The organism is Pseudomonas sp. W15Feb34, assembly GCF_023127765.1.
In the GTDB taxonomy this organism is placed as follows: domain Bacteria; phylum Pseudomonadota; class Gammaproteobacteria; order Pseudomonadales; family Pseudomonadaceae; genus Aquipseudomonas; species Aquipseudomonas synxantha_A.
Window position 1 is genome coordinate 1 of sequence record NZ_SPKN01000018.1, and the last position, 49,187, is coordinate 49,187.

36 protein-coding genes are annotated in these 49,187 nt (G+C 61.0%); 17 read left to right on the forward strand and 19 right to left on the reverse strand.

Annotated elements, in window-relative coordinates:
* Positions 1–5,903 (forward strand): non-ribosomal peptide synthetase (locus E4O97_RS07645; protein WP_248161071.1); only part of this gene is annotated, 5,903 nt, incomplete at its 5' end.
* 173 nt (positions 5,904–6,076) lie between these two features.
* On the opposite strand, the gene E4O97_RS07650 is transcribed toward E4O97_RS07645, so the two are convergent.
* Positions 6,077–8,524 (reverse strand): TonB-dependent siderophore receptor, encoded by a 2,448-nt coding sequence (locus E4O97_RS07650; protein WP_078821102.1) that lies wholly within the window; start codon positions 8,522–8,524, stop codon positions 6,077–6,079.
* Positions 8,525–8,641: 117 nt separating this feature from the next.
* Positions 8,642–10,294 (reverse strand): cyclic peptide export ABC transporter, encoded by a 1,653-nt coding sequence (locus E4O97_RS07655; RefSeq protein ID WP_216091223.1) that lies wholly within the window; start codon positions 10,292–10,294, stop codon positions 8,642–8,644.
* A gap of 202 nt (positions 10,295–10,496) precedes the next feature.
* Between E4O97_RS07655 and E4O97_RS07660 the strand changes: the two genes are divergently transcribed.
* A complete protein-coding gene (locus E4O97_RS07660; protein WP_078821104.1) occupies positions 10,497–11,324 on the forward strand; it encodes a N(5)-hydroxyornithine transformylase PvdF in 828 nt (275 codons plus the stop codon).
* Positions 11,325–11,445: 121 nt separating this feature from the next.
* Here the strand turns inward: E4O97_RS07660 and E4O97_RS07665 are convergent, their stop codons facing one another.
* Genes E4O97_RS07665 through pvdM form a run of 3 tightly spaced genes read right to left on the reverse strand, consistent with a single transcriptional unit; the run spans position 11,446 to position 14,983 of the window.
* The gene (locus E4O97_RS07665) at positions 11,446–12,318 is read right to left on the reverse strand and encodes a formylglycine-generating enzyme family protein (RefSeq protein WP_248161073.1); all 873 of its coding nucleotides are present in this window, start codon (positions 12,316–12,318) and stop codon (positions 11,446–11,448) included.
* A 28-nt stretch (positions 12,319–12,346) separates the two neighbouring features.
* Positions 12,347–13,615 (reverse strand): aminotransferase class V-fold PLP-dependent enzyme, encoded by a 1,269-nt coding sequence (locus tag E4O97_RS07670; RefSeq protein WP_248161075.1) that lies wholly within the window; start codon positions 13,613–13,615, stop codon positions 12,347–12,349.
* Between the two features lie 18 nt (positions 13,616–13,633).
* Positions 13,634–14,983 (reverse strand): pyoverdine-tailoring dipeptidase-like protein PvdM, encoded by a 1,350-nt coding sequence (gene pvdM, locus E4O97_RS07675; protein WP_103734412.1) that lies wholly within the window; start codon positions 14,981–14,983, stop codon positions 13,634–13,636.
* A gap of 142 nt (positions 14,984–15,125) precedes the next feature.
* On the opposite strand from pvdM, the gene E4O97_RS07680 reads away from it, so the two are divergent.
* Entirely contained in the window at positions 15,126–16,754 is a 1,629-nt protein-coding gene (locus tag E4O97_RS07680) for a PvdJ/PvdD/PvdP-like protein (protein ID WP_248161077.1), read from the forward strand.
* 74 nt (positions 16,755–16,828) lie between these two features.
* The gene (locus E4O97_RS07685; RefSeq protein WP_078821109.1) at positions 16,829–18,181 is read left to right on the forward strand and encodes a Fic family protein; all 1,353 of its coding nucleotides are present in this window, start codon (positions 16,829–16,831) and stop codon (positions 18,179–18,181) included.
* Positions 18,182–18,187: 6 nt separating this feature from the next.
* On the opposite strand, the gene E4O97_RS07690 is transcribed toward E4O97_RS07685, so the two are convergent.
* The gene (locus E4O97_RS07690; RefSeq protein ID WP_223018670.1) at positions 18,188–18,730 is read right to left on the reverse strand and encodes an acyl-CoA thioesterase; all 543 of its coding nucleotides are present in this window, start codon (positions 18,728–18,730) and stop codon (positions 18,188–18,190) included.
* Between the two features lie 109 nt (positions 18,731–18,839).
* On the opposite strand from E4O97_RS07690, the gene E4O97_RS07695 reads away from it, so the two are divergent.
* A complete protein-coding gene (locus E4O97_RS07695; RefSeq protein WP_005787652.1) occupies positions 18,840–19,799 on the forward strand; it encodes a helix-turn-helix domain-containing protein in 960 nt (319 codons plus the stop codon).
* Between the two features lie 126 nt (positions 19,800–19,925).
* Here the strand turns inward: E4O97_RS07695 and E4O97_RS07700 are convergent, their stop codons facing one another.
* Complete coding sequence (locus E4O97_RS07700; protein WP_248161079.1) at positions 19,926–20,234, reverse strand: hypothetical protein; 309 nt, start codon at positions 20,232–20,234, stop codon at positions 19,926–19,928.
* 145 nt (positions 20,235–20,379) lie between these two features.
* A complete protein-coding gene (locus E4O97_RS07705; protein WP_248161081.1) occupies positions 20,380–21,102 on the reverse strand; it encodes a pirin family protein in 723 nt (240 codons plus the stop codon).
* Between the two features lie 181 nt (positions 21,103–21,283).
* Between E4O97_RS07705 and E4O97_RS07710 the strand changes: the two genes are divergently transcribed.
* Together E4O97_RS07710 and E4O97_RS07715 are read left to right on the forward strand one after the other, a co-directional pair.
* Positions 21,284–22,234: a GlxA family transcriptional regulator gene (locus tag E4O97_RS07710; RefSeq protein WP_248161082.1), complete on the forward strand. Its 951-nt coding sequence runs from the start codon at positions 21,284–21,286 to the stop codon at positions 22,232–22,234.
* A 95-nt stretch (positions 22,235–22,329) separates the two neighbouring features.
* Complete coding sequence (locus E4O97_RS07715) at positions 22,330–23,835, forward strand: winged helix-turn-helix domain-containing protein (RefSeq protein ID WP_248136472.1); 1,506 nt, start codon at positions 22,330–22,332, stop codon at positions 23,833–23,835.
* Here E4O97_RS07715 and E4O97_RS07720 read toward each other — a convergent pair.
* Together E4O97_RS07720 and E4O97_RS07725 are read right to left on the reverse strand one after the other, a co-directional pair.
* Positions 23,782–26,553: a winged helix-turn-helix domain-containing protein gene (locus E4O97_RS07720; RefSeq protein ID WP_248161083.1), complete on the reverse strand. Its 2,772-nt coding sequence runs from the start codon at positions 26,551–26,553 to the stop codon at positions 23,782–23,784. The two genes, E4O97_RS07715 and E4O97_RS07720, sit on opposite strands and share 54 nt — an antisense overlap.
* A gap of 58 nt (positions 26,554–26,611) precedes the next feature.
* Positions 26,612–27,010, reverse strand: a complete 399-nt coding sequence (locus tag E4O97_RS07725; RefSeq protein ID WP_005787660.1) for an AraC family transcriptional regulator — start codon at positions 27,008–27,010, stop codon at positions 26,612–26,614.
* Positions 27,011–27,213: 203 nt separating this feature from the next.
* Here E4O97_RS07725 and E4O97_RS07730 point away from each other — a divergent pair, with 203 nt between their 5' ends.
* The 5 genes from E4O97_RS07730 to E4O97_RS07750 all read left to right on the forward strand — a co-directional run bounded on the left by E4O97_RS07730 (position 27,214) and on the right by E4O97_RS07750 (position 32,373).
* Positions 27,214–28,119: a LysR family transcriptional regulator gene (locus E4O97_RS07730; protein WP_032876265.1), complete on the forward strand. Its 906-nt coding sequence runs from the start codon at positions 27,214–27,216 to the stop codon at positions 28,117–28,119.
* A 124-nt stretch (positions 28,120–28,243) separates the two neighbouring features.
* The gene (locus tag E4O97_RS07735) at positions 28,244–28,834 is read left to right on the forward strand and encodes an antibiotic biosynthesis monooxygenase (protein ID WP_032876263.1); all 591 of its coding nucleotides are present in this window, start codon (positions 28,244–28,246) and stop codon (positions 28,832–28,834) included.
* Positions 28,831–30,669, forward strand: coding sequence for an amidohydrolase (locus tag E4O97_RS07740; protein WP_032876260.1), 1,839 nt, complete (start codon positions 28,831–28,833; stop codon positions 30,667–30,669). Before E4O97_RS07735 ends, E4O97_RS07740 begins: the two co-directional genes overlap by 4 nt.
* 24 nt (positions 30,670–30,693) lie before the next feature.
* Positions 30,694–31,311, forward strand: a complete 618-nt coding sequence (gene ycaC, locus E4O97_RS07745; protein ID WP_005787666.1) for an isochorismate family cysteine hydrolase YcaC — start codon at positions 30,694–30,696, stop codon at positions 31,309–31,311.
* A gap of 180 nt (positions 31,312–31,491) precedes the next feature.
* Positions 31,492–32,373 carry a LysR family transcriptional regulator gene (locus E4O97_RS07750; RefSeq protein ID WP_248161084.1) on the forward strand — a complete coding sequence of 294 codons (882 nt, stop codon included), beginning with the start codon at positions 31,492–31,494 and terminating at the stop codon, positions 32,371–32,373.
* A 44-nt stretch (positions 32,374–32,417) separates the two neighbouring features.
* On the opposite strand, the gene E4O97_RS07755 is transcribed toward E4O97_RS07750, so the two are convergent.
* The 5 genes from E4O97_RS07755 to E4O97_RS07775 all read right to left on the reverse strand — a co-directional run bounded on the left by E4O97_RS07755 (position 32,418) and on the right by E4O97_RS07775 (position 37,843).
* Complete coding sequence (locus E4O97_RS07755) at positions 32,418–33,362, reverse strand: D-isomer specific 2-hydroxyacid dehydrogenase family protein (RefSeq protein WP_032876254.1); 945 nt, start codon at positions 33,360–33,362, stop codon at positions 32,418–32,420.
* A complete protein-coding gene (locus E4O97_RS07760; RefSeq protein WP_248161085.1) occupies positions 33,359–34,528 on the reverse strand; it encodes an acyl-CoA dehydrogenase family protein in 1,170 nt (389 codons plus the stop codon). The genes E4O97_RS07755 and E4O97_RS07760 overlap by 4 nt, the downstream gene beginning before the upstream one ends.
* Positions 34,529–34,594: 66 nt before the next feature.
* Positions 34,595–35,569: an ABC transporter substrate-binding protein gene (locus E4O97_RS07765; protein ID WP_248161086.1), complete on the reverse strand. Its 975-nt coding sequence runs from the start codon at positions 35,567–35,569 to the stop codon at positions 34,595–34,597.
* 82 nt (positions 35,570–35,651) lie between these two features.
* Positions 35,652–37,235: a rhodanese-related sulfurtransferase gene (locus E4O97_RS07770; protein ID WP_078821118.1), complete on the reverse strand. Its 1,584-nt coding sequence runs from the start codon at positions 37,233–37,235 to the stop codon at positions 35,652–35,654.
* The gene (locus E4O97_RS07775) at positions 37,232–37,843 is read right to left on the reverse strand and encodes a cysteine dioxygenase (RefSeq protein ID WP_248161087.1); all 612 of its coding nucleotides are present in this window, start codon (positions 37,841–37,843) and stop codon (positions 37,232–37,234) included. The genes E4O97_RS07770 and E4O97_RS07775 overlap by 4 nt, the downstream gene beginning before the upstream one ends.
* Before the next feature lie 213 nt (positions 37,844–38,056).
* On the opposite strand from E4O97_RS07775, the gene E4O97_RS07780 reads away from it, so the two are divergent.
* Complete coding sequence (locus E4O97_RS07780) at positions 38,057–38,962, forward strand: LysR family transcriptional regulator (RefSeq protein WP_078821120.1); 906 nt, start codon at positions 38,057–38,059, stop codon at positions 38,960–38,962.
* 106 nt (positions 38,963–39,068) lie between these two features.
* Positions 39,069–39,863 (forward strand): class II aldolase/adducin family protein, encoded by a 795-nt coding sequence (locus E4O97_RS07785; RefSeq protein WP_248161088.1) that lies wholly within the window; start codon positions 39,069–39,071, stop codon positions 39,861–39,863.
* Between the two features lie 58 nt (positions 39,864–39,921).
* Here E4O97_RS07785 and E4O97_RS07790 read toward each other — a convergent pair whose 3' ends face one another.
* Positions 39,922–41,004, reverse strand: a complete 1,083-nt coding sequence (locus E4O97_RS07790; protein WP_032880982.1) for an LLM class flavin-dependent oxidoreductase — start codon at positions 41,002–41,004, stop codon at positions 39,922–39,924.
* Between the two features lie 314 nt (positions 41,005–41,318).
* Here E4O97_RS07790 and E4O97_RS07795 point away from each other — a divergent pair, with 314 nt between their 5' ends.
* On the forward strand, positions 41,319–41,663 hold the full coding sequence (locus E4O97_RS07795; RefSeq protein WP_078821121.1) for a hypothetical protein: 345 nt from the start codon (positions 41,319–41,321) through the stop codon (positions 41,661–41,663).
* 55 nt (positions 41,664–41,718) lie between these two features.
* Positions 41,719–42,627 carry a glutaminase B gene (glsB, locus tag E4O97_RS07800; protein ID WP_122733519.1) on the forward strand — a complete coding sequence of 303 codons (909 nt, stop codon included), beginning with the start codon at positions 41,719–41,721 and terminating at the stop codon, positions 42,625–42,627.
* A gap of 314 nt (positions 42,628–42,941) precedes the next feature.
* On the opposite strand, the gene mddA is transcribed toward glsB, so the two are convergent.
* From mddA to E4O97_RS07815, 3 genes are all read right to left on the reverse strand, one after another.
* Positions 42,942–43,709, reverse strand: coding sequence for a methanethiol S-methyltransferase (gene mddA, locus E4O97_RS07805; protein ID WP_078821123.1), 768 nt, complete (start codon positions 43,707–43,709; stop codon positions 42,942–42,944).
* A 188-nt stretch (positions 43,710–43,897) separates the two neighbouring features.
* Positions 43,898–45,142 (reverse strand): saccharopine dehydrogenase family protein, encoded by a 1,245-nt coding sequence (locus E4O97_RS07810; protein ID WP_248161089.1) that lies wholly within the window; start codon positions 45,140–45,142, stop codon positions 43,898–43,900.
* Positions 45,143–45,170: 28 nt separating this feature from the next.
* The gene (locus tag E4O97_RS07815) at positions 45,171–46,268 is read right to left on the reverse strand and encodes a carboxynorspermidine decarboxylase (protein ID WP_103734394.1); all 1,098 of its coding nucleotides are present in this window, start codon (positions 46,266–46,268) and stop codon (positions 45,171–45,173) included.
* A gap of 288 nt (positions 46,269–46,556) precedes the next feature.
* On the opposite strand from E4O97_RS07815, the gene metE reads away from it, so the two are divergent.
* On the forward strand, positions 46,557–48,845 hold the full coding sequence (metE, locus tag E4O97_RS07820) for a 5-methyltetrahydropteroyltriglutamate--homocysteine S-methyltransferase (protein ID WP_248161091.1): 2,289 nt from the start codon (positions 46,557–46,559) through the stop codon (positions 48,843–48,845).
* The last annotated feature ends 342 nt before the right edge of the window (positions 48,846–49,187 follow it).

The following is a 49,187-nucleotide window of genomic DNA, read 5'->3' on the forward strand; positions in this document are numbered from 1 at the left end:
GTTTGCGCGAGCAGGTCAGCGTCGGTGAAACCGTGGTGGTCGCCCAGGAGGGCCCGACCGGCAAGCAGTTGGTGGCCTATGTCGTACCGCTGGACTCAACACTTCTGGACGACGCAGTCGCTCAATCAAACGGCCGCGAAACCTTGCGTCGCGCGTTGAAGTCCCGCTTGCCGGACTACATGGTGCCGACGCACTTGATGTTCCTCGAACGTATGCCGCTGACCCCTAACGGCAAGCTCGATCGCAAGGGCTTGCCGCTGCCGGATGTGAGCCAGATGCAGCAGGTGTATGTGGCACCTCAGAGCGAGTTGGAGCAGAAGATCGCCACCATCTGGGCCGACGTGCTGCGTCTGCCGCAAGTCGGCTTGCATGACAACTTCTTCGAACTGGGTGGCGACTCGATCATTTCGATCCAGGTGGTCAGCCGGGCTCGCCAGGCCGGGGTGCGCTTCACGCCCAAGGATCTGTTCCAGCATCAGACTGTGCAAAGCCTGGCGACCGTCGCCCGGGAAGGCGAGGGCACGGTGCAACTGGACCAGTCGGCCCTGACCGGCGAGTTGCTGCTGCTGCCAGTGCAACAAGGCTTCTTTGCCGATGACATTCCCCAGCGTCACCACTGGAACCAGTCTGTGGTGCTGCAACCGCACCAGCCGTTGCAGGCGCCGCTGCTGGTGGCGGCACTGCAGGCGTTGATCGTGCATCACGATGCCTTGCGCAGCACTTTCGTCGAGGGGCTGCAAGGCTGGAGCGCAGCTTACCGCGGCCCCGATCAGCACCAGGCTGAACAGGTGCTGTGGCAAACCACCTTGAACAGCGTCGAGGAGCTGGACGCCCTGGGTGAAGAAGCCCAACGCAGCCTCGACCTGGCTGTCGGACCGTTAGTGCGTGCTGTGTTGGCGCAGTTGGCCGATGGCTCCCAGCGTTTGTTGCTGGTGATCCATCACTTGGTGGTGGACGGTGTGTCGTGGCGCATCCTGCTTGAAGACCTGCAGAGCGCTTACCAGCAACTGGCGCAGGGCGCTCCTGTGGCGTTGCCGGCCAAGACCAGCGCCACCCGCGCCTGGGCCGCACGCTTGCAGATCTATGCCCGTAGCGCTGCGCTGCAACACCAACTGGCCTGGTGGCAGACGCAATTGCAAGGCAGCCCGGTCGGCTTGCCCGGCGCTGATCCACTGGCAAGCTTGAGCAATCAGCTGGCGCTGAGCGTGAGCACGCAGTTGGACGGCACGTATACGCGACGCTTGCTGCAAGACGCGCCGAGTGCCTACCGCACCCAGATCAACGACCTGCTGCTCACCGCCCTGGCGCGGGTGATCACACGCTGGAGCGGCGAGGCCTCGATGTTGATACGGCTGGAAGGCCACGGTCGTGAAGACCTGTTCGATGAGATCGACCTGACCCGCACGGTCGGTTGGTTTACCAGCCTTTACCCATTGCAATTGGTTCCGGCTGACTCCCTGGGTGCTTCCCTGAAACACATCAAGGAGCAATTGCGCGCCGTGCCCGACAAGGGCCTGGGGTTTGGCGCATTGCGATACCTGGGCGATACCGAGGCGCAACTGACGCTGGCGGCCTTGCCACGCCCACGTATTACCTTCAACTACCTGGGGCAGTTTGACGCCAGTTTTGACAATGGCGAACAGCCAGGGCTGTTCACACCGACCGGTGATGCCAGCGGTGCCGAGCAAAGCCAGCAGGCGCCTTTGGGCAACTGGCTGGAGATCAATGGCCAAGTCTTTGGCGGCGAGCTGAAATTGAACTGGAGCTTCAGCCAGGCGATGTTCGATAAGGCGACGGTGCAATGCCTGGCCGATGAATATGCAACTGAACTCAAGGCGCTGATCGACCACTGCTGTGAGTCGACGCACCAGGGCGTGACGCCGTCGGACTTCCCCCTGGCGCGGTTGTCCCAGGCACAGTTGGATGGCCTGGCGCTGAACGTGGCCGAGGTCGAAGACCTGTACCCGTTGTCACCGATGCAGCAAGGCATGTTGTTCCAATCGCTGTACGGCGAAGGCTCGGGTGACTACATCAACCAGATGCGCATTGATGTGCAGGGCCTGGACGCAGCGCGCTTCCACCAGGCATGGCAGGTGGCGGTGGAGCGTCATGAGATCCTGCGCAGCGGTGTTGTCTGGCAGGCGGAGCTTGAGCAGCCTTTGCAGGTGGTCTACAAGCAGGCGCACCTGCCGTTTGTGCAGTTGGATTGGCAAACGCGTGCAGACTGCAACCAGGCCCTTGATGACTTGGCCGAGTCGGCACGGGCCGAGGGCTTTGTGCTGGAGCAGGCGCCGTTGCTGAGCTTGACGGTGGTGCGCACGGGGGTATCGAGCTACCACCTGATCTACACCAATCACCATATCCTGATGGATGGCTGGAGTGGTTCGCAGCTGTTCGGTGAGGTGCTGCAACAGTATGCGGGCGAGGCGCTGCCCGCGCCGACCGGGCGTTATCGTGACTATATCGCCTGGCTGCAGGCGCAGGATAAAGCTGCCAGTCAAGCGTTCTGGAAAGACCAACTGGCCAGCCTGCAAGAGCCTACGCGTCTGTCCCGTTCCGCACAGTCTGAGGCGGACGCGGTCCTGGCGGTCAATGGCGAACATCGCTTGAGCCTGGATGCCGCGCAAACCGAACAGCTTAGAACCTTTGCCCAGCGCCACAAGGTGACCCTCAATACCCTGGTGCAAGGCGCCTGGTTGTTGCTGTTGCATCACCACACCGGGCAAGCCACCGTAGCCTTCGGCGCCACGGTGGCAGGGCGTCCGGCGCAACTTCGCGGGATTGAACAGCAGGTCGGATTGTTCATCAACACGCTGCCCGTAGTGGCGACGCCGGATGCCCAGGTGTCGGTCAGCCACTGGTTGCAGCAGCTCCAGCAGCAGAACGTTGGCTTGCGTGAGCAAGAACACACGCCGCTGTTCGAGATCCAGCGTTGGGCCGGGCTGGGCGGTGAAGCCCTGTTCGACAGTATCCTGGTGTTTGAAAATTATCCGGTGTCCGAGGCGCTGGAGCAGGGTGCACCGTCGGGGTTGCGGTTTGGTGCAGTGCACAGCCTGGAGCAGACCCACTATCCATTGACCGTGTTGTTGGCCCTCGGCGAGACACTGGGCCTGGAATTCAATTACGCCCGCCAGGCCTTCAGCACCGCGCATATCCAGCGCTTGGCCGAGCACTTCCAGCAGTTGCTGCTGGCCCTGGCCACCGATGGCAGTCAACGTCTTGGCGCGTTGCCGTCACTGGCGCAGGCCGAGCGTCAGTTGGTGGTGCAGGATTGGAATGCCACGGCGGTGGACTACCCGCTCGATCAAGCAGTACACCGCTTGATCGAGGCTCAGGTATTGCGCACGCCGGATGCGCAGGCGTTGGTGTTTGACGGGCAAACCCTGAGTTACAGCGCGTTGAACGCCCGGGCCAACCGGCTGGCGCACCGCTTGATGGCGGCCGGAGTCGGCCCGGATGTGCTGGTGGGCCTGGCGCTGGAGCGCTCGGTGGAAATGGTGGTCGGCCTGTTGGCGGTGCTCAAGGCCGGTGGCGCCTATGTGCCGCTGGACCCGGAATACCCCGGTGACCGTCTGGCCTACATGCTGCAAGACAGTGGCGTGCAACTGCTGTTGACCCAGGCCCACCTGCTGGCGCAGCTGCCGGTTCCAGCGGGTGTGAACACTCTGGTGCTGGAGCAGGGCGATGCGTGGTTGGAGGCGTTCGGCAGCCACAACCCGGATATTACCGTGCATGGCGAAAACCTCGCCTACGTGATCTACACCTCTGGATCCACCGGCCAACCCAAGGGCGCCGGCAACCGCCATAACGCACTGACCAACCGCCTGTGCTGGATGCAGCAGGCCTATGGTCTGGACGCCCGCGACAGCGTATTGCAGAAAACCCCATTCAGCTTTGACGTGTCGGTATGGGAATTCTTCTGGCCGTTGATGACCGGCGCCCGCCTGGTGGTGGCGGCGCCGGGGGATCATCGTGACCCTGCCAGGCTGGTGAGCCTGATCAACTCGCAGCAGATCACCACGCTGCATTTCGTGCCGTCCATGCTGCAAGCGTTCTTGCAAGACGCGGCAGTTGCTTCGTGCCAGAGCATGCAACGCATCGTCTGCAGCGGTGAGGCATTGCCCGCGGACGCCCAGCAACAGGTGTTCGCCAAGTTACCCCACGCCGGGTTGTACAACCTGTACGGTCCCACCGAAGCGGCTATCGACGTGACCCACTGGACTTGTGTCGAGGAAGGCCGCGATGCCGTGCCGATTGGCCGACCGATTGCCAACCTGGGTTGCTACGTGTTGGATGACAATCTGGAGCCTGCACCGGTGGGCGTGTTGGGTGAATTGTACTTGGGAGGTATTGGCTTGGCGCGGGGTTACCATCGCCGTGCGGCACTCACCGCTGAGCGTTTTGTGACTGACCCGTTCGGTAGCGGCACACGTCTGTATCGCACCGGTGACCTGGCGCGTTATCGCGACGATGGCGTGATCGAATATGCCGGGCGCATGGACCATCAGGTCAAACTGCGTGGCCTGCGTATCGAGTTGGGAGAAATCGAAGCGCGCCTGCTGGAGCTCGACAGTGTCCGCGAAGCCGCAGTGCTGGCGGTGGACGGCACGCACCTGGTGGGTTACCTGGTGCTGCAGCAGCCGCTTGAGGATTGGAAGGCGGCGGTGGTTGCGTACCTGGCCGCGCAGTTGCCGGACTACATGGTCCCGGCGCAGTGGGTGGTGCTGACGCAGATGCCGCTGAGCCCGAACGGCAAGTTGGACCGTAAGGCACTGCCCAAGCCTGAGGCTCAGAGCGCTGAGCAACACCAGGCACCTGTCACCGAGATCGAGCAGCAGATCGCGGCGATCTGGCGCGAGGTTCTGGAAGTGGAGCGTGTGGGGCTTCGCGACAATTTCTTCGAACTCGGCGGCCATTCGCTGCGGGTGCTGATGCTCAAGGAGCGGATTCGCAAGGTCAGCGGCGTGAACCTGTCCGTCAGCCAATTGATGCTTAACCCCACCGTGGCGGGGCAGGTCAAGTGTTTGCAGGGCGATAGCCGAGCGTCGTTGATCGTCAAGCTTAACCAGCAGACGCAAGGCACGCCGTTGTTCATGTTCCACCCAAGCTTCGGCTCGGTGCATTGCTACACCGCGATTGCTCTGGCCCTGCGTGAGCAGCGCCCGGTGTACGGGGTAATGTGTCGCGCATTGGCTGAAGACGGCGCCGCGGTGCCGCATTGGCAGGTGATGGTCGAGGATTACACCGCGCAATTGTTGGCGGCCCAACCCCATGGCGCGTTCCGCCTGGCCGGCTGGTCGTTGGGCGGTAATCTGGCCATGGAAGTGGCCTACGGCCTGGAGCAAGCCGGCCGCGAGGTTGAGTTTGTAGGCTGGATCGACGCTGCGCCGCCGCAGTGGGTCAAACCCTACTGGGATGCTGTGGAGGTCGAGGACGACCTCGAAGTCTCAGCCAATGAGCGCCGTGCCGCCTTGTTGGGGGTGATGTTCCCCGAATTTGCCGAGTCCATCCAGGGTGCCTGGCAGCAATGCCGGCGGGATACCGAGGATGAAGCGCAGCAATGGCTGGGATTCGTGAGCTGGGCTGAACAGACCTTGGGCGAAGCATTTACTGCCGTCAAAGAGGAACTGCTGCGTGGCAATGAGGCGCAGATATCCTGGGACGTTGACCGGGCACTGAGTGAGCGCTTGCTGCAGGCGGACTTCAAGCCAATCAAGGCTCCCATCAGTTGCTGGTGGGCAGCCAAGAGCCGGGCAGGGCGATTCAAGGACGTGATTGAGCAGCAAATGGCGACGGTGATCAGCCAGGGGCGTATCGAGCGCTCGGTGATGATTGAGACTGATCATGACGGCATCATCGACAGCGCGGTGTTCATCAGCAGTTTGGTGGATGCGATGAGGTAAGCCGCCGCTTTACGAGAAGCCCGGATCCTGTATCCGGGTTTTTTGTGGGTGAGCGGCATAGTCTTTTTGGCTGATGCCGATCAATGAAGCAGCCACAGACTATTTTCGTACGACAAAAAACGCCCGGTGAGCGTTCAACTCTCACCGGGCGTGCGGTCGATCAAGGGGTGCGATCAGAAGTCCCAGCGGGTGCTGACCATCACGTTGCGTGGTTCGCCGTAGGCGGCTGAGTCATAGAAGCCCACGTTGCTGTAGTAGGACTTGTCGAAAATGTTATTGAAGTTAACGGTGGCCGAGAGGTTCTTGGTGACTTGGTAGCGAGTCATCAAGTCCACCAGCCAGTAGGATTCCTGAGTGATGTCCTGGTTGGTTTTGGTCACGCCGTTCCAGATTGAATTCCAGCCCTTGGTCTGCCAGCGCAGGCCACCACCGATGGTGAACTGGTCCAGGCTGCCCTTGAGTTTGTAGGTGGTGTTCAGGTTGACCTGGTGCTCGGGTTCGAAAGTGGAGATTTTCTTGTCTTTGTTATCGCGCACGATCTTATGGGTGTAGCCGCCCTGGACTTGCCAGCCTGGGCTCAACTCACCGGAGATCTCCGCTTCGTAGCCTTTGGTGACTGCCTTGGACCCCTTGAATGCATACTGAAATCCGTCTGGGGCTGGGGTCTGGTTGTTGTAGGCATCGTCCGGGATAGCCCGATTGGTCTCGTGAACTTCAAAATACGCAATGCTGGTGTTCAGGCGACCCTCAAAGAATTCGCCCTTCAGCCCCAGCTCGTAGTTTTGCCCTTCATCCGGTTCCAGCAGCGTTTTGTTCCGATCTTTATAGGTGCTTTCCTGAGGTTGGAAAATATCGGTGTAGCTGGCGTACACCGAGAAGTTGTCGTTGAGGTCGTAGATTACACCGGCATAAGGAATGAATCGGCCGGTTTCCTTGTAGGACGGGTTGTTGCCGGTGACGTGATAATTGGCCACGCGCCCACCCAGGATCACGTTCAGGTCGTCTATCACGTTAAAGCGTGCGGTCAGGTAGTAGCCGGTCTGGCGAATGGTGTCATCGATGTGCTGTTGGGCCGGGCCGTAGATCGGTTTGGCGATATGGCCGTTCCAGTTATAGAAATCGACCTTGTTGCCTCCTGGCCATTCCGGCGACCAGTAGCCCTTGCCTTGCCAGCGCGAGGTGCCGATGGACCCCCCCACCACCAGTTCATGTTCGCGACCAAACAGGCTGAACGGCCCGGTGGCGTAGAGATCGGCCGACGTGCTCTTGGTTTCGCCGGTGTATTTCTGCCCGTTGATCTCGGCGGTGCCATCGGCTTTCGGCTGGATGAACTGAATCGAAGCCAGGTCCGCATGGTAGCCGTTGATCTTGTGGTCGAGCTGGAACTTGGTCACCCAGCCGTCACCCAGGTCATGCTCGAGCATGGCGAACGCGGTACGGGTGTTCTGCTCCCAGGAACTCCAGGTGGTGCCGTTGTTGTACGAGCGCGGCATCTTGTTGATGCTGCCGTTGGAGTTGACCAGTGGGAAGGACCCGGACCAGCTCGACCCCTGCGGAATGTTGTCCTGGTAATCGAAGCCCACCGTCAGCATGGTGTCCGGGGAGAGGTCGAATTCGGTGATGCCGTAGTAGGTTTCGGTCTTGCGCGAGTAGTGGTCCATGAAGGACTTTTTGTCTTGATACGCCGCCACGGCACGCCCACGGACATTGCCGCTGTCGGTCAACGGGCCGCTCACATCCACTTCGCTGCGGTAGTTGTCCCAGGAACCCGCGCCCAGTTGGACGTGGCCCTTGAATTCCGAGGTTGGCTTCTTGCGGACCAGGTTGATGGTCGCGCCCAGGGAGCCGGCACCGTTGAGCAGGCCTGTTGAGCCCTTGAGGACCTCGACACGGTCGTAGATCGCCATGTCGCTCAGGGTGTTGCCTGCGGAGTAACCGACGTTACGCACGGTGGACGGAATACCGTCGTACTGGAAGCTGTTGACCGAGAAGCCACGGGAATAGTAGTTGGTACGGTCGGAGTCATAGGCTGAAACCGTGATACCCGGCGTGTGGCGCATCACATCATCAACGTTGTTGAGGCCAAAGTCTTCGATGTGCTGGCGCGTGATCACCGTGATCGACTGTGGGGTTTGCCGTGGCGTCAGGGTCAGGCGGGTAGCCGTGGCAACGGTGCCCGGCGTGTAGGAACCGGAGTCTTCGGTGATATTGCCCAGGTAGTTGGCTGTCACCTGGGTCGGGCTCAGTTCCATTGAACCGCCGCTGCTGGCGGCGGCAACGGTCAAGGTATTGCCATTGAGGCTATAGGTGGTCTGGCTGCCAGCCAGCAACGCGTCAATGGCCTGCTGCGGCTGCATCTTGCCCTTGACGGCGCGGCTGTTCTTGCCCTGTACATCGCCTGGGCTGTACAGCACTTGCACATTGGTCTGGCGGCCAAATTCCTGCAGTGCGCTCCCCAGCGACTGTGCAGGAATATTCAGCTCGATCTCCTGGGCTTGCACATAACCTGCAATTGGCATCGACACAGCCAGCGCCAGGGTACTCGGCAAGAGGTTGATGTTCAGGGCCCGGCGCATGGATAGCGCTTTGCTCAGGGGGCTGAGACCGAGTCGTGCTGGCATGGATGCTTTCTCTTCTGTGTTTTAAGTGGGCAATTATAAGTGTTTATTGAGGCTGGTTCTCATTACCACTAGTGAGACGTTCCTACTTCGCAAAACCGGAAAAAATATTCCGATGCATCATGCAGGCTCCATTTCATGCAACACCTGGCCGGCGCGCAGGCGCACCAATTGGTCGGCAATGTCGAAATAACGGTCGTCATGGCTGATCACGATGATGGTCTTGCCCAGGCGTTTGAGGTCCGGCAGTAGCTCGGTGTAGAAGATGCGGCGAAAGGCCGGGTCCTGGTCGGCAGCCCATTCGTCGAACACCAGTACCGGGCGCTCCTCCAGCCAGGCATTGACCAGGGCCAGACGTTTGCGCTGGCCGGTGGACAGGTCGGTGGTGCTGAACACGCCATCCTTGACGCTGACCTTGTGCGCGATTTCCAGGCGTTCCAGGTATTTGGTCGCGCTGTCCAGGGACTGGGCGGCGCTGCCTTGTACCAAATCGTCGAACAGGTAGTAGTCAGAAAACACCGTAGTGAACAACTGCCGATAATCGTCGCGTTCAGGGTCGGTCACCGCTGTGCCGTTGAGCACAATCTCGCCGGCCTGAGGCGGATACAGGCCCAGCAGCAGTTTGATCAAGGTGGTCTTGCCGCTACCGTTTTCGCCGACGATAAATACGATATCGCCTTGCTTGATGCTGAGGTTGATCGGCCCCAGATGGAACGGCTGGCTGCCTTCTACCGCTGGTGGGCTGTAGCTGACGCCACGCAGTTCAAGGCTGTTGACCAGCGGCTTTGGCGCTTCACTGTCGTCCATCAACAAGTGGGGCTCGGGCGAAGAAAAACGCTCCGACAGTTCGCTGATGCGCCCAAAGGCAATCTTGGCCTTGCCCACAACCGGCAAGTAACCCAGCAGGTGCTCCAGTGGACCCTTCATGTACAACAGCACCAGCACGAAACCAGTAATCACCGTAGGGTCAGGGTTGGGGTTGTACGCCTGCATCGCCAAAGCCAGGCCGATGACCACGAAGAACAGCATCGAGCCGAAGGTCTTGGCCAGAATATAAATATTGACCGAGCGCACCTGGATGTCGCTGATGCGGTCAGCGGTTTCCTGGATGCGATGGGTGTTCATGCGAAACCGCCGCGGGCGGTGCATGCGCAATTCCTTCGCGCCGGAGGCAATCGCATTGTAATAGCGCTGCAATTCATCCTCGTGGCTGCGGGCCAGGTCGAAGCCCTGGATGCCTTTGCCGCCGGCAATGAACTGCACGGCGCTACCGACAATGATCGCGACCACCATCATCAGAAACATCGGCACCGACAGGTAAGCCAGGTAACCGAGGCAGCCCAGGGTAACGGTAGCGGCGATGGCCAGGGGTGTGAAGGCAAAGGAAAAATCGCTGATGGTGTCCACGTCGTGGGTCAGCACTGGGATCAGGCGGTGGGAGCGATACTGCTCGATCTGCCCGATCGGAGCTGACAGCACCTTTTCACCCAGATCCTTGCGCAGGGCGGCAATGATCCGTTGCCCGACATAGTTGGTGCCGATGTCGGAAATGATCGAACTGATAAGCGCCACCACGCACAAGGCGGCAAAGGTCAGGACCACGCCCTGTGTCATGCCGCCCTCGGAATGCAGAGCATTGTTGATGGTTGCCAGCAGCAGGGTGATGGCCAGGCCGCCGACCATGCCGAGGGCGACGGAGACCGTCACAATGGTGCGAAAGGGCCGGAGCAATGCGAGCAAACCTTTGAAGGCGCCGCGCTTGGGGTCGGTCATAAATACTTCCCGGGAAATGAAAAAGAGGGGGCTGGGCACACAGACCCTTACCCATGACAAACGAAGCATCGGCGTGACTATTTAGCTCGGTGCGCCAGGCGGTGGCAGTGAGCGATAAATTGCCTGGGGCCTGGTTCGTTCTTGTTGTGTAGGCGCACGCGTATCGACGCTGTGCGTGGCCCTTTCAGCGAGAGCGAAACAAATGACGAAAAAGAACCTGGTGTATGTCTGGTCCCTGAGAAATGCCGCTGCCGACAAGGCCGGGCAGCCGGTGGCCTACAAGGACCACGAGCGCTACATGAAGTCGGTGCTGGAGTTTCTGGTGGGCTCGCTCAACGACACGCCGCTGGGCGAGGTCTACAACCTGGTGGGCGTGGTGTATGACGACGATGAGCAAAACCCGCGCGACCAGCAGTTGGTAGCGGACTATGGCTTCGCCTACAAGCCGGGCCGCCAGTGGTTGTACCCGGCGGATTTGCGCGTGCAGGGCAAGTTGGTCAATGACCTGCTGCTGAGCGTGCCATCCACCTATCGCCGGCTGCCACGGGGCAGCGCCGAACATATCGCCGGCAAGCAGGATTTCGAGCGGCGCCTGCATGACACCCTGGTGGAGTTGAAGGCCGACATCGTGGTGCTTGACGGTTTGCTGGTGATTCTTGATGAGTTGGTGCGTCCGGGGGCGCCGTTTGCCCGTCGCATCATGAATATCCACCCGGGCATCACCCGCATCGAATCGCCTTACGAGCGCCGTGGGGCCTATGCCACCTGGAATGCGTTGTACGGTGCGCGTGGGCAAGTGGTTGTAGATTGGGCGACCAGGCGGACGCAGCCGTGCGAGCCGCTGTACCTGACCGGTGCATCGTTCCATTACGTGGATAACGGTATCGACTCCGGCGAAGTGTTCCACGACGTGCTCAAGACAGAGATTTCGCCCGAGGACACCATCCTCGAACTGCGCTGGAACAACTTCAATAACAGCCTGTTCCCGGCGCTGCACGAAGGCTTGGAGCTGTTGGCCAAACAAGGCTGAGCACAATCTTGCTGGTGCATGGGATCTAAATGTGAGAGGGGGCTTGCTCCCGATGAGGGCATGTCAGTCAATGCATGGGTGGCTGACACACCGCTATCGGGAGCAAGCCCCCTCCCACAATTTAGAGCTCGCGCACTACCCGAAAGCCAATCCAATCCCCGCGTGTCTGCGGATAGATGTTGTTGCGATTGCCCGAACGTGAAAACACCGGCGCCTCGCCCCAGTCATTGCCGCGAATCTGGTAAGCCTCACAGTTCGGCTCCACCCACGCACTGCCATCAGTCGGTGCGCCGATGTAGTTCGGGTGCTCGCAATCGGCTACCCGCTCATACACATTGCCGTGCATGTCATACATCCCGAACGCATTCGGCGGGTAGCTGCCGACCGGCGACGAATAGCTATAGCCGTCCGCCGGGCCGTAGGTGTTGGCGTGCCTGGCGATGCTGTAGCCCTTGCCCTCGTCGAACGGGAAGGGGAACGGTCCGGTGGTACCGGCGCGCGCGGCGTATTCACGCTGGGCCTCGCTGACCATGTGGTACGTGTGCCCAGTCTTCTTCGACAACCAACTCACGTATTGCTTGATGTCGTCCATGTCCATGCACACTGCCGGCTGGCGTGGGCCCTGGGGGTAGCGTGGCTTGCTGGCGATACATTCGCGGCCGGGGCGGTCGTCGCCGTTGGCGATCTTCACGCCGGTCTGGCGCACGTAACTGTCCCATTCGCCGGCGGTGATGTGGAAACGGCTCATGGCGAACGGCTTGGCAAAGGTCACTTCATGCATCGGGCCTTCATCGGGCTCGCGCCCCACTTCATCTTCCGGGGTGCCCATGGTGAAGGTGCCGGCGGGCAGCACCACCATCTCGGGGCAGTCCTTGCAGTCCTTGAAAGCCTTGCCCGGCTGCGGGGCGGCAGCATGGGCCAGGTTGGGCAGCAGGGCGCCACACAGGGCGGTGAGCGCCAGGGCGGTCAGGGGTTTGAGTCGGGATGGAGTCATGTGGGCATCTCGTTCAAAGGGAAAAAGGTCATAACCGCTGGCTCAGCAAGGTCATGAAGCGCTGGATCTCGGCCGAATTGTTGAGCAGGCCGGGCGAGGTGCGAATCACCGGGCCGACGTCACGGTCTACCGCGTCCACCACCACGCGGTTTTTCATCAGGTGGGCCGCGACTGCATCGCTGTCCTGGCCCTTGACCCGAAAGAAGGTGAAGCCCGCCGACAGCTCGGGGCTGCGTGGTGTGACCAGTTCGATCTGCGAGTGAGCCAGCAACTGGTCTTTCAGTTCGGTATTGAGCGCATGGATGCGTGCCTGTACCGGCGCCTTGCCCAACTGCAGGTGCAACTTGAAGGCTTCGTCGGCGGCCCAGCGATGTTCGAAGGCGTGGTAGCCGCCGGGTGTCATGGTCGTGGCGAAGTCCTTGTCTTCCGAGAAGGTCGGTATCATCGGTGTGACGTATTTGTTTTCGGTCTCGCGGGCGCACACCAGGCCGGTGCCGCGCGGGCCGAACATCCACTTGTGGGTGCCTGATATAAAGAAGTCGCAGTGCATGTCCGGGAAGTCGAGGTTCTCGACGCCGAAGCCGTGCACGCCGTCGACCACATAGAGAATGCGGTCCGGCTCGTCGCGGTTGCGGTTGTGTTCGTCCACCAGCTTGCCGATCTCGCCGATGGGCAATTTCACGCCGCTGCCCGACTGCACCCACGTCATGCCCAATACGCGAGTGTTGGGGCGGATATTGCGCTGGATATTGCTCAGCACCTCATCGACCGATACCTGATTGGCGTTTTCGAACAGGCGTATTTTACGAACCTGGGTCTGCTCCTTGCGCACTCTGAAATCCAGGCTGAACTCGGTGGCATAGTGCTCGTGCACGGTGGTGAGGATTTCCTGGTCGGCGCGCACCTTGATCCCGCCGTAAATCATCGCCAGCCCTTCGGACGTGCTACCGGTGAGGGCGATCTGTGCAGGTTTGGCCTTCAAATAGCGGCCGGCCCACTCGCGTACCTGGCCTTCGCGCTTCCAGGTCTCCTCCAGGTCCCAGTCCATGGCCAGCCCGGGGTTGCGATCGATCTGCTGGCGGTAGCGTTCAATGGCTTCGCGCACCGGCTTGGGGTGCGAAGCCACCAGGAAGTTGGAAAAGTGCAGGTAGTCCGGGTCCTGGTTGAACAGCTGTTTGAGTCCCGTCCATGGGTTGTTTGCAGTGGCTGCCAGTGCCTCGGGCAGCAGTGCGGCGCCCAGTGGCAGGCTCGCGGCAAAGACGCCGGCCTGCTTGAGAAATGTACGGCGGTCGGTCATGGACTTACTTCGTGCTGGTTAGCGATTGGCCAATGGTTTGGCGGCTTTTTGTACCTGGTCCCAAACCCGCAGGAAGTTGCCGCCCCACAGTTTGGCAATATCGGCTTCGGAGTAGCCGCGCTGGATCAATTCGGCGGTGACGTTGCGTACTTCGCCAACGTTCTCCCAGCCCTGCAAACCGCCGCCGTCGTTGAAGTCCGAGGCGATGCCGACGTGATCGATGCCGATCTTGCGCACGGTGTAGTCGATGGCGTCTCCCAGGTCCTTGAGGGTGGCCTTGGGTTCTTCTTCAAGGATGGCGTAGAGCGCGCCGGCATACTCGCCGAAGCGTTGCTCGGGCCAGGCGGCAATGATTGCATCGCCGGGCATCAAGGCCATGGCCAGGTTGGGCAGTGGTGGCAGGTCGAAGCGTGCGCGCAGGGTGTTGAGCTTGTCCTGGGTCGGCTGGCTCAAGGGGCGCAGGTACGCGGGGAAGCCCACCACCTGCACCACGCCGCCGCTGTTCTTGATCAGTTGCAGTTCTTTGTCGCTGAGGTTGCGCGGGATATCCACCGACGCCCGAGGCGCCGAGTGGGATGCCACTATCGGCGTGCGGCTCAACTGCGCGACTTGTTCCAGGGCCTTGGTCGACATCTGCGACACATCGATGATCACGCCCAGGTCATTCAGGCGATGCACCGCCTGCCGGCCGATCGGCGACAGGCCTTCAAGGGCGTCGGGCGAGTCATTGAAAAACGGCAGCGGGCGCGAAGAGTCGGACCAGGCGTTGTTGCCGATGTAGCTGAACCCGAACATGCGCATGCCGCGTGCAGCCCACAGGTCCAGCTGGTTGAGGTCGTTGCCCAGCGGGTAGGCGTTGAGCATGCTGATAAAGATCGCGAACTTGCCTTCGCCGTGCAGGCGCCGCATATCGTCCGGGGTGTAGGCGATGCCCACCTGGTTGGGAAAGTCGCGCACCATGCCGGAGATGATCTTGTAGCGCACCTCCTGCTCGTGGCGGGCCTCTTCGACAAAACCGTCGGTGGGCTTGTGCGGGGCGTTGTCGCCGTTCCAGATCTCCGGCCAGCCGAAGATCGTCAGTGCGGCACCCGACAATCGGCCCCGCGCCGCCTTGGCCAGGTCGAACTGGCCGCTGCCATCCTTGTCGGCTTCATTGCCTGCCGTACCGAAATCCAGGGGCAGGGTGATGTGGCTGTCGAACGACAACAGGCGATCCTGCATTTCATTGGCCTGCTTGATCACCTCCAGCGGGTATCCGGCGTTGCCCTTGAACCATTGGTCCCAGACCAGAAAGCCGGCCCCGGCGCCGATAGCCAGGGCCAACGGCAGGCCGATATACAACGCCTTTTTCGAACGTGATTTTGTCATTGCCATCTCAGTCAGTTGCGGCCTTTGCTATCAGGGAAGAACGAGCGCTGGCGGGGGAAATTTAGGCAGCACTGGCGCGACGGTAAATTTCAGCGGGCTGCAAACGTTCTAGCTCTGATCAAGCCGTTTCCTAAGGTAGCCAATGACAATCTCTCGACGTGGGTTCATCGCAGGCCTGGCGCTGACCGGCGCGGCCGTGCCGGCGGCCTTTTATGCCCATCGCGAGCTGACGCGGGAAGAAGAATTCCCCATCACCCCCGGCGAAGCCACGGTGGACCTGGCCGACACCCAGGGCCAGCACCTGGCGAACACCCTGCGTGGCGTCTGGAGCCTGCGCCTGGCAGGGCGCGATGCCGGCCTTGCGGGTTTGCCGTTGCACGGCCTGGAGCTGCTGCTCGACATCGCCCCTCGTGGCCGTGGGCTGCGGGGTTACCTGGATACCGCCGAAAACCTGCGTGCCGACGGCGAGCCACGCTATCGAGTCTTGGGCGACCTGCTGACGGGCGAGAGCGCCGTGCTCTATTGGCGGTTGATCGACCGCGACTCAGTCGGCGGTGTGCCGGCCTATGAGTTCAAGATGACCCTGGATGAAGTCTGGGCTGCCTTCGGCAATGCCGGCAGCGCCACGCTCAGCGGGCAAATCCTCGACCTCGATCGCCCCCTGGCGTTGATCGAGCGCGACAATCGTTTCATCGCGCAAAAACAGCTGTTCCCCGAGGCTCGACAACGCATCGGTCTGAATCCCACGTTGCTGGCCTGGCTGGTTTCTCCCGAACATCGCCTGTTTCACCAACTGTGGCACGCCACGCGTGACCAGTGGCACAAGCTCTCCGAAGAAAAACGCGAGGCCCTGCGTGGCATCGGCTGGCAACCGGGGCCCCGTGGCCAGGAGCGCGATGCCCGCGGCAAACGCAAGGATCGCAATGGCTCGGGCATCGACTTCTTCTTCATGCACCGGCATATGCTCGGTACTGCGCGCTCCATGCAAGACCTGCCGTCGTGGCCGCAATTCCCCGCGCCGCAACCGGCGCTGGAGCGTGATCGCCTGGGCTTTGTGCGCTACTTCGACAACCACGACGGCTTCGCGCTGCCGCCCTGTTGGTCGGCGCCGGACGACGCCGACTACACCCAGTGGGTCAGTGATATCAAGGCGGCCGAGACCTACCACAGCAACTTCCAGGTCTGGGAATCCCAATACCGCGACCCGCGCTACCTGGCCAAGTTGACACTGGGCCAGTTGGGCTCGGAGATGGAGCTGGGCCTGCACGACTGGCTGCACATGCGCTGGGCCTCGGTGCCCCGCGACCCGTCCAACGGCGCACCTGTGCCGTTCGCCCGTGACCCAGCAGACTTCTCGGCACGCTGGTATGCGCCTGAGAATGACTTCCTTGGCGATCCGTTTTCATCCCACGTCAATCCGGTGTTCTGGCACTTCCACGGCTGGATCGATGACCGCATCGAAGACTGGTTCCGCGCCCACGAGCGCTTCAATCCGGGCGAAGTGCGTCGCCTTGAAGTCAACGGTGTGGCCTGGTTTGCGCCGGGCCGTTGGGTTGAAGTGGGCGACCCCTGGCTGGGCCCGGACACCCACGGTTGCAGCACCACGCCGGGCTTGCAGCAGGGTCGCTCGATGGAAATGGACCCGGAAATCATGAAACTGGCCCTGCGTATTACCTTCGGCGCCGATGAGGACCTGCTCAAGGGGTTGTTCAAACGCGTACCGCGGCGGCCTTGGTATGCGCGGCATTTGAAGGTCAAGCGCGAGACATGACTGCGCGGTAGACCTTGACACCTTCAGGTCCGTACGCAACGATCAACTCAATTTTAATAAATTGAGTTTCGGCCATGGCTAAGATCCAGAAACCGGTTGATTTCGAGGTGTTATTAAAACGCCACGGCCTGGAAATTTTCGAGCTGGCTCGCACTTTCAAGGCGATCGACGACAAAGGTAGGTATTTGCACTGGGATGAGTTTCGCCGTTATCCCGCACCGGGCCTCAACAAAGAGGCCGCGTGGGCCGCTATCAAAATGTCCCGTGCGTGTGCGAGCAAAACCTTGGAGCTGCGCAGTGAATGCGGCAGGCCTTTTTTCCTGTACACCACTGATTTTTGCGACGCGGTGATTCATGCCGTGGAGTCAGTCACGTCCAGGCTAGGAGGGGCGACTGCTTCCTCTCCTCAATACCGCGACAACACTCAGTATCTGGTCGATTCATTGATGATGGAGGAGGCAATCTCCAGTGCCCAGTTGGAAGGCGCTGCTACCACTCGCAAGATCGCCAAGGACATGTTGGCCAAGGAGCGCACGCCGCAGAATGACGATGAGCGGATGATCCTGAACAACTATCATCTGATGAAGCGGGCCAAATACAGCAAGGATGCAAACCTCTCTATCGCGCTGATCTGTGAGTTTCACGGCATCGCTACGGCGGGGATTGAAGAGGACGACGTTCATCCTGGGCAGCTTAGAATCGCTGACGATATTTTTGTGGGCGGGGCTGCGGGAGAAGTCGTTCACCAACCTCCTCAGGCAGCGCTGCTGCCGGACAGGCTCGAAGCGCTTTGCCGGTTTGCAAATGACCGACATGACGGCCAAGCCGGCAGGCATTTTATCCATCCCGTGGTGAAGGCGATCATCCTGCACTTCATGCTCGGTTATGAGCACCCATTCAGGGACGGCAACGGGCGCACTGCGCGGTGTTTATTTTACTGGTTCATGCTCAAAAGCGGTTACTGGCCCTTTGAGTACATCTCCATCAGCACACTGCTCAAGGAGGCACCCATGCAATATGGGCGCTCATATGTTCATACGGAAACCGACGCTTTTGATTTGACCTATTTCGTCATTTATCAATTAAGGGTTATCGAGCGCGCCATTAACGAATTCATGGCGTACTTTGAAAGCAAACGTAAAGAAGCCGTGGAACTGATGGGCTGGCTGGGTACGCTTGGATTGCAGGCTGAGCTGAATTACCGACAAGGGCATTTCTTGAAAAAAGTGCTCCACCACCCTGGGCGCATCTTTACGCCCAAGGAACTCACGCACGACTATGACATTTCGGAAAACACCGCACGCAAGGACCTGGAGAGGCTGGCCGGCATGAAGGTGCTGTTCAAAGTGCAGGAAGGCAAGAGTTTCTTGTACGTTGCCAGAGAGGATGGTCAAGCCAACTTGAAGAAGCTGAAGCCGAAAAGCTAGGGTTTTTCAATCTTGCTCCTCTGCCCGCAGTTGCGCACTCATCTGATCGCAACTGCGCGCCCAGTCGCTGAGCCATTGGGGCATAGGCGGCGAAGTCTCTTCCAGACCCAGTTCGCGCACGAAATCCGACGGCGGCACGTTGCCCTTGGCGCCGCGGAACACTCCACGGATCACCACCACGCCAATCACTCGGCCATGGCTGACGAAGCGGTGCTCCATCAGGCTCCACTTGTGGTCCCAGCCGAGCATTCGGGTGTGCACTTCAAATACCTCAAACAGCTTCAACTCGCGGCGAAACTTGCCCCAGGTATCGCCTACGATCGGCACTGCCTTGTGGCGCAGCGCCACACGAAAGGCACCCGTGCGCAACACAAAATCCATGCGCGCCACATCTGCCAGGGTGAAATAACGACCATTTGTGACATGCCGGTTCAGATCCAGGTCCAACGGCCAAACCCTCATGCGCACCACCGTAGTGGCCAGGCCATGTACCGGTTTGCGCCAGGGGCGACGCAATAGCATGTGCAGTAATCGAAACCAGAGATTCATGAAAAGACGCCAGACAGTTGAACAATGACCGCACTGTAAAGGCGAGGAATCGGATAAGGTAGGTGCGCAAATGACTTATTTCATGCGAAAAGCGCAAACTGGTTTTTAAATGCACATTACCTTGCTTCTGGCTGACCGATGTTCCGCTGCCAATGCCACCCTCGCCATGGAAGTACTCAGTGCGGCCAACCTTTTTGCGGATAGCCCGTGCTTTGAGGTGGTGCTGGCCTCCCTGGATGGGCAGGCGGTGGTGACATGGGGCGGCCAGCGCCTGGAGGTGGATTGCAGCGTGGCGCAGGTGGCCCGGACCGACCTGGTATTGATCCCAGGCTTTCTGTTTACCCTCAAGGAAGTCTTGCCGACGTTTGCCGCTTACGGCCCTTGGTTGCGTGAGCAGCATGGTCGTGGCGCAGTGCTGGCCTCGATGTGCACGGCCGCGTTTCTCTTGGCCGAAACGGGCCTGTTGCAGGGCTTGCGCGCCACCACCCATTGGGCGTTTACCGAGTTCTTCCGTCGTCGCTATGCCCAGGTCTGTCTGGATGAGGGGCAGATCCTCTGCGAAGAAAACCGCTTGATTACCTGCGGTGGCGCCACGGCGGCGATGGATTTGATGCTGCACCTGATCCGCCGCTTCGGTTCTGCGGAACTGGCTTATACCTGCGGCAAATATTTGCTGATCGATACCGGGCGCACCGAACAGTCGGTGTATGCCATGTGGTCGTTGCCCAAAAGCCACGGGGATAGCGAGATTCTGCGCGTACAGCACTGGTTGGAGCAGCACTTTACCGAGTCATTGGTGATCGACGAGGTGGCCCGGCGCTTCGGCTTTGGCGTGCGTAATTTCAAGCGCCGCTTCAAGGACGCCACCGGTCATACGCCAATCGGCTACCTGCAAACCCTGCGTCTGGAACGGGCCAAGCAGATGCTTGAGTCAACGCGCATGACGCTCGACAGCATTACCTATGCCGTTGGCTATGAAGACAGCAATTCGTTTCGGCGCCTGTTTCAGCAGCGGGTGGGTATGTTGCCGGCGGCGTATCGCAAGAAATTCCTGATCGTCCAGGGCTGACTCAAATGTGGAAGGGGCGCTGCGACGATTCGACTTCCCCCGGAGGCGACCTGACAGCCGAGCAAATCGCAGACGAAAAAACCGGCTGATCAGGCCGGTTTGGGGTATCCCGCAAACAGCGCGGGGTTATACGTGGGAGCTCAGCAGACGCTCGGCACCACCTTCGGCCAGACCACGTTCCTGCAAGCGGTCAGCACCACCTTCGGCCAGGCCACGTTCCTGCAAGCGGTCAGCACCACCTTCGGCCAGGCCACGTTCCTGCAAGCGGTCAGCACCGCCTTCGGCCAGACCACGTTCCTGCAAGCGATCCGCGCCGCCTTCGGCAACACGGGTTTCTATCAGCCGGTCGGCACCGCCTTCAGCGACTACCGGGTGGGCAAAAGCGTTTGCAGCGAGTACCGAGAAAGCGAGGCTAAGCAGGATTTGGCGTTTCATGATGGTGTGCTCCGAGTGCTTTAGTTGGGTGCCGTTTGGCATGGGTTTGATGTTACGCGCTGCATGTTTTAAGAGAACTTCATTGCGCTGATGGTGACTATCGATGCCAGCGATGGTCCCGCTTACGGGGCCATCACCGTGACCGTCATGGCATCTGCGGCAGTTCGTTGGGGCGCAGGTCAAACACCAGCACTTCGGCGTCCTCGCCATGGCTCAGGCGGATCTGGCGCTCGTCCCGCACTCGCACACCGTCGCCTTCCTGCAAGCGCTGACCATTGAGTTCAACGCTGCCGCGTGCCACATGGACGTAGGCGTAGCGATCCGGTGCCAGCTCCAGGCGGGTACTTTCGTGAGCGTCGAACAGCCCGGCATACACCCGCGCGTCCTGGCGCACTTTCAGCGAGCCGTTGGCGCCGTCCGGCGAGATGATCAACTGCAAGCGCCCACGTTTTTGCGCTTCACTGAAGTGCTCCTGCTGATAGCGTGGCTTGGCGCCGGCTTCGTTGGGCACGATCCAGATTTGCAGGAAATGCACACCAAGGCGCTGGCTGTGGTTGAACTCGCTGTGGGCCACGCCGCTGCCGGCGCTCATCAGTTGCACATCGCCGGGGCGAATCACCGAACCAGTGCCCAGGGTGTCCTTGTGTTCCAGTGCGCCTTCAAGCACATAGGAGAAGATCTCCATGTCGCGGTGGGGGTGCTGGCCGAAGCCTTTACCCGCGGCGACACGGTCATCATTGATCACCAGCAAGTCGGAAAATCCCTGCTCCTTGGGGTTCCAGTAGTTGGCGAAAGAGAAGGTGTGGAACGACTTCAACCAACCGTGATTGGCGGCGCCGCGTTCGGAAGCTTTGCGAAGGGTCAGCATGGTCCAGTCCTCAAGTGAGCGCAGGCTGCGAGATGCAGGGCGCTTGCGTTGAGAAGAAGGTTAATGGTTAACGAGTGATTGATTAAGAAGATCAAAATAGAATGACTGTCAACCTCAAGTTGACAGTAAAAGTCGTGCCATAATGCCCGTCGCACTTCTTCTCGATGGACATTTCCCGCTTATGAAAACCGTGGCCATGGCGCTGTTTCCGGACTTCCTGCTGCTCGACATGGCCGGGCCGCTTGAAGTGTTTTCGATTGCCAACCGCTACCTGCCGGCGGCCGATCACTACCAGATCCTGACCATTGGCACGGAGCCTGGTCCGTTGCGGGCATCCAATGGTGTGGTGGTCCAGACCGATCTACTGTTGGAACAGGCCCAGGCGGCTTATGACCTGCTGCTGGTGCCGGGTGGCCCAGGTGCCTATAACGAGTGCCATCCCGCGTTGCTGCCTTGGCTGAAGGCCGCCGCGCCGCGTGCCCGGCGCTTCGGCTCGATCTGCACCGGGGCCTTTGTGCTCGGACATGCAGGTTTGCTCGACGCGCACCGCGTGACCACCCACTGGCACTACACCGAGCGCTTGATCAAGGCTTTTCCCAAGGCCATCGTCGAGACCGACCGCATCTACTTGCAGGACGGGCGCCTGATTACCTCCGGCGGCGTCACTGCGGGTATCGACCTGGCCCTGTCGGTGGTTGCCCAGGACCATGGCAAGCAAGTGGCGGTGGATGTGGCCAAAGTCTTGCTGGTGGTGATGAAGCGCCAGGGTGGCCAGGCCCAGTTCAGCCCCATGACGGCTGCGGTAGCGCCCCAGGAAACCGCGATCACCCGCGTGCAGAACCACGTGCTGGCGAATCTTGATCAGCCGTTTACCATCGAGTCCATGGCCGAACTGGCCGGCATGAGTGCACGCCATTTTGCGCGACTGTTCGCCAAGGACGTGCAGATGACGCCCATGGCGTTCTTGCAGGGCGCACGCATCGACCGTGCCCGGCAACTGCTGGAAACCACCGACCTGCCGCTCAAGACCGTGGCGTTCCACGCAGGCTTTGGCAGCGTGCGGCATATGCGCTTTCTGTTCAGTGAAAAACTGGGCCTGAACCCGACCCAATACCGACAACAGTTCAGTTAACGACACAATGTCCGTCTGAGGCACTCGATTGTCCGTATCGCTCCCCGTGCCAGCATTGTCCTGTCATCGCTAGCTGGCAAGATAGGGCCGAGCCCATGGAAAAGGATGCGCAGGCACTCAAGCACGGGTGTTTCAGCGCAGTTACGGACATGCAAGATTCTGCGACGCTGAGCTTCGGCCCCTACACCTTTCATCGGCAACAGCGCCTGGTCAGCAAGTCTGGCTGGCCGGTGCCGTTGGGCGGGCGTGCGTTGGATATTCTTACGGTACTGCTGGAAGCGCCGGGGCAGTTCATCAGCAAGGCCACCTTGATCGAACGGGTCTGGCCCAACAGCGTCGTCGAAGACAATAACCTGCGCGTGCATATTGCCGCGTTGCGCCGGGCGCTGGACGGACGACGCCTGATCCTCAATCACCCCCAGCGTGGTTATTGCTTCATTGGCCCCGTGCAAGCCACTGTGCCGACGCTGCCGGCCGCGCATAACCTGGCTGCCCGGCTCAGCCCGGTGTTCGGTCGCGAAGAGCTGGTGAGCCTGCTGGCGCGGCGCTTGTCCGGGCAACGCTTGCTGACCCTCACCGGTGTGGCCGGCGTCGGCAAAAGTACGCTGGCCCTGGTCCTGGCCGAACGCGTGTTGTCGCGCTATCGCGACGGGGTGTGGTGGCTCGACCTGACCCAGATGCAAACCCTTGGCGAACTGCTTGCCAGCGTTGCCACGGTCATGCAGTTCAAGCCCACTGACAGCCTCGATGAGGTGTCTCGCCAGTTGGCCTCGCGCCAACTGCTACTGGTGCTCGACGGTGCCGACCTGTTGCTCGGCGCCTGTCGAAAGCTGGTGCGCACACTGCGCGAAAGAGCGCCCGAGGTGAGTATCCTGATCAGCAGCCGCGAACCCTTGCTGGCGCCCGGCGAGTGGGTGTTGCGTGTACCTGCGCTGGCACTGCCTTCACTGTCGGTGTGCCGCAGTATCGAGCAGGCCATGGCGTGGCCCGCAGTGCAGCTGTTTGTCGCCCGCGCCCGCGCCAGCCAGCAGGATTTTGTATTGCGGCCGCAGGACCTGGCGCCGTTGCGCGATATTTGTCGACGCCTGGACGGTATCCCATTGGCCCTCGAACTGGCGGCCGCCCAGGTCGATGCGCTGGGCATCGGCGCAGTGCAGCAGCAGTTGCGCAGCGGCCTGCAGGGGCTGACGCGCGGTCGCCGCACAGCGGTAGAGCACCATCGCTCAATCACCGCTGCCCTGGATTGGAGCTACGAGCGTCTGAGCCTGCCGCAGTGCTGGCTGTTCTTGCAGTTGGGCTTGTTCAAGATGGCGGTGAGCTTGCCCACGTTGAGTGAGATGGTACGCGGTACCGAGCTTGAGCACGCCGACCTGTCCTATCTGTTGGCGCGTCTGGTCAATACCTCGCTGCTGGTCATCGAGCCTGGGCTTGGCCCGCGGCGCTACCGGTTGCTCAACTGCGTGCGCAGCTATGCTTTGGCGCAATTGCGTGATCCGGACCAGGTGCAGCGGTTGCAGCAAGGTTATGGAGACAGCCTGGATGTGTGTTCAGGCCGGCCGTTTGTCTTGCAACTGGTCGAGCAGGCCGCGCACGCGCATTAAGTCCTGGGTGGCGAAGCCTTCGGTAAATTGCGCGTGGATCGGGCTCAGCAGGTTCCTGGCAGCCAGGCTGCGCCCTTGCTGTTGCCACAGTTGCGCCAGGGAGTGCGCACATCGCAGCTCCCAGGCGAGCGCGCCTTGCTGGCGCGCCAGGCCAAGGGCCTGGAGCAAGAGGGCTTCAGCGACGCGCATATCACCTTGACGCGCCAACTGTTCGGCGCGCACCCGCAGGATTTCCGCGGCGCACCAGCCGGCAGCGCCACTGTGTGCCCTTTCGATGGCGGCCGCGTCGGCTTCACGGGAGCCGAGTGTGATCAAGGTATCCTCGATCAGTCCCAGACCCTGCAAATGGTTGTCACCCAGGATGCCGGCGTAATGCCCGGCCCAGGTCTGGAACAGTTGCACTGAATGCTTGTGGGATTGCTCCAGCAGCAGCGTTTGCAACGCGTGTGCGTCGTCTTCGGCGCCGTTGTAGCGGGCGATTACCACGCTGGCCAACGCCAGGGTGTAGCAAATCGATGTGCCGTGATTGATCTGCAGCGCCAGCTCCAGCGCCTGGCTGGCGGTGCGCCAGGCGCGCTCGGGAAAGCCTTGCAGCCACAGAATTCTCGCCAAGATGGTCAGGGACGCGACGTTTTGGTCGTACTGCACGCCCACGCCATGGGCGAAGCGGTTCACGTGGCCACTGTGGGTCATGCGCTGCAGCACCTGCTCGGCATGGTGACGAGCAAGCGGCTGATTGCCCATGTAGTGCTGGCCCAGCGCGCGCAAGCGTTGGACGCTGAGGCCCAGCAGCGGTTCGGTGCGCGGGTCGAGGCGCTCGAACTGTACGCTTTGCTCCAGCGCCTCGGCATAGCGTCCGGCACACAGGTTCACGGCCATATGGCCTGAGACCGCACGCAACTGGCCGGCCAGGTCCTGATTCATTTCGGCCAGGCGTGCGGCACCCACGAAGGCTGCGACGGTCTGGGGCGCGGGGCCCAAGGCATGGTACGAAAGACTGCCCAAAGCCAACTGCAATTGCAGGGTCAATTGGGTGCAAGGGGTCTTGACCTGATCAATCAGCGCCAGCGCCTTGTGCACATAACCGCCATGCTCGCGCAGTAACGACAGCTCCTGCCACAGCGGCATCGCACTGACCGTCAGGCGAATGGCCAACAGGTGCTCGTTTTCCTCGGTAAAGCCCCAGTCGAGTGCGGCGCGCACGTCCTCGCGCAGCGGTGCGTAACGGTCGAGCCAGGGCTGCGTGGCGATCAGTTCCCAGTCGCCTTGCGCCTGTTCCATCAGCGCCAGGCACCTGGCGGCGTGGCGTTCGCGAGTGGCGTGCAGCTCGCCGGCCTGGCTGAGCTTTTCCAGGGCATAGGTGCGGGTAATATCCAGCAGGCGATAAACCATCTCGTCATCGCTGGCTTCCACGTTCAACAGCGACTTGGCCACCAGTTGCGTGATGGAGCCCAGCACCTGGGCCGGGGCAATGTTTTCCCCGGCGATCACCGCCGCCGCGCTGACCAGGCTGAAACCACCGCGAAACACCGCGAGCCGGCGCAGGCAGATTTTTTCGCATTCGGTGAGCAGGTCAAAACTCCAGTCGAGCGTAGCTCGCAGGGTTTGCTGGCGGGGCAGGGCACTGCGTCGCCCGCGGGTCAGCAGACGGAAGTTGTCCTCCATCTGCACCAGCAGCCCCTGCAAGCCAAAGCGTTCGATCTGCGCGGCGACCAGTTCGATCGCCAGGGGAATGCCGTCCAGGCGCTGACAAATATCGATTGCCAACGGCAGTTCGGCTTCGCTGAGGGCAAAGCTGTCCTGATGAGACATCGCCCGCTCGATCAGCAACTGCATGGCCGGGTAACCCAGGGCCTGGGCACGGTTGCCGGTGGCGGGCGGGCAGGCCAGCGGTTCGAGGCGTTGTACATGTTCACCCTCGGCGCGCAGGGCTTCGCGGCTGGTGCTGAGAATGTGCAGGTGCGGCGCATGGCGCAACAGGGTTTCGCTGATCAGGGCAATGTCGTCGAGCAGGTGTTCGCAATTATCGATCACCAGCAGCATCTGGCGCGCCTGCAGGCTGCGGGCGAAGCTGACCAGTGGCGCATTTTCGCCGGGAGTGAGGCCGAGCAGGGCGGCGAGATTGGGCAGGATCATCGATGCGGCGCTCAGCGGTGCCAGGTCCAGCAGATGAATCCCATCGCGGTAATGCCCGATCAGCAATTCGGCGACACGCAGGGCCACGGTGGTCTTGCCGATGCCACCGGCGCCGGTCAGGGTGATGAAGCGTTGCTGCGGCAGTTGCTGCACCAGCGCGTCGATCAGGGCCTGGCGGCCGATCATTCGCGTGCGTCGCAGCGGCAGGTTATGGCGCGGGCGCTGGGGGGCGCCGTCAGTGGGTAGCGTCATCGGTTCGATGCTCAGTGGCGCAACAAAGCTGTAGCCGCGCTGGGCGACTGTGACGATATAGCGCTGCCCGGCCTGGCCGTCACCCAGCGCCTTGCGCAACGCCGCCATGTGTACCCGCAGGTTGCCGTCTTCCACCACGCTTGTGGGCCAGACCCGCGCGATCAGCTCCTGCTTGCTCACCACATTGCCGGCTTGCTCCAGCAGGATCAGCAGGATATCCACCGCCCGCCGCCCCAGGCGCAACGGGCGACCGGCCTCCAGCACCAGGCGCTGGCGCGGGTGGATGCAGTAGGGGCCGAAGTGCACGGCCTGGTCGCTCAGGTCTGTCATGGTTGCCCAGGTTATGGAGTAGGGGTTGGGCCAGCATATTCCAGCTGCGTCACGACCACTAGGCGGCGATCACGGCAGGCTTGGAGCGCGAGTGGTGATTTCGCCAGGTCATCGGGTTCACGCCTTCGCTACGCGTGAACATATGGCAGAAGTGCGCCTGGTCGCAGAATCCGCATTCCAGGCTGATTTGCGTGAGGCTCAAGGACGAACCGGTGATCAATTCCTTGGCCCGCAGAATCCGCTGCTGGCGAATCCATTCCTGGGGCGACACCCCGGTGGTGCATTTGAAGGCGCGGGAGAAATGGCTGCGCGACAAGGCGCAGGCCTGGGCCAGGTCGGCGATGGCCAGGCTTTCGCCGAGATTGGCGAGGATCAATTGCTTGGCGATGCGCTCGCGCCGGGGGCACAGGCCACCGGTGGCGGACAAACGAGGGGCATATTGCTCAAGTCGGGCCATGACAAATATCCGCAGTCGATGGGAGCGTTCCCGTGAATGGATGCAGTGTAGACGCGGCTTATCTTGTTGCCGGGCCGCCTGGCTGACGAGTTAATCGTTGTTAATTTCGCCAGGTGCCGTCGCATAAAAGACAGCACGGCTATGCAATCGCAGGCGTGCGGGGCATGCTTTGCTTGCCCTCTGCAAATTGTCTGGATACCGCCATGAACCGCAACGACCTGCGTCGCGTCGATATGAACCTGCTGGTGATTTTCGAGGCCCTGATGTTCGAAAAAAACCTGACCCGGGTTGCCGAGAAGCTCTTCATGGGCCAACCGGCGGTCAGCGCGGCGCTGGGCCGTCTGCGCGATTTGTTCGACGACCCGTTGTTGCTGCGCAACGGTCGCGGCATGGAGCCCACGCCACGTGCGGTGGCAATACTCAAGGAGCTGCAACCGGCCATGGACACCATCTCCGGCGCCGTCAGCCGCGCCAAGGATTTCGACCCTTCCACCAGTTGCGCGGTGTTTCGCATTGGCCTGTCTGATGACGCCGAGTTCGGGCTGTTTCCCGCGTTGCTCAGCCAATTGCGCGAGGAGGCCCCGGGCATCATCGTGGTGGTGCGCCGGGCCAATTACCTGTTGATGTCATCGCTGCTGGCCAGCGGCGAAATTTCGGTCGGGGTGAGCTACACCACCGAACTGCCGGCCAATGCCAAACGTAAGAAACTGCGGGATATTCCCTGCAAGGTGTTGCGCGGGGATGACGGTGAGGCGCCGCTGAGTCTGGATGACTACTGCGCCAGGCCCCATGCAATGGTGTCGTTTTCAGGGGACTTGAGCGGCAATATCGATTTGGACCTGGCGCGCATCGGTCGCTCGCGGCGGGTGGTGCTGGCGGTGCCGCAGTTCAGCGGGTTGCGCGCGTTGCTGGCGGGTACACAGATCATCGCGACCGTGCCGGACTACGCAGCGTGCGCGTTGACCGAAGGCACCCGCTTGCGGGCCGAGGATCCGCCGTTTGCGATTGATGCGGCGGAGCTGTCGATGGTCTGGAGCGGGGTGCATGACAATGACCCGGCGGAGCGCTGGCTACGCGGGCGGATTGCCGAGCATATGGCGGCGAGCTGACTGCCAAGTGACTGTCGGTGATCTCCTCCCACAGAAACCCAGACAGCACATACATCCAATTCCCAGTACCCCCGGCCCGGCAAACTCCTCCCATTGCTCAATCCTGCGGGGGAGTCACCCAATCATGGACCCAACACCTAAAACCAGCTCTGACGAAGTCGTCACGCTGGTCGTCAAGCACCGGGTCAAGCCCGGCCGTGAAACAGAGTACGAAGCCTGGCTACGCCGCATCGTGCGTATCGCTGGCGAACGCCCCGGCCACCTGGGCGTCGACGTGGTGCGCAGCCAGCAAAACGGCACGGCCCTGTTCACCTGCGTATTGCGCTATAGCTCCACCGATGCCCTGGAACTGTGGCTCGACTCCCCACAACGCCAGGCCCTGATCGACGAAGCCGCGCCGATGCTGGCTGACGGCGATCAGACTGAAATCGGCGGCGCCAATGAGTTCTGGTTCGCCCCTCAGGCCGACGGCGCCGCCAAGCCGCCGCGCTGGAAGCAGGCGGTGGTCAGCCTGCTTGTGATCCTGCCGCAAACCTTGCTGCTGCCCTTTATCTGGGGGCCGATCCTGCGGCTGCATCCGTTTTTGTCCAACTACGTGGTCTCGACCTTTTTGGTCACCCTCACCATCGTGCTGTTGGTGGTGTACCTGCTGATGCCGGCAGCCACCCGCTTGTTCGCTCCCTGGCTTGAAGCCTCTGTAAAGGAAACCCTATGAACGCCGATCTGATTCTGTTCAATGGCCAGTTCCACACCGTGGACCGGGAAAACCCACGCGCCAGCGCCGTCGCCATTCGCGACGGGCGCTTCGTCGCTGTCGGTACTGACGGCGAGGCCATGGCCCTGCGCGGCAACGGCACCCAGGTGATCGACCTCAAGGGCCGCACCGTCATCCCCGGCCTCAACGACTCGCACCTGCACCTGATCCGCGGCGGGCTGAACTACAACCTTGAACTGCGCTGGGAGGGTGTGCCGTCCCTGGCCGATGCCTTGCGCATGCTCAAGGACCAGGCCGACCGCACGCCCACACCGCAATGGGTACGCGTGGTCGGCGGCTGGAACGAATTCCAGTTCGCCGAAAAACGCATGCCCACCCTGGAAGAACTCAACCAGGCCGCGCCGGATACGCCGGTGTTCGTGCTGCACCTGTACGACCGCGCCTTGCTCAACCGTGCGGCGCTGCGCGTGGCCGGCTACACCAAGGATACGCCGAACCCACCGGGCGGCGAGATCGTACGTGACAGCAACGGCAACCCCACCGGGATGCTGGTGGCGCGGCCCAACGCGATGATTTTGTATTCGACCTTGGCCAAAGGCCCGAAACTGCCGCTGGAATACCAGGTCAACTCCACCCGCCAATTCATGCGCGAACTCAATCGCCTGGGCCTGACCAGCGCTATCGATGCCGGCGGTGGTTTCCAGAACTACCCGGACGATTACGCGGTGATCGAGCAACTGGCCAAGGACCAGCAGTTGACGGTGCGCATCGCCTACAACCTGTTCACCCAAAAGCCCAAGGAAGAACTCAGCGACTTCAAGAACTGGACCGGCAGCGTCACCCTGCATCAGGGTGACGACTACCTGCGCCACAACGGTGCCGGGGAGATGCTGGTGTTCTCCGCTGCGGACTTCGAAGACTTCCTCGAACCACGTCCGGACCTGCCGCTGACCATGGAACAGGAGTTGGAACCGGTGGTGCGCCACCTGGTGGAACAGCGCTGGCCGTTCCGCCTGCACGCCACTTACGACGAATCCATCTCGCGTATGCTCGACGTGTTCGAGAAGGTCAACCGTGACATTCCGTTCAATGGCCTGCCGTGGTTCTTCGACCATGCCGAAACCATCACCCCGAAAAACATCGAACGGGTGCGCGCCCTCGGCGGTGGTATTGCGATCCAGGATCGCATGGCGTTCCAGGGTGAGTACTTTGTCGAGCGCTATGGCGCCAAGGCCGCCGAAGCCACGCCACCGATCAAACGCATGTTGGCCGAAGGCGTGCCGGTAGGGGCGGGCACCGATGCCACGCGGGTCTCCAGCTATAACCCCTGGACCTCGTTGTACTGGATGGTCAGCGGCCGCACGGTCGGCGGTCTGGAGCTGCACGCCGAGGGCTTGCCGCGCCTTACCGCGCTGGAATTGTTTACCCACGGCAGCGCCTGGTTCTCGTCCGAGCAGGGCAAGAAAGGCCAGATCAAGGTCGGCCAGTTGGCGGACGTGGCCGCGTTGTCGGCGGACTTCTTCAGTGTCGATGAAGAAGCCATCAAGTGGATCGAGTCGGTACTCACCGTGGTCGGCGGCAAGGTCGTCTACGGCGCTGGCGACTTCGAAGATTACGCCCCGCCGCGCGTGCCGGTGCTGCCGGACTGGTCGCCGGTGGCCAAGGTGCCAGGGCACTGGCGCCCGACTTCGCCGATGCAGGCGCAGGTACATCAGTGCAGCGGCCCGTGCGGCGTACACGCCCACAGCCATGAAAAAGCCCGTCTTTCCAGCGTGCCGGTCAGCGACTTCCAGGGTTTCTGGGGCGCGTTCGGCTGCTCGTGCTTTGCCTTTTAATCAGCAAATCGAAGGAGTTAACCCATGACTTACAAGCGCTTGAACAAAGATGACGCCGTTGTACTGCTGGTCGATCACCAAACCGGTCTGATCTCCCTGGTGCAGGATTTTTCCCCCAACGAGTTCAAGAACAACGTGTTGGCCCTGGCCGACGTAGCCAAGTTCTTCAACCTGCCGACCATCCTGACCACCAGCTTTGAAAGCGGCCCCAACGGCCCACTGGTTCCGGAACTCAAGGCACTGTTCCCGGACGCGCCGTACATCGCTCGCCCTGGCCAGATCAACGCCTGGGACAATGAAGAGTTCGTCAAGGCCGTCAAGGCCACCGGCCGTAAGCAGATCATCATTGCTGGTGTGGTGACGGATGTGTGCGTTGCCTTCCCGACCCTGTGCGCCCTGGCCGAAGGCTTCGAGGTGTTTGTGGTCACTGACGCCTCCGGCACCTTCAACGAGACCGTGCAACAAGCTGCCTGGGCACGTATGACCGCCGCGGGTGCGCAACTGGTGAACTGGTTCTCGGTGGCCTGCGAGCTGCAAGTGGACTGGCGCAACGACATGGAAGGCCTGGCCAACCTGCTGTCGCCGCGCATCCCCAACTACCGCAACCTGATGAACAGCTACTCGGCGTTTACTGCCAAATAACCGGTTCTCGAAACTTGTAGGTAATCCCTGTGGGAGGGGGCTTGCTCCCGATAGCGGTGAGTCAGATATGGATTAATTGACTGACCCACCGCTATCGGGAGCAAGCCCCCTCCCACATCAGGTTTGTGGTGTGCCTCTTAACCCGCTATAAAACAGCCCATCGTCCACCGAGTAGCGACAATGAACCCCTTCGAAGACATGCGCCTGTTCTGTCAGGTCATGGAGTCCGGCAGTTTCACCGCCGCCGCCGAGCAACTGGGCCTGTCCAAGCAATTTGTCAGCCGCCGCCTGATCCAGCTGGAAGAACGCCTGGGCGTGCGCCTGCTCAATCGCTCCACGCGGCGCCTGGATGTCACGCCACTGGGCCAGAGTTACTACGAATCCGCCTTGCGCCTGCTCAGTGATGTCGAGCAGGTGGAGCAGGGCATTGCCGGGCAGAACAGCGAACCGCGCGGCACGATTCGCCTCAGTGCGCCGCTTTCGTTTGCCATGGCGCACTTGGGTTGCCTGCTGCCGCTGTTCCTGCAGCGCTATCCCGACGTGTCGGTGGAGGTTGATCTCAGCGACCGCCCGGTAGACCTGATCGGCGAAGGCTACGACTTGGTGCTGCGGATCGGCACCCTGGAAGACTCCACCTTGATCGCCCGCCGTATCGCCAGCATCCCGAGGGTGTATTGCGCCAGCCCCGATTACCTGGCTTTGCGCGGCACGCCGCAAAAACCTGACGACCTTGCCGACCACGACTGCCTGCCTTACGGTCACGGCCGCCAGGTGCAATGGCGTTTCAAGGGCAAGCTGCAAGCGCTGAATGTGAGCGGGCGCATGCGGGTCAACAACGGCGATTTGCTGCGTGACACCGCCATTGCCGGGCTGGGGGTTACCTACCTGCCGACGTTCATAGTCGGCGAGGCATTGAAGGATGGTCGCCTGGTCAGCGTATTGAACGAGTTCGCGCCCGAAGCCCTGACGTTGTCGGCGGTGTACCCCCAGCACCGGCAGAGTTCACGGCCGGTACAGGCGTTGGTCGAGTTCCTGCGTGAACGCCTGGCTGGCGGCTGCTGATAAGTGTGGGAGCAGGCAAGCCAGCTCCTGTAATTTGAATAGCGTCAGGCGTTTGCAACGTTGGTTAATTCAAGGCCCGCCACATACCGCTCCAGATTCGCCAGGAACGTATCCGCAATCTCCTCCTTGCTGTTGGTAGAGATCGCCGACGTATGCGGCGACAACCGCACCCTGGGATGGGTATACAGCGGATGCCCGTCCGGCAACGGCTCCGGCTCGGTCACGTCGAGCGATGCCAGCCCGATCTGCCCGTTATCCAGCGCCTCCAGCAGCGCCTCCTGATCCAGCAAGCCACCGCGTGCGATGTTGATCAGGTGCAGCCCCGGCTTGGCGCTGCCCAGTACGTCACGGTTGATAACGTGCCGCGTTGCCTCGGTCAGTGGTGCCGCCACCACCAGGTGGTCGGCGCGGGCGAACAGGTCGTGGATGTCAGTGGCGGCCTCCACGCCGGCGCTGAACGGAGCCTGGCTCTGACGCAGCGCGATCACCTTGAGGCCAAGGCCCAGGGCTTTTTGCGCCAGGCTTTCGCCAATCGCCCCAAAGCCCAAGATACCCAGGGTGGTACCTTTGAGCGGGCGCAGGGCGGTGAAATTCCACTGCGAGTCTTTCACCCAGATGTCCGGCAGGTGTTTGGCGGCGGCAAAGATTGCTGCCAGGGCGAATTCGGCCAGGTTGTCGGCCGCGCTGCCCCTGGACGTGCTCACAGGCGGGCCGTTGAACAGCCACTGCGGGTAGAAGTCGATGCCCGATGACACCAGGTGCACCCATTGCGCGCCGTAGGGCCAGCCCGGTGGGGGCGTGTCGGGGGCGATATAGCCGCGCACATTGATCGGGCGCAACAGCAGGATATTGGCCTGGGGTGGCAGGTCGTTCGGCGCACCCACCGGCACACCGATCACCTGAGCTTGGGGGTGCAGCGGCGCCAGTCGTTCGCGAATGACCTGGTTGAAGTCTTCGTCCAACTGGCTGGCAATTATCACGTGGCTCATGGGCGCTCCTTCTGGTGTTGGGTAAACACGGCTCTGCCGACACCTTGCAGCACGGCGTCGTTTTGTGGGGTATGCACGCGGCTGCACAGCACATCGCGGTAATGCCGTTGCAGTGGGCTATGGCGTGACAAGCCTGGGTTGCCCGAGGCTTCGATGGCCAGCTCGACGGCGCGGATCGCGTTACCGGTCACCAGGTATTTCAATTGTGCGGCGTTGGCGGTCGGCGTGTGGCCTTGAGCGGCAGCCTCAAGCAGGCTGCGATTGGCGAACAGCAAGGTGTCGATATGGCCGACGGTTTCCTGAAAGCGCGGCAAAGTGGACAGCGCAGCACCCAGGTTGGATGGCTTGCGCTCTTGCAGCCAATTCACCAACCAGTCCCGCGCCGCCTGGGCCACCGCGTCGTAAACCGACGACAGCAGCACCGACATCCACAGCAAGCCTTCGCCATCCAGCTCCGGCTGCGGCGCGCTAAAGGGGCTGACGCTGACGGCGTGGTCCAGTGGCACCAGTACGTTGTCGAGCACCACCTCGTGGCTGCAAGTGGCGCGCATACCCAGGTGATCCCAGGTGTCGATGATGCTCACGCCGGGGCTGTCCTTGGCCACCAGCCAGGCGCCCACCAGCGGGTCTGCGTCGTCGCTGCGCGCCCATACGCTGAACCAGCTCAAACCATGGCTGCCGGTGGAGTAGAGTTTGCGCCCGCTGATACGCCAGCCGTCAACGGTGCGCACGGCGGTGGTGGCGGGTAAACCGCCACGGGCCGGTGTGCCCAGGTCCGGCTCGACGCGCAGGGCATTGATCAGCGCACCGTTGCGCACCGCGTCCTCGGCGACGCGTACGCGCAGGTGCCGGGGCCAGGTTTTGCTGTCTTGCAGGCGGGCGTGTTGCAGGTACTGCATCACCAGGATCAGCGCCGTGGAGGGCTCGCCCTTGGCGACGGCGCTGATGGCCTTGCGCGCCTGTGCCAGGCTGGCACCGCCGCCGCCGAGGGCGCTGGGGACGGTGAGGGCGACCAGGCCGTGTTGGTGCAACAGGTTGAAGTTGGCGTGGGGGAAGGCGCCGCTTTTGTCATAGGCATGAGCGGTCCCGGCCAGTTCGGCGCTGAGGCGGGTGAGCGTGGTGTCGAAATCGACGACGTCTACAGCGCGTAGAGACGAGTGAGTCATCAGCATGTACTCGGTCAAGTGTGGGAGGGTGTCTAGCCTTGAGCGGGGCTCGCACTGCATCCCTCTTTAGCGCGAGGCCTGGTCGAGGGTGGCACGCTTGGCGTTAAAGCTTGGGTCGAAGCCTTGGGAGACATCGATGCGATTGGGCAGCAGCCCCTCTTTTACATACGTGTCGGCGGTGGCTTGCAGGCCGCTGATCACCGCGTCGTCAATCGCGACCGGCGACAGGTGAGTGTCCTTGGCCACTTCGATATGCACGGCCAGCGGCAAGCCGGTGATCCTGGCCTGGGCGGCGGCATACTCATCGGGGTGGGCGTTGGCCCAAGCGTAGGCGCGGTCAACCCGTGCGACAAAGTCGTCCAGTTGCGCGCGCTTGTCGGCAATGGCCTGGCCGGTCGCAGCGAAGTACAGGTGATTGCTCAGCACGTGTTTACCGCTGACCAGCACGCGAGCGTTGCTCTGTGAGGTGACCACGGTGGTGTACGGGTCCCAGGTGGCCCAGGCGTCTGCAGTGCCGTTGTCCAGCACCAGCCGCGATTCGGCAGGCAGCAGGAATATGAACTGCACATCCTGAGTGCTCAGGCCCGCATCGTTCAGGGCCCTGATCGCCAGGTAATGCCCGATGGAGCCGCGCCCGGTGACGATTTTTTTGCCTTTGAGATCGGCCGCGGTCTTGATCGGCGAGTCCTTGGGCACCAGCAGCGCGGTGGTGTTACGCGCTTGTGCATGGATGATGCTGATCACTTTGAGCGATGCGCCGGCGCCCAGGGCGAACACATAAGGAGCGTCACCGAGGGCGCCGACATCAACGGCGCCGGCATTCAGCGCTTCGCCCAAGGGCGAGGCCGAGGGGAATTCCGACCACTTGATTTCGTAGGGCACGTTGCGGGTTTCGCCAGAGGCTTCCAGCAGCGCCTTGATCGTGGATTTCTGGTTGGCCACGCGCAGCGGTTGCAGGTCGGCAGCCTGTACGCTGGACAGCAGGCCGAGGGCCAGGGCGGCGCCCAGTAGCAGGTGTTTGAAAGGGATGGCGTACAGCATGGGACACACTCCAGGCGTTGGATAAGGGGGATACCTCCACCTGGAGAAGGGGTCGGATAGGCGAAAACGATGCAGCAGCAGGTCAGATCACGTAGAAACCATGGGTGCCGTCGCGGGCCAGTTGCTCGACCAGGCCGAACTCCCAATCCAGGTAAGCCTGCATGGCTTCCCGTGGGTTGTCGGTGCCTTCGTAGGGGCGACGGTAGCGGTCGATACGCGGTGAGGCGAGGTGGGTTTCGCCTTCCTCCAGGGGCAGTTGCGCGGCGATCCAGGCGGCAGTGCCGTCCTGCAACACGAACACCTGCTGGCCGGTCAGCGCTTGCACCTCGGCCACCGCCAGGCGTGCCAATTGGCTGCTGCCGCAGGTCAATACGTAGCGCTGGGCACGCGGCACCTTGGCCAGGGCCTGGGGCAGTTGCGCACGCAGCACCCACCAGGCACCGGGGATATGGCGTTTGACGTAATTGGCGCTCGCGGTGAAGTCCAGCACCACGGTGTCACCATGGCCCAGCCAGTCGGCGAGGGTGTGCGGGCTGATCAGTTCGGCCTGGGGTGGCGCAGGCACTGGCGCGACCCACCCGCCGCGTTCGCTGAAGTGCTCGGCTTGCAGATCATCCAGCACGTGCACTTGCCAACCCAACTGAGCCAGCCAGGAGGCGGACATATTGGCACGCACGCCGTCATCATCGACCAGCACCAGGCGCGCACCGCGGACGCTGGCGACATGATCGGTCTCCTGCACCAGTTGCCCGCCGGGTGTGGCGCGTGCCCCGGGCAGGTGCCCGGCTTCGAATTCTTCCGGGGTGCGCACATCGAACAGGTAGGTGGTGCGCGTCGTGTCCTGCTGCCAGTGGTGTAGATCGTCAAGGGTGGCGCGGCCGACACGGGCCTTGTCGGCAACGCGGCGTGCAGCCTCGGCGGCGGGTTGGCGATGTTCCTCTGGCGTTGGCGCGAAGCGGCGGGCTTGGCTGTGGGCAAGTGTTTGCCCGGCCAGGGTCCAGCCGATGGTGCCGTTGCGTAGCGCCGCGACCGGGTTGGGAAGGCCGGCATTGATCAACGACTGGGTACCAATAATGCTGCGGGTGCGCCCGGCGCAGTTGACGATAATGCGCGTGGCCGGGTCTGGCGCCAGTTCGCGGGCGCGCAAGACCAGCTCGGCACCCGGCACGCTGATACCGGTTGGAATACTCATGGTCTGGTATTCGTCGAAACGGCGGGCATCGAGCACCACCACATCGGCCTGGCTGTCGAGCAGGGCCTGGACTTCTTCGGCGGCCAGGGATGGCGTGTGGCGCTGGCTTTCCACCAGCTCGCCAAAGGCTTTGCTCGGCACGTTGACGTCGATAAACAGCTCGCCACCCGCGCGGCGCCACCCGTCCAGTCCCCCCTCAAGCAGGCTGACCTGGGTGTAGCCCAGCTCAAGTAGACGTTCGGCAGCGCGGCTGGCCAGCCCTTCACCGTTGTCATACAGGGTGACCTGGGTATCGCGGCGTGGAATGCGTGCGTACACCTCCAGTTCCAGCTTGGACAGCGGGATATTGGCGGCGAACAACGGGTGGGACTCGGCAAACGGCGCCTCTTCACGCACGTCGATCAACGCCAGCTCCTCACGGTCCAGCAGGGCCTGACGAATCTGGGCAAAGCTGCGGGTCGATACGGTGGTCATAGGGCAGGGCTCTTTTCTTTGGACAGGTCCCAGATGTTCGGGAGCGTGGCGTTGGAATAACCGGAGATAAACAATTTTTCGCTGCCGTCGGGCTGGTACACAGCACGGCGTACCGCACCGATATTAGCGCCGTATACATGGATGCTGATGGACACCTGATCGCGGTGGGCATTGCTGACCTGATGGATATCGCCGATCTTGGGCGATACCGCCTCGACCTGGCCCGGCAGCAGCTGGACGGGTGAGCCTTGCGCCACCAGGCTGCCGTCGGGCGCACGAGCAAAGCCCTGGGAAAACTCAGCGCCCCGCAATATGCCGATCAGCCCCCACACCCGATGGTCATGAATCGGCGTGCTTTGCCCTGGCCCCCACACAAAACTGACCAGGCTGAAACGCTGGCGCGAATCGGCATGCAGCAAAAATTGCTGATAGCGCTCGGGATCGGGCTGGGCGAACTCGTCGGGGAGCCAGTCATCATGGCTGACCAGTTGCGCCAGCAGCTTGCCGCCGCGGTGCAGCAGGTCGCCTTCACGTGGGTTGGCGTCGATCAATTCCGCCAGGGCGCCTATGAAGGCTCTGAGTCTCTCGGGGTGTCGGGCCTGGGGCATGACCATTCCATCGTGTTGTTGTGATGGGTTTATATAAGCATAATGTTTATAGTTAATATGCTATTTTTTAATGATTAGCTTATAGCCACAGGTAATTTAGAACCGCCGTGAATAGCGTTAGACGTTATCGATCCCAAGGTGGGCTATCCAGAGCGGTGTGCGACAACTATGCTTCACGCACATCTTAATGACTGATCTCTATGTGCGGCCCAAATGAAAATTGACGATATCGATGCCTTTGTCGAAGTGATTCGTTGCCAGTCCATCAGCCATGCCGCCGAGTCGTTGCAACTGACCCAGCCGGCTATTACCCGCCGTGTGCAGAACTTTGAGCAGGCGCTGGGGGTGGAGCTGTTCGACCGCAACACCAAACCCCTCAAGCCGACGCTGATCGGCACCCGCGTCTATGAACAATGCCGGCTGATCTTGCGTGAGATGGATGCCCTGCGCGAACTGGTGGCCACCGATGCACCGCCCACCGGCGTGTTACGCCTGGGCGTCCCGCAAACCATTGGCGATGTGGTGTTGCTGGATGCGCTCAAGCACCTGCGCACTGAATACGCCGACCTGCGCGCCCAGGTTGCCACCGGCTGGGGCAGCCAATTGGTCGGCAAGATCGAACGCGGCGAACTGGATGCGGCGGTGGCGTTGTTCCCGGCGGGCAAGATTTTCCCGGACAACATTGTCGGCGAGTCCATCGGCAAGATGGAGCTGGTGGTGGTCTGTGCCAAAGCGCAGTTGCCGAAGAAGCCGTGCAAGTTGGCGGACGTGTACCAGAACGGCTGGATCCTCAACCCGGATGGTTGCGGCTTCCGTGCCGGGTTGCAACGCACCTTGTCGGACCAGGGCCTGGCGCTGCGGGTCAACCTGGAAACTTTCGGCACCGAGTTGCAACTGGGGCTGGTGGCGGATGGGCTGGGCCTTGGCCTGGTGCCACGTCCGTTGCTGGAACGCAGCGCTCAGCGCGAGCACCTGGCAGTGATGCCGCTCAAGGATTTCAAACCGGTGATGGATTTGTGGCTGATCTATCCGCACTTTCTCGGCAACCTGCAAGGGCCGGTGGATGCGTTCGGGCAATGGGTGGCGGCTTCTTTGCATAAGGTTCGCGAAGTGGCGTGATATGAAAAAAAATAATAATTAGCTTAGATTAAAATGTGCTTTTTATTATTTTTTTGCTTCCCCTAGGCTGGCCTGACGTTTTTAAGGCCATCCAGGAAGTTTTGTCATGAGCAGCGTCACCTCGCTATCGAGTGTTTCCAATACTGTCCGCCAACGTGTTACGCCAGAGGAATGGGAGGTGCGTGTCAAACTGGCCGCCGCCTATCGCCTGGCGGCCCTGTACAAGTGGACCGACCATATCTATACCCATTTCTCGGCCCGTGTGCCGGGGCCCGATGAGCATTTCCTGATTAACGCCTTTGGGCTGTTGTTCGATGAAATCACTGCGTCCAACCTGGTTAAGGTCGATCTGGACGGCACTCTCGTCGATGATCCTACGGGCCTTGGCATCAACTACGCCGGTTATGTGATCCACAGCGCCATTCACGGCGCGCGTCACGATTTGCAAGCGGTGCTGCACACCCATACCCGCGACGGCATTGCCGTGTCAGCGCAGAAAGGCGGCCTGCTGCCGATCTCCCAGCACGCCATTGCGTTCTCGGGGCGCGTGGCCTACCACGGCTATGAAGGCGTGGCCCTGGACCTGGACGAGCGCGAGCGGCTGGTCGCGGATTTGGGCGACAAGAGCGTGATGATCCTGCGTAACCATGGCTTGTTGACGGCGGGTGTCAGCGTCGAGCACGCCTTTCAGCAACTGCAAGGCCTGGAGCGCGCGTGCAATATCCAGATTGCTGCGCAGGCGTCGGGGAATGCCGAGTTGGTTTTCCCGCCCGCAGAGGTGGTAGCCAAGGTCGAGCAGCAGGCCAAGGTGTTCAGCAATGGGGAAGGGCCGGGCGTGGCACGGCATTGGAATGCGCTGGTACGCCAGTTGGAGCGCACTGATACTGACTACAAGAACTGATCCTGAGTGCGCAGCAAATCAAATGTGGGAGGGAGCAAGCCCCCCCCCCACATTGTTCTTAAGCCACTTGCTGGGCCTGTTCCCTCTCTGCGACCAACTGGCGGGTGAGGGGAATCAACTTCTTGCCATAGTCGATCGCATCATTGAGCGGATCAAACCCGCGAATCAGGAAAGTGGTAATTCCCAGGTCGTAGTAATCCAACAGTGCCTCTGCAACTTGTTCTGCGGTGCCCACCAACGAAGTGGAGTTGCCCTGCGCCCCGAGCAACCCGGCGATCCCGGTCCACAAACGCTTATCCAGCCGCGACCCCTGTGCCGCCGCCGCCAGCAACCGCCGCGAGCCTTCATTCGGCGGTTCACGGCGCACAAAGCCATGCTGCTCGGCCAGTGCTGTGGCCTGCTGCAGAATCTGCTCGGCACGTTGCCACGCCAGTTCCTCGGTCTCGGCGAGGATCGGCCGTAGAGACAAACTGAAGCGAATCGTACGCCCATGCCTGGCCGCTTCTGCCCGCACCTGGGTCACCACTTCGCGTACCTGTTCATAGGTCTCCCCCCACAGCGCATACACATCCGCGTGCTTGCCGGCCACTGCGATCGCAGCAGCTGAGGAACCGCCAAAGTACAGTGGAATATGCGGTTGTTGCGGCGACTTCACCGTGGAGTGCGCGCCTTGCACTTGGTAGTACGTGCCGGTGAAGTCGAAGGGATGCTCGCTGGTCCATTCCTGGCGCACCACGCTCAGGTACTCGTCGGTGCGCGCATAGCGTTCATCCTTGCCGATATGACTGCCATCGGCACGCAGTTCGTTGTCATCGCCACCGGTGATGATGTGCACGGCGGTACGCCCTCCGTTGAACACATCCAGCGTGGCGAACTGGCGGGCAGCCAGGGTGGGCTGGGCAAAGCCCGGGCGGTGGGCGATAAGAAATTGCAGTCGGGTGGTGACGCTGGCCGCATGGGCCGCGATCAACGTGCTGTCCGGGCTGTTGGAATGGAATGCCACCAGGGCGCGGTCGAACCCCGCCGTTTCGTGGGCACGGGCGACGCTTTCAACGTAGTCCGGTTGCAGAGTCGGGCCGCTGCGCGGGTGGATTTCCGAGGCGTGATGGCCGCCGATATAGCCGATGAATTCGATGCTCATGGTCAGGTCCTTGTCGAGGTCGGTAAACAAGCCTCCACCGGGCAGGGGGTCGGTCCGTCGCATGAAAGTAGGGCTCACGGGCGAATCTGTAAAATGCCGATTGGTTCTAACCTAATTATAAAATTAAAGAATAATTATGATTAATTATTATAGAAGCTGCTTTTTGGCTTTGATCTCAAATGGAGAGCGTTTATAGATAAGGCCTCTAAAAAACTGTTCTCGGACGTGGCGCATTTCTAATGCCTCGCCTTGGCTCGACAGCGCCTGCAAATGAACTACCTTGAGTGACGAGCCCTCCCAATCGGTACTCAAGTATGCGCACGTTATGGACGCGATATCTGGCGTTGCTGGACAACGACCTGAGCACACAGATCTTCGACAACGTAAAGAACCTGCTGGTGTGCGCGCTGTTGTTCGCAGCGGGGACCAATACGCTGGTGGGGCAACAGGAGTTGTTTATCGGGGTTTTCGCCTCCAACGTCGCCGGTGGGGGGCTGATTATCCTCTCGACGCTGTTGATGTTGCTGAACGTCAGTGACGGCATTCGAAGGCTGGCCAAGTTGCGCTATCACCTGGCGCTACAACTGTTATTGATCCTGGTGTACGTGGTGGTTGCCGAGCGGGTGGTAGAGATTGTGTGGGGCTTCCGCGCCCATTGACGTATCCTGCGCGCCTGGTTTTTCACTGATTCAAACAAAGATGACAGGACAAGATATGCAGGCGCTGCTCGAGTCGATTCTCGACGAAGTGCGCCCCCTGATCGGCCTCGGCAAAGTGGCTGACTACATCCCCGCGCTGGCCGACGTGCCCGCCCACCAACTCGGTATCGCGGTATACGGTAATGACGGCGCAGCTTATTGCGCCGGTGACGCCGACACCCTGTTCTCGGTGCAAAGTATCTCCAAGGTTTTCAGCCTGGTGCAGGCCATCGATCACGGCGGCGAGAGCATCTGGGAACGCCTTGGCCACGAACCTTCGGGGCAGCCGTTCAACTCCATGGTGCAACTGGAATTCGAACGCGGCCGCCCGCGCAATCCGTTTATCAATGCCGGCGCTCTGGTGATCTGCGACATCAACCAATCGCGCTTTGCGGTGCCGATCTTGTCGATGCGCGACTTTGTACGGCGCCTGTCGGGTAACCCGCAGATCCTGGTCAATAGCGTGGTCGCCGAATCCGAAGCCCAGCACGGTGCGCGCAATGCGGCCATGGCCTACCTGATGAAATCCTTCGGCAACTTCCATAACGATGTGGACGCGGTGCTGCACAGCTACTTCAACTATTGCGCGCTGCAGATGAGCTGCCTGGACTTGGCCCGGGCCTTCAGTTTCTTGGCCAATGAAGGCGTGAGTGCCCACAGTGGCGAGCAGATTTTGACAGCGCGCCAGACCAAGCAGGTCAACTCGATCATGGCCACCAGCGGGCTGTATGACGAGGCGGGCAATTTTGCCTATCGCGTTGGGTTGCCGGGCAAGAGCGGGGTAGGCGGGGGGATCGTCGCGGTGGTACCGGGGCAGTTTACGGTGTGCGTGTGGTCGCCGGAGTTGAACGCGGCAGGGAACTCGCTGGCGGGGATGAAGGCGTTGGAATTGTTGAGTGAGCGGATTGGGTGGTCGGTGTTCTAGGGGCGAGTGGAACGCTGATCAACAGGCGCTATAAAAACACAATGTGGGAGGGGGCTTGCTCCCGATAGCCGTGTGTCAGATATAAATTAATTGACTGACGCACCGCTATCGGGAGCAAGCCCCCTCCCACATTTGCATCTTCAGTGTTCTGGGGAGTGGTGTACGGCCTGGCTTTATGCGGCGGGGCAGGCTTCACCAAGACTTTGTCTACCAGCAACTGCGCGCCTTCAGCATCCGGCAGATGCCCAGCGTTCATCCAGGCTGCCTGCGTCATCCTTGACGATCTTCGCGAGCAAACTCGCTCCTGCAGGAATCTAGCGACGTGGCTTTTTGAGGCGCGGCACAATCATGCCCACCTCACGCCTGTAGCGTCGATACCGCTCACCAAACAGCTGCACCAGATCCCTTTCTTCGAAACGGGCACCCACGAACAAATAAACCGACATCCCCAGCGCAAACAACAGATGGCCTGCCGTCATATGCGGGGTTGCCCAGAAAGCGATCAAAAATCCCAGGTACATCGGGTGACGCACGACACGGTAGAACAGCGGAGTTTTAAATATCGCCGCCTTTTGTGGGGTGTTTCGCCAATGATCAACGGCCTGTTTTAACCCGAACAGCTCGAAGTGACTGATCAGGAAGGTTGCCAGCAACACCATGCCCCAGCCCAGCCAGAACACACCTGACAACAGTGCCTTGGCCCAAGCCGCTTCAACCTCCCAGACGGTGTATGGAATGGGTTGCCACAGCCAGAACATCAACCCAAGCACCAGGCTGCTGAGCAGCACATAGGTGGAACGTTCAGCCACGGGGGGAATGAGTGTGGTCATTGTGTTCTTGAAGCTTCTACGTGCCATGAGGCTATGCTGGGCAGCGAACAGAATCATCAGCAGGCCGTTACTCAGCGCTGCAAGCGGCCAGTTGACAGGTTGCCCATCGTTAATGGCTTTGGGCACCAGCACGCTACCAGTGAAGCCTATAAGGTATAAAAACACGGTCAGGAAAATCAGATAGCAGGCAATGCTGTAGAGCAGCCAGGCCAGATGTACCGTGAGGTCGTTGGTTTGTTTTTGCGGACTCATGACGATTCCTTTCGCACATGGTGAGGGGATAAGTGAGTCAGACTAGTGGAATTTGTGCGGCCCTTAACCTGTGAGAATTGACAGTTGCTTAGATGGATTGGCGATTATCTTGCGTGGATTGTGGTGTGCTTGCCCAAACAAAAAATGCGCCCTGGGGGCGCATTTTTTGTCAGTCAGCAATCACCTATTCAGGCAATCGCATCCCAAGCCCGATCACCGTTCTCGTCCTTGATCCGAGTCGGTAAGCCCATCACGTCCAGCGCTTTCAGGAACGGCTCAGCCGGCAGTTCCTCGACGTTGGCCATGTGCTTCACATCCCATTCACCACGCGCAACCAGCAGCGCTGCGGCTACCGGTGGTACGCCTGCGGTGTAGGAGATGCCCTGGCTGTCGGTCTCGGCAAAGGCTTCTTCATGGCAGGCCACGTTGTAGATGAACATCTCGCGTGGCTGGCCGCCTTTGGTGCCTTTGACCAGGTCGCCGATGCAGGTCTTGCCGGTGTAGCCCGGGGCAAGCGATGACGGGTCGGGCAGCACGGCCTTGACCACTTTCAACGGCACCACTTCCAGGCCTTCGGCGGTCTTGACCGGTTTTTCCGAGAGCAGGCCGAGGTTTTTCAGCACGGTGAACACGTTGATGTAGTGCTCGCCAAAGCTCATCCAGAACCGCACGTTGGGCACGTCGAGGTTTTTCGACAGCGAGTGCACTTCATCGTGGCCGGTGAGGTAGAGGTTTTGCGAGCCGACTACCGGCAGGTCGTCGGTACGTTTGACTTCGAACATGGTGTTGCTGGTCCACTGGCTGTTCTGCCAGCTCCACACCTGCCCGGTGAATTCGCGGAAGTTGATTTCCGGATCGAAATTGGTGGCGAAGTATTTGCCATGGGAGCCGGCATTGACGTCGAGAATGTCGATCGAATCAATGCGGTCGAAATGCTGTTGCTGCGCCAGCGCGGCGTACGCGTTGACGACACCCGGGTCGAAGCCCACGCCAAGGATGGCGGTGATGTTCTTCTGTTTGCACTCTTGCAGGTGGTTCCATTCGTAGTTGCCGTACCACGGCGGGGTCTCGCAGACCTTGCCCGGCTCTTCGTGGATGGCGGTGTCGAGGTAGGCAACGCCCGTGTCGATGCAGGCACGCAGCACCGACATGTTGAGGAACGCGGAACCTACGTTGATGACGATCTGCGACTCGGTCTCGCGGATCAGGGCCTTGGTCGCTTCCACGTCCAGGGCGTTCAGCGCAAAGGCCTGGATATCGGCGGGTACCTTGAGGCTACCCTTGGCCTTGACGCTGTCGATGATGGCCTGGCATTTGGAGATGTTGCGCGACGCGATAGCAATACGACCGAGTTCGTCGTTGTGCTGCGCGCACTTGTGGGCCACCACCTTGGCGACACCTCCTGCACCAATGATAAGAACGTTCTTTTTCAATTGCTTTATTTCTCCTATATCCGCCAGCTTAGGAAAGGCTGGACAGGTAGTCGTCGTAACCAAATTCACGAACCACCTCGACTGTACCGTCGAGTTGTTTCACTACGATGGACGGCATTTTCAGGCCGTTGAACCAATTTTTCTTGACCATGGTGTAGCCCGCGGTGTCGATGAACGACAGCCGATCGCCGATGGCCAGCGGACGATCAAATTGATACTCGCCGAAGATGTCCCCGGCCAGGCAGGATTTGCCGCACACCATGTAGGTATGTTCGCCCTCGCTCGGCGCCAGCTTGGCGTTGAGGCGATAGATCAGCAGGTCCAGCAGGTGGGCTTCGATGGAGCTGTCTACTACGGCGAGGTTCTTGCCGTTGTAGAGGGTGTCGAGCACGGTGACTTCCAGGGAGGCGCTATTAGTGATCGCTGCTTCGCCGGGTTCCAGGTACACCTGCACGCCGTACTTCTCGGAAAACGCCTTCAAGCGTGCGCAGAACGCGTCCAGCGCATAGCCTTCACCGGTGAAATGGATGCCGCCGCCGAGGCTGACCCATTTGACCTTGTGCAGCAGCTCACCGAAGCGTTCCTCGATGGTGCCGAGCATCTTGTCGAACAGGCTGAAGTCGCCGTTCTCGCAGTTGTTGTGGAACATGAAGCCGGAGATCTGATCGATCACGGCATCGATCTTCACCGGGTCCCACTCGCCCAGGCGACTGAACGGGCGCGCAGGGTCGGCCAGCAGGTAATCGGAGCTGCTCACCTGCGGGTTTACGCGCAGGCCACGGGTCTTGCCTTCGCTGCGCTCGGCAAAGCGCTGCAGCTGGCTGATGGAGTTGAAGATGATCTTGTCGCAGTTCTCGAGCATCTCTTCGATTTCATCGTCGGCCCAGGCCACGCTGTAGGCGTGGGCTTCACCTTCGAACTTCTGGCGACCGAGCTTCAACTCGTACAGCGACGACGAGGTGGTGCCGTCCATGTATTGCTGCATCAAGTCGAACACCGACCAAGTGGCAAAACACTTGAGCGCCAGCAGAGCCTTGGCGCCGGACTGCTCGCGCACGTAGGCAATCTTCTGCATGTTGACCAGAAGCTTCTGTTTATCGATGAGGTAGTACGGCGTTTTGATCATTTTTGAGAGCCTGCGGCGGTGCCTGCCAAAAAAGGACACGCATTGTGCCCGCACTTGGGGCAGATCGAAAGGTTAGCGGGCGGAAATTGCGCGCTTGCGTTTAAGCATACGGAACGAGTGTGACCGTTCGTTAGGATGACGGTAATAACTGCCAGTGCGGTTATGGGCAATGCGCAGTCGTACGAACATGAATGGATCTTGTGATGATCTAGAATTAAATGAGTTTGTCTCACTATTGCCGACTGCCGACAATGAGCGCCATAAACATCGACATTGGAGCTTTACGTCATGGCAGTCGCTCATTCCCTCGGATTTCCGCGCATTGGACGCGATCGTGAACTGAAAAAAGCGCAGGAAGCGTTCTGGAAAGGCGAGCTCGACGAAGCCGGCCTGCGCGCCGTTGGCAGTGACCTGCGCAAGACCCATTGGGCGCTGCAAAAACAGGCTGGTATTGAACTGCTGCCTGCTGGTGATTTCGCCTGGTACGACCAGGTGCTGACTCACTCGCTGATGTTTGGCGTGATCCCCGAGCGTTTCCGCCCGGCCGATGGCCACGCCACGTTGCACACCTTGTTCGCCATGGCTCGCGGCGTCAGTGACAACTGCTGCGGCGGTGCTCACGCCCAGGAGATGACCAAGTGGTTTGATACCAACTATCACTATTTGGTGCCGGAGTTCAGCGCCGATCAGCAGTTCCACCTGGGTTGGGATCAACTGTTCGAAGAGGTCAAGGAAGCCCGTGACCTGGGCCACACCGTCAAGCCTGTCGTCATTGGCCCACTGACCTACCTGTGGCTGGGCAAGGCCAAGGGCGACGCTTTTGACAAGCTTGATCTGCTTGAGCGCTTGCTGCCGCTGTACGGGCAGATCTTCCAGCGCCTGGCGGACCTGGGCGTTGAGTGGGTGCAGATTGATGAGCCGATCCTGGTGCTCGACTTGCCGCAGGACTGGAAGAACGCGTTTGAGCGTGCCTATAACCTGATCCAGCGGGACCCGCTGAAAAAACTGGTGGCTACCTACTTCGGTGGCCTGGAAGAAAATCTCGGCCTGGCGGCCAACTTGCCGGTGGATGGCCTGCACATCGATCTGGTGAGAGCACCGGAACAGTACCCGACCATCCTGGATCGCTTACCGGCCTATAAGGTGTTGTCCCTGGGCGTGGTCAATGGCCGCAACGTGTGGCGTTGCGACCTGGAGAAGGCCCTGGCCACGTTGCAGCATGCCCATGAGAAGCTCGGCGATCGCCTGTGGGTCGCGCCGTCCTGCTCGTTACTGCACAGCCCGGTCGACCTGGGCCGTGAAGACAAGTTGGATGCCGAGTTGAAAAGCTGGCTGGCCTTTGCCGTGCAAAAGTGCGAAGAAGTGGCGCTGCTGGCCCAGGCTGTCGACCAGCCCGAGGCACCCGCTGTACTTGCCGCCCTGGCTGAAAGCCGTGCCGTACAGGTTGCTCGCCAGGCATCGACACGGATCCACAAGCCTGCCGTACAAGCCCGCGTCGCCGCCATCACCGAGCAGGACAGCCAGCGCCAATCGCCGTTTGCCCAGCGTATCGAGAAGCAGCGCGCCGGCCTGAACCTGCCACTGTTGCCGACCACCACCATCGGTTCGTTCCCGCAGACCGCGTCGATCCGCCTGGCGCGCCAGTCGTACAAGGCTGGCAAGTTGAGCGAAGCCGAATACGTCGAAGCCATGCACAGCGAGATCAAGCACGCTGTCCAGGTGCAGGAAAACCTCGGCCTGGATGTGCTGGTGCACGGTGAGGCCGAGCGTAACGACATGGTCGAGTACTTCGCCGAACAACTGGATGGCTACGCGTTCACTCGTTTCGGCTGGGTGCAGAGCTACGGTTCTCGTTGCGTGAAGCCGGCAGTGATCTTCGGTGACCTGAGCCGCCCGAAAGCCATGACCGTGGAGTGGATCCGCTACGCCCAGGGGCTGACCGACAAGGTATTGAAGGGCATGTTGACCGGCCCGGTAACGATGCTGATGTGGTCGTTCCCGCGGGAAGATGTGAGCCGCGAAGTGCAGGCCCGGCAACTGGCCCTGGCGATTCGTGACGAAGTGGTGGACCTGGAAGCCGCCGGCATCAAGATCGTGCAGATCGACGAAGCCGCGTTCCGCGAAGGGTTGCCGTTACGCCAGGCGCAGTGGCAACACTACCTGGACTGGGCTACTGAAGTGTTCCGCCTGTGCGCCTGCGGTGTGCGCGATGAAACCCAGATCCACACTCACATGTGCTACAGCGAGTTCAACGATGTGATCGAGTCGATCGCGGCGATGGATGCCGACGTGATTACCATCGAAACGTCGCGTTCGGACATGGAGTTGCTTGATGCCTTTGAAGCCTTTGACTACCCGAACGACATCGGCCCCGGTGTGTATGACATCCACTCGCCACGGGTGCCGGATGTATCGCAGATGGCTAACTTGCTGCGCAAGGCCGCCAAGCGGATTCCGGCAGAGCGTTTGTGGGTCAACCCCGATTGCGGCTTGAAGACCCGCGGTTGGCCGGAGACGGAGGCGGCGCTCATTCACATGGTCACCGCCGCCCGCCAACTGCGCGCCGAATTGGCCTGATATTGTCTGCAAGTGTGGGAGGGGGCTTGCCCCCGTGGCGGCCTGACAGCCGAAGCATCTCTACCTGACACCCCAGGATCTAAATGTGGGAGGGGGCTTGCTCCCGATGGCGGCCTGACAGCCGACACAGTTATACCGAGTACATATCCATTCCTGCGGTAACGGCTGATATTGGTTCCGCTTTTACAGCGGCTCACTTTTGAAAAGCGCAAAAGTACCCAAATGCTCTTGCCCCACCACTCGGCACCTCGCTTAGGCTCGGTGTGCCCGTAATCCGACACTGATTTGGGGGGGCGCCTAAGATCAAGATCAAAAGCAGATCAAGAGCGGCTCGCTTCGCAT

Bases quoted from the DNA above. Each gene is read 5' to 3' on its own strand.
- E4O97_RS07700 (WP_248161079.1), bottom strand. From the start codon at position 20,234: ATGAAACGCCAAATCCTGCTTAGCCTCGCTTTCTCGGTACTCGCTGCA.
- E4O97_RS07795 (WP_078821121.1), top strand. From the start codon at position 41,319: ATGCGCACGTTATGGACGCGATATCTGGCGTTGCTGGACAACGACCTG.
- E4O97_RS07790 (WP_032880982.1), bottom strand. From the start codon at position 41,004: ATGAGCATCGAATTCATCGGCTATATCGGCGGCCATCACGCCTCGGAA.
- E4O97_RS07650 (WP_078821102.1), bottom strand. From the start codon at position 8,524: ATGCCAGCACGACTCGGTCTCAGCCCCCTGAGCAAAGCGCTATCCATG.
- E4O97_RS07680 (WP_248161077.1), top strand. From the start codon at position 15,126: ATGACAATCTCTCGACGTGGGTTCATCGCAGGCCTGGCGCTGACCGGC.
- mddA (WP_078821123.1), bottom strand. From the start codon at position 43,709: ATGAGTCCGCAAAAACAAACCAACGACCTCACGGTACATCTGGCCTGG.
- E4O97_RS07710 (WP_248161082.1), top strand. From the start codon at position 21,284: ATGAAAACCGTGGCCATGGCGCTGTTTCCGGACTTCCTGCTGCTCGAC.
- E4O97_RS07765 (WP_248161086.1), bottom strand. From the start codon at position 35,569: ATGCTGTACGCCATCCCTTTCAAACACCTGCTACTGGGCGCCGCCCTG.
- E4O97_RS07725 (WP_005787660.1), bottom strand. From the start codon at position 27,010: ATGGCCCGACTTGAGCAATATGCCCCTCGTTTGTCCGCCACCGGTGGC.
- metE (WP_248161091.1), top strand. From the start codon at position 46,557: ATGGCAGTCGCTCATTCCCTCGGATTTCCGCGCATTGGACGCGATCGT.
- pvdM (WP_103734412.1), bottom strand. From the start codon at position 14,983: ATGACAAAATCACGTTCGAAAAAGGCGTTGTATATCGGCCTGCCGTTG.
- E4O97_RS07660 (WP_078821104.1), top strand. From the start codon at position 10,497: ATGACGAAAAAGAACCTGGTGTATGTCTGGTCCCTGAGAAATGCCGCT.
- E4O97_RS07655 (WP_216091223.1), bottom strand. From the start codon at position 10,294: ATGACCGACCCCAAGCGCGGCGCCTTCAAAGGTTTGCTCGCATTGCTC.
- E4O97_RS07715 (WP_248136472.1), top strand. From the start codon at position 22,330: ATGGAAAAGGATGCGCAGGCACTCAAGCACGGGTGTTTCAGCGCAGTT.
- E4O97_RS07770 (WP_078821118.1), bottom strand. From the start codon at position 37,235: ATGACCACCGTATCGACCCGCAGCTTTGCCCAGATTCGTCAGGCCCTG.
- E4O97_RS07760 (WP_248161085.1), bottom strand. From the start codon at position 34,528: ATGACTCACTCGTCTCTACGCGCTGTAGACGTCGTCGATTTCGACACC.
- E4O97_RS07780 (WP_078821120.1), top strand. From the start codon at position 38,057: ATGAAAATTGACGATATCGATGCCTTTGTCGAAGTGATTCGTTGCCAG.
- E4O97_RS07775 (WP_248161087.1), bottom strand. From the start codon at position 37,843: ATGCCCCAGGCCCGACACCCCGAGAGACTCAGAGCCTTCATAGGCGCC.
- E4O97_RS07740 (WP_032876260.1), top strand. From the start codon at position 28,831: ATGAACGCCGATCTGATTCTGTTCAATGGCCAGTTCCACACCGTGGAC.
- E4O97_RS07755 (WP_032876254.1), bottom strand. From the start codon at position 33,362: ATGAGCCACGTGATAATTGCCAGCCAGTTGGACGAAGACTTCAACCAG.
- E4O97_RS07665 (WP_248161073.1), bottom strand. From the start codon at position 12,318: ATGACTCCATCCCGACTCAAACCCCTGACCGCCCTGGCGCTCACCGCC.
- E4O97_RS07670 (WP_248161075.1), bottom strand. From the start codon at position 13,615: ATGACCGACCGCCGTACATTTCTCAAGCAGGCCGGCGTCTTTGCCGCG.
- E4O97_RS07750 (WP_248161084.1), top strand. From the start codon at position 31,492: ATGAACCCCTTCGAAGACATGCGCCTGTTCTGTCAGGTCATGGAGTCC.
- E4O97_RS07690 (WP_223018670.1), bottom strand. From the start codon at position 18,730: ATGAATCTCTGGTTTCGATTACTGCACATGCTATTGCGTCGCCCCTGG.
- E4O97_RS07705 (WP_248161081.1), bottom strand. From the start codon at position 21,102: ATGCTGACCCTTCGCAAAGCTTCCGAACGCGGCGCCGCCAATCACGGT.
- E4O97_RS07785 (WP_248161088.1), top strand. From the start codon at position 39,069: ATGAGCAGCGTCACCTCGCTATCGAGTGTTTCCAATACTGTCCGCCAA.
- E4O97_RS07730 (WP_032876265.1), top strand. From the start codon at position 27,214: ATGAACCGCAACGACCTGCGTCGCGTCGATATGAACCTGCTGGTGATT.
- E4O97_RS07720 (WP_248161083.1), bottom strand. From the start codon at position 26,553: ATGACAGACCTGAGCGACCAGGCCGTGCACTTCGGCCCCTACTGCATC.
- glsB (WP_122733519.1), top strand. From the start codon at position 41,719: ATGCAGGCGCTGCTCGAGTCGATTCTCGACGAAGTGCGCCCCCTGATC.
- E4O97_RS07695 (WP_005787652.1), top strand. From the start codon at position 18,840: ATGCACATTACCTTGCTTCTGGCTGACCGATGTTCCGCTGCCAATGCC.
- E4O97_RS07735 (WP_032876263.1), top strand. From the start codon at position 28,244: ATGGACCCAACACCTAAAACCAGCTCTGACGAAGTCGTCACGCTGGTC.
- E4O97_RS07685 (WP_078821109.1), top strand. From the start codon at position 16,829: ATGGCTAAGATCCAGAAACCGGTTGATTTCGAGGTGTTATTAAAACGC.
- E4O97_RS07815 (WP_103734394.1), bottom strand. From the start codon at position 46,268: ATGATCAAAACGCCGTACTACCTCATCGATAAACAGAAGCTTCTGGTC.
- ycaC (WP_005787666.1), top strand. From the start codon at position 30,694: ATGACTTACAAGCGCTTGAACAAAGATGACGCCGTTGTACTGCTGGTC.